Below are 55,568 nucleotides of genomic sequence, written 5' to 3'. Positions count from 1 at the left end.
AGCCTTCACCTGCTTTCGACGTACGTGTCCGGCGGGGTCGCCTGACCGGTTACTGGGTGCCCAGCGTGAGGTACTCGTACATGCCCCAGTTCTGGCTGACGAAGACGTTCTTCAGCGTCGGCGGCCGGTAGAACAGGCCGTGCGCCCAGACGTAGGGCAGGATGAACGCCGAGTCCATGACCTGCTTGTCGACCTGGGCCCAGATGGCGTTGCGCTTGGCGGCGTCGGTCTCCCCGGCCGCCTGGTCGATGAGCTCGTCGATCTTCGGGTCCTTGACGCTGAGGTTGGTGTTACCGGCGTCGCGGATGACACGGCTGTCGACGATCTGCTGGAAGAAGCCGAAGCCCTCGGGGTAGTCGGCGCCCCAGCCGTAGACCATGAGGCCGAGGTTGTTCTTCTTGGCGAAGTCGGGCTTGCCGGCGTACAGCTTGAAGTAGTCGCCCTGCGGGTAGCCCTTGATCTCCAGCTTGATGCCGACGCGGCCGAGCGACTGCTGCAGCGACTCGGCGGTCAGCTTCTCGGCGGCGCGCTCGTTGCGGTAGGAGATCGTGGTGCTGAAGCCGTTGGGCTGGCCACAGGCCGCCAGCTCTTCCTTGGCCTTGGCGACGTCACCGGTCGGGTTGGCCTCGACGCCGTACGGGTCGATCTTCTGGTAGCCGGTCATCTTCGCCGGCATGAGGCTGAGCGCGATGTCGCCGCCGGCGTCGGGGCCACCGTAGGCGCCCTGGATCGCGGAGCGGTCGGCCGCGTACATCACGGCCTTGCGGCAGTGGATGTTGTCGAACGGCTTGACGTCACCGTTGATGTTGGTGAACCAGGTCCGGTCGATCGCGGCCGAGTCGGCGTACTGCTTGACCTTCGGGTCGGTCAGGACCGTCTTGCGGGCGTTGGCCGCCACGCCGGTGCTGTTGATCTTGACGTCGATCTTGCCGGACAGCAGCCGCTGGTCGAGGTCGTCCTCGTTCTGGCCGAGCAGCACCTCGACGGAGTCGTTGAGCTGCTTGCGGTTGGGGTCGGTGGCCGGGTCCCAGTTGGGGTTCTTCACGAGCTCGATGCGCTTGGTGAGCTCGTGCGACTTGAACATGTAGGGGCCGGTCGAGACCGGGTGCTCCTTGTACTTCGAGCCGGTGTCCTTGGCTACGGGCACGGGGGCCGTCTGCGGGAGCATGGCGAAGTAGTCGAAACCGCCGTACGCCTTCTTCAGGTGGAAGACGATGGTGTAGTCGTCAGGCGTCTCGACGGCCTTGAAGTCGTCGAGCTTGTCCTTCATCTTGTACGGGCCGGTGTAGCCCTGCACGTCGAGCCAGTCGTTGAAGTAGGTCGGGCCGCTGGGCAGGATGTCCTTGTCCAGCGAGCGGGCCACGGCGTACTTGACGTCCTTCGACGTCACCGGGCTGCCGTCCTCGAACTTGATGCCCTTGCGCAGCTTGTACGTCCACGTCTTGCCGCCGTCGCTGGGCGTGCCCAGGCCCTCGGCCAGGTCGCCGACGAGCTGCAGGCCCTCCTCGCCCGGCACCGGCTTGAACATGGTCAGCGCGCGGGTGTAGAAGCGCGAGAAGTTCCACGCGTAGCCGTAGTACTGGTCACCCGGGTCGACGGAGTCGAAGTCGCCCGGCATGCCCATGTGGAGGGTGCCGCCGGTCTTCTCCGACGGGTTGACGACCTGCGTGACGCCCGCGTTGTACTGGCTGGCGGGCTTTTCGTCACCGCCGGTGCCGCTGGTGCTCTTGGCACCGCCACCGCCGCCACACGCCGAGACGACCACAGCGAGAGTGGCGGTCATCGCCACCGCCGACGCCTTTGATCTTATCTTCATCGACCTGACACACCCCTTGTATCTAGGAGTTGAGAACTTGCTGAAAACTCACGAGGGCTATCGGGCCTTGGGATCGAAGGCGTCCCTGAGGCCGTCACCGAGCAGGTTGAACGCCAGCACGGTGATGAAGATCGCGAGACCGGGGAAGATCATGAAGTTGGGCGCCACCTGGTAGTTGTGGACGGCGTCCGACAACATGCCTCCCCACGTGGGAGTCGGCGGTCGCACGCCCACGCCGAGGAAGGACAGCGCGGCCTCGAACAGGATGTTCGAGGGGATCAGCAGCGTCGAGTAGACGAGGATCGGCGCCAGGAGGTTGGGCAGGATCTCCTTGAACAGGATGGTGTGGTTGCGCGCGCCCAGGCTCCTGGACGCGTCGACGAACTCCCGTTCGCGCAGGGACAGCGTCTGGCCCCGGATGATGCGCCCGATATAGGGCCAGTTGAAGAAGCCGATGATGAACACCAGCAGGCTGATCCTGAGCGTGTCGCCCGACATGCCGAACGCCTTGTCGGGGATGACGCCGGCCAGCGCCAGCGCGAACACCAGCAGCGGGAAGGCCAGGAAGACGTCCATGAGGCGGCTGATGACGGTGTCGATCCAGCCGCCGAAGAAGCCGGCGATCATCCCGAGCACGGTGCCAAGCACGACGCACAGCAGCGTCGCGAAGAACGCGATCAGCAGCGAGATGCGGGCCCCGTACAGGACTCGGCTGAACAGGTCGCGGCCCGAGTCGGGCTCCACGCCGAACAGGAAGTCGCTGCTGATGCCGCCGAAGGCGCCCAGCGGCGCCCCGATGGAGGGGTCGAGCTTCTCGCGGTGCCACTCGCCCGGCGGGTGCCCGAACCACGACACCAGCAATGGGGCGAAGACGGCGACCAGGATGAGCAGGAGGATGACGATGCCACCGGTCATCGCGATGCGGTCGCGCTTGAGGCGCATCCACGCGATCTGCCCCAGGGAACGTCCCCTGATGACCGAGGTCTCCGCCCCCTCAAGGACGGCCTCCGGCCCTGCTTCGATGGCCGATTCCGGAGCATCGAGCGGTGCGGTCATGCCAGTAGCCCCCTGGATTCCAGACGACATCGTCCGTTTCGGCGCGGTCCCGGTCAGGGTAGTGCGCCCATGCGTGCGAGGTCCGCGTGTCGCGGCCCCAGGAGGCAGAATCTATGGCCTGAGCTGGTGTGACTAGTCCCTCTGTGCTCTATGTGGCTCAACTGTGATTGACCAGAAACTCATTCGTATCGATCTTGAGGAGAATGTCTACGAGCCGTCCCGGTTGCGTCTCGGAACTGTGACATTGCTAATTTCGTCCGTGGATTCAGCCGATGCCACGCTTTTTGAGCAGCGCCTCGATATCGGAGAAATCGTCCTCGGCCTTGGAAGTTTGCTTGGGGGCGACGGCGGGCTGCTGCGGTTTGGGAACGGCTTTGTTCGCTGAGGGCTTAACCTCGGGGGCCTCTTCGGAGGTCTTCTTCCTGAAGCTGGCCAGTTTCCTGCCGCGCATGACGCCCGACGCCACGAACAGCACCACCGACAGCCCGGCCACGGCCACGCCCGCCCAGACGAAGGGGTTGAACACCAGGCCGGTCACGAACCCCACGATGGTCGTGCCCACGGTCCACAGCATCTGCAGCGCACCCGTCAGGTAGGCCGCCGCCGGCAGCAGCGCCCATGCCGCGACCCGGATGCCCGAGGCCGCTCCTCTGCGCCTGAAGGCCAGGAAGCTGAGCACCAGGCCCAGCAGGGTCAGTCCGGCGCACAGAGGCAGCCAAACGGTCGGATTGAGCATCACGCCACTCCTCGTATCGACTACGTTTCCATCCTGGCACGCGAAACGCCGCCCGCTCCTCCTCCGCTAGAACCACTTGCCCCTTAGGGGTCGCGCAGGCGGCGCCGGGCTGTTCGGCGGCGGCGTTCACCAGGTCGTCGCCGCCTCGGCGCACAGGTCCCGGAGGGCGGTGACGCTCGGATGCCAGGGGCGGGCGGCCGGGCCGGTCAGGACGAGCCGGCGTTCCGGCGTGAGGGTGCCAGGCATCATGCCGGCCGCCAGGGACGGGACGGGGCATCGGCTCCGGGTCGATGAGGACGGCCGCGTCGACCGTGCCGCTCTCCGGCCACTCCTCGATCTCCTCGTCGAGGCCCTCGAAGATCCTGATCTCGACGTGGGGAAGCCGCTCGTGCCACAGCCGCAGCAGCCCGCGCGCCGCCGTCGGGGGGGGACGGCCCGATCGATCCAGGGGCGGCGGCGGCCCGGGGTGGCTCGGCCTGTCAGATGGTGATGAGGGCGCGGAGGTCGGCGACGGTGACGTTCTCCAGGGACGGGACCACCAACCGGCCGGGGGCGGGCTCGATGGCCAGCAGGCTCGGGACGGCCACCACCGCGCAGCCCGCCGCCGTCGCGGCCGCGACGCCGTTGGGAGAGTCCTCCAGCACCACGCACCGCACCGGCTCCACGCCGAGCAGCCGCGCGGCCGTCAGGTACGGCTCGGGGTCGGGCTTGGTACGCGTGACGTCGTCCGCCGTGACCACGACGTCGAACCGGTCACGCCCCACGCTCTTGAGCACCGCCTCCGCGATCTCCTTCAGCGACGAGGTGACCAGCCCCACGGGCACCCCCTCGTCCCGCAGCGCGCCCAGCAGCTCCAAGGCGCCCGGCATGACGCGCACGCCCGCCGTCAACCGGCGCACCATCCCGCCGGTCATCCACTCCCGCACCATCTCCGGGGGCACGTCGGAGCCCGACACGGCCAGCATGTAGTCGACCGTGCGCTCCATGGACCCGCCCACGAGGTGGGCCTGGTGCTCGGGCGTCCACTGGGCGCCCAGCCTGGCCATCACGTCGGTCTCGATCTCCAGCCAGACCCGCTCGCTGTCGACGAGCAGCCCGTCCATGTCGAAGAAGACCGCTTCCACGTTTGCCCCCGATCGATAGTGTTTTGCCCCCTATTGTCCCTGCCTTGGCCGGCGCACGAAGAGACCACCCCTCATCCGGCGCCGGATGCGACCATCCGCTGCCGGGTGAACGGCGGGTCGCCGCGGGGTGGCGGCCTTCGTCCCTCCTGCCAGGTGGGCGACGGGCCACCTGGCACCGGTGGGACGGCGGGTCGAGCAGGCGCCGTCTCGCGGCGGCGGGTGTGGGTCAGACGTTGAAGTATTTGGCCTCGGGGTGGTGGACGACCAGGGCAGAGGTGGCCTGCTCCGGGTGGAGCTGGAACTCCTCCGACAGCGACACCCCGATGCGCTCCGGGTTGAGCAGCTCGAACAGCTGCTTCTGGTCCTCCAGGTTGGGGCAGGCCGGGTAGCCGAACGAGTAGCGGCAGCCCTGGATGTTGACCTTGAGCATGTCGTCGAGCGATTCCTCGCCGCCGATCGCCCACTCCGAGCGCACCCTGGCGTGCCAGTATTCGGCCAGCGCCTCGGTGAGCTGCACCGACAGGCCGTGCAGCTCGAGGTAGTCGCGGTAGGCGTCCTTGGCGAACAGCTCGGCCGTGGCCTCGGCGATCCTCGCGCCCATGGTGACGACCTGGAAGCCGACCACGTCGACCTCGCCGGAGTCCTTGGCGCGGAAGAAGTCGGACAGGCACAGGTGGCGGTCGCGGCGCTGGCGCGGGAACGTGAAGCGGGTGCGCTCGCTGCCGTCGTCGTCGAGGATGATCAGCGTGTCGCCGTCGGAGACGCACGGGAAGTGGCCGTAGACGACGGCCGCCTCCAGCAATCCCTCGGTCTGGATGCGGTCGAGCCACATGCGCAGCCGCGGCCGCCCCTCGATCTCGACCAGCTCGTCGTAGTCGGGCCCCGAACCGCCCCTGGTGGGCTTGAGCCCCCACTGCCCGAGGAACAGGGCGCGCTCGTCGAGGAAGGCGGAGTATTCGGCCAGGGAGATGCCCTTGACCACGCGGTCGCCGTAGAAGGGCGTCGTGGGGACGGGGTTGTCGGCGGCCACGTCGGAGCGGGCGGGCAGCTCCTCGACCGGGGTGCGCTGCAGCACGGCGCCGGTCTTGACGCGCCGCTCGCGCAGCGGCGGCAGCGTCGCGCCGGCGACCCCGCGCTTGACGGCCATGAACGAGTCCATCAGCCGCAGCCCCTCGAACGCGTCGCGCGCGTAGCGCACCTCGCCCTCGAACAGCTCGGCCAGGTCCTGTTCGACGTAGGCGCGGGTCAGGGCGGCGCCGCCGAGCAGGACGGGGTATCTCTCCGACAGGCCCCTGGAGTTCATCTCCTCCAGGTTTTCCTTCATGATGACCGTCGACTTCACCAGCAGCCCCGACATGCCGATGACGTCGGCCTTCTGCTCGTCGGCGGCCTCCAGGATGGCCGAGACCGGCTGCTTGATGCCGAGGTTGACGACCTGGTAGCCGTTGTTGGACAGGATGATGTCGACGAGGTTCTTGCCGATGTCGTGCACGTCGCCCTTGACGGTGGCCAGCACGATGCGGCCCTTCGAGTCGCCCTCGACCCGGTCCATGTGGGGCTCGAGATAGGCGACGGCGACCTTCATGACCTCGGCCGACTGCAGCACGAACGGCAGCTGCATCTGCCCGGAGCCGAACAGCTCGCCGACCGTCTTCATGCCGTCGAGCAGCACGTCGTTGATGATCTCCAGTGCGGGCCGCTGCTCCAGCGCGGTGTCGAGGTCGGCCTCCAGGCCCTTGCGCTCGCCGTCGATGATGCGCCGCTTGAGCCGCTCCCACAGCGGCAGCGCGGCCAGCTCCTCGGCCTTGCCGGCGCGCAGGGCCGCCGCGTCGACGCCCTCGAACAGCTCCATGAACCGCTGCAGCGGGTCATAGCCCTCGCGGCGGCGATCGTAGACCATGTCGAGCGCGACCTGGCGCTGCTCGTCGGGGATGCGGGCCATCGGCAGGATCTTGGAGGCGTGCACGATGGCCGAGTCGAGCCCGGCGTTGACGCACTCGTTGAGGAACACCGAGTTGAGCACCATGCGGGCGGCCGGGTTGAGGCCGAAGCTGATGTTGGACAGGCCCAGCGTGGTCTGCACGCCCGGGTAGCGGCGCTTGAGCTCGCGGATGGCCTCGATGGTCTCCAGGCCGTCGCGCCTGGTCTCCTCCTGGCCGGTGGCGATGGGGAAGGTCAGGCAGTCGACGATGATGTCCTCGACCCGCATGCCCCAGTTGGCGGTCAGGTCGTCGACGAGGCGGCTGGCCACGCGCACCTTCCACTCGGCGGTGCGGGCCTGGCCCTCCTCGTCGATGGTCAGCGCGACGACGGCCGAGCCGTGCTCGCGTACGAGGCGCATGATCTTCTGGAAGCGGGAGTCGGGGCCGTCGCCGTCCTCGTAGTTGACGGAGTTGACCGCGGCGCGCCCGCCGAGCATCTCGAGACCGGCCTGCAGCACGGCGGGCTCGGTCGAGTCGAGCATGATCGGCAGCGTGGACGCCGTGGCGAACCGGAACGCCAGCTCCTTCATGTCGGCCACGCCGTCGCGGCCGACGTAGTCGACGCACAGGTCGAGCATGTGGGCGCCGTCGCGGGCCTGGTCGCGGGCCGTCTCGACGCAGTCGTCCCAGCGGCCCGCCAGCATGGCCTCGCGGAAGGCCTTGGAGCCGTTGGTGTTGCAGCGCTCGCCGATGGCCAGGTAGGAGGTGTCCTGGCGGAACGGGACCGTCTGGTAGAGCGAGGACGCGCCCGGCTCGGGGTGCGGCCGGCGCGGCGCGACCTGCTTGCCGCGGACGCGCTCGACCACCTGGCGCAGGTGCTCGGGCGTGGTGCCGCAGCAGCCGCCGACCAGCGACAGGCCGTAGTCGCGGGTGAAGGTGCCGTGCGCGTCGGCCAGCTCCTGCGCGCTCAGCGGATAGTACGCGCCGTCGGCCGTCAGCACGGGCAGGCCGGCGTTGGGCATGCAGGAGAGCTTGAGCCGCGAGTGGCGGGCGAGGTAGCGCAGGTGCTCGCTCATCTCGGCGGGGCCGGTCGCGCAGTTGAGGCCCACGACGTCGATGCCGAGCGGCTCGATCGCGGTCAGCGCGGCGCCGATCTCGGAGCCGAGCAGCATCGCGCCGTTGGTCTCGATGGTCACCTGCGCGATGATCGGGATGTCGCGGCCGGAGTCTTCGACGGCCCGCCTGGCGCCGATGACGGCGGCCTTGACCTGGAGCAGGTCCTGGCAGGTCTCGATGATCAGCGCGTCGGCGCCGCCCGCGATCAGGCCCGCGGCGTTGTCGCGGTAGGCATCGCGCAGGAGGGCGTACGGCAGGTGGCCGAGCGTCGGCAGCTTGGTGCCGGGGCCCATGGAGCCGAGCACGAAGCGCGGCTGGTCGGGCGTGGACCAGTGGTCGGCGGCCTCGCGGGCGATCCGGGCCCCCGCCTCGGAGTATTCGAAGACGCGGTCGGAGATGTCGTATTCGCCGAGGGCGGCGAGGTTGGCGCCGAAGGTGTTGGTCTCGACGCAGTCGACGCCGACGGCGAAGTAGGCGTCGTGGACGCCGCGCACGATGTCGGGCCTGGTGACGTTGAGCACCTCGTTGCAGCCCTCGTGACCGTGGAAGTCGTCGAGCGTCGGGTCCTGGGCCTGGAGCATCGTGCCCATCGCCCCGTCGGCCACGATGACACGCTGGGACAACACTTCTCGGAAGGACGGGGAGATGCTCATGGGGTAGAGCTTATCGGGTGCGTCTCGAGCCTCACTCGTAAGCGGCCCGCACGCCTGTTCGCTTTGGGCGCGAAACCGGGGCCCCAAGGGTGCCGGCGTGATGCCCGAGGGTGTCGGCGCGATGGTCGCGGGACCCGGGCCACGCCTGGGTGCGCGGCGGACGCTATCGTACCGACTGTCAATTGAACGCCGCGTCCAATTGGGGGGCTCCGTGGCCTACCGCACCGTACTCGTCGGCACCGACGGCTCGGCCTCCTCCTTCCGCGCCGTCTCCGCGGCGGCATCCCTGGCCGCGGCGACCGGCGCCACCCTGGTCCTGGCCTGCGCGTACCTGCCGATGCGGGAGAGCGAGCGCGCGGCGGCCGCCGACCGGCTGGGCGACCTCGCGTACAAGGTGGGCGGCTCCACCCCGGCCGACGACGCCCTGCGGGCGGCGCGCGGGCACGCCGTGGCGGCCGGCGCCTCCGACGTGGTCCTGACCGCCGAGCGGGGGGACGCCGTGGACGTGCTCGTCTCGCTGGCCGCCCGGCACCGCGCCGACCTGCTCGTGGTGGGCAACCGCGGGCTCAACAGCCTGGCCGGGCGGCTGCTCGGCTCCGTGCCGTCCGCGGTCTCCCGCCGGGCCGCCTGCGACGTGCTGATCGTCCACACGACCGACGGCCGCTGACCCGCGCCCTCATCTACTTATCTACGCGCACGCGCGCGCGAGGGAAGGGGCGAATGATCACGCGTGCGAAACAGCGGTAGATACGCGGCCACATGGGGCATATGTGGCCCATAGGACCGCACATTGCACAGAAGGCACACCAACCGCACCGGACGCGAACACCGCAGCCGGCGCATACGGCCGACGCGTGCGCGCGGCACGGCGAGTGCGGGAGGCGTGGGCGTGCAGGGGCGGAAGAGATGCGGAGGCGTGGGACCGAGTGCAGGACGCGCGAGAGACGCGGGGCGCCGGAGGCGCAGGAGCGCGACGTACGGGAATGCCGGAGGCGCAGGGGTGCGGGAGGCGTGACGGGGGCAGGAGGCAGGCGAGGGCGCGGGCGGCGCACAGGTTACGGATGGGCGCGGTGAGGGGTGCGGGTGGTCGGCGAGGAGGCGTGGTGAAGGGTTCCTGTCCTGCGACGAGGCTTGCGCGTTCGCGCCCGGGACGCGCGTTGCGCGTTCGCGGGGAGATCGGTGACGCCGAGTCCCCCCGACCGCATAGGCTAAGCGAGACGATGGAGAGAGGAGGCGACACGTGATTGAGCTCGAAAGGCTCCCCGAGCTCGTAGACCCGGTGCTCATTGCCGCGTTCGAGGGGTGGAACGACGCGGGCGAGGCCTCTAGCGGTGTGATCGCCCATCTCGAGTCCGCGTGGAAGGCCGAGCCGCTGATCGCGCTCGACCCGGACGACTACTACGACTTCCAGGTCACCCGGCCCGTCGTGGAGATGGGCGAGGGCCTGACCCGCTCGATCGTGTGGCCCACCACCCGGCTGCTGCGCGCCCGCCCGCCGGGCCTGGAGCGCGACGTCGTGCTGCTGCGCGGCATCGAGCCCAACATGCGCTGGCGCTCGTTCTGCGCCGACATCATCGAGATCTGCCGCGAGCTGGGCATCGAGCTGGCCGTCATGCTGGGCGCGCTGCTCAACGACTCGCCCCACACGCGGCCCGTGCCCATCCTCGGGGGCGCGACGGACGAGGCGCTGGCCCGTTCGACGAACCTCGAGCTGAGCCGCTACGAGGGTCCGACCGGCATCGTCGGGGTGCTGCAGCACGCGTTCGGCGAGGCGGGGCTGGACGCCGTCTCGCTGTGGGCGTCGGTGCCCCACTACGTCGCGCAGCCGCCCAACCCGAAGGCGACGCTCGCCCTGCTGCGCCGCCTGGAGGACCTGCTGGAGATCCCGATGCCGCTGGGCGACCTCGACGAGGAGGCCCGCGCGTGGGAGCGCGGCGTCGACGAGCTGGCCTCCCAGGACAGCGAGGTGGCCGAGTACGTCAAGGAGCTGGAGGAGCGCAAGGACGCGGCCGAGCTCCCCGAGGCCAGCGGCGACGCGATCGCGGCCGAGTTCGAGCGCTACCTGCGCCGCCGGGACCGGGACACTGACAGCTAACCCACAGGGTTAAAAACCGCGAATCTTTCGAGATTTCGAGTAATAATCGGGGCCGTACAAGATTGCACCAAGTTGGTGCTCCAGATTCAGCCCGATAAATCCAGAAAAAACCTCGGCTTCGCACCGTGATGCCTACTCAACTAACCGCGCACGTTAGGCACGCCATGGCGACTTCCCATGTTGACCCGTACCAAAGAAGTCAGGACACCAGGCGCCGCATCCTCGAGATGGCCGTCTCCCTCCGGGAGGACCGCACCGGCGGCTCCGTGGACCACTTCCTCGCGCTGCTGCAGGACCGCCTTCCACTCTGGCTGAGCATTCTTCACGACCTCTCCCACCGCATCGGAAAAGGGTGTGTAGCGGATAATCTTCTCCCCGTCGCCCGGGCGGGCATTGATTACTACATCGACGTACAGAGCGCCGCGCTGCCCGCCTTCACCTCGCCGAACGTGACGGTCCGCTTCCGCGAGGCCGTCCGCGACAAGGGGCTGGGGCCGCGCACCGAAGTCGCGCCGCTGGCCGATTACCTGGCGGCCGAGCAGCGCCTGGGCCGGATAGGGCCCGAAGTCGACCCGGAGGCCAGCGCGCGACTGCTGATCGCGGGCTGCTTCCACCGGGCCTACCTTGAGATGTTCGTCGGCGCCGACATGAGCCCGACCCTGGAGGCCAGCGCTCGCGAGATCGTCCGCGAGCTGCGCCTCGACCCCGTCCCCGTCTGACACCTGACGACAACACCCCGGCGACCGCCCATGGCGGGGCCGGGGTGTTCTCGCGTGCGCGAAAACGGCGACCCGGCTTCTTGGCCGTCATCTCTAGGGGTAGGCTGATCGTCAGTAGCACTGATGATTTGGAGAGCTGACCATGATTCTGATCACCGGCGGACTGGGCTTCATCGGCACCCACACCACCCGCGCCCTGCTCGACCTCGGCGAGTCCTGCGTACTCGTCCAGCGCAGGCCCGCCGTGGTGCCCGAGACGTTCGCGAACGAGCCCGTCGCCGTCGAGCAGGCCGACCTCACCGACGAGGCGGCCCTCCTGGCCGTCGGCGAGCGGCACAAGATCACCGGCATCGTGCACCTCGCCGGCTCCATGCCGTGGCCGCCCGGCGCGTACCAGCCCCTGGAGGGCGCGGACAGGGCCGTACGGAGCCTCCTGAACGTGTTCCGCGCCGCGAGCGAGTGGCAGGTGGCGCGGCTCGGCATCGCCGGCACGATCGGCGTGTACGGCGGCGCGCCCGGCGAAGGCGCGCTCAAGGAGGACCTCCCCCTGCCGATGACGTCGGGCCACCCGATCCCGGCGTTCAAGAAGATCGGCGAGCTGCTGGGCGACCACCTGGCCGGCGCCATGGGGCTCGACGTGGTCAACTACCGCATCGGCGCCATCTGGGGCCCGCTCGGCCATGTCCGGTCGCCGTTCTTCGCCGCTCCCCAGCTCGTCCACGCGGCCGCCCGCGGCGCCGAACCCGACCTGTCCGCGCTGCGCGCCGGCGCGTACGCGGAGGACGGCATCGACCTGTGCTACGCGAAGGACTGCGGCCGCGCGATAGCCCTGCTCCAGCTCGCGGACCGGTTGGCGCACCGCACGTACAACGTGGCCTCCGGGAGGCCGACGACCAACGCCGAGGTCATCGCGGCGATCAGGAAGCTCGTCCCCGACGCCAGGGTCGGCCTGCCCGAGGGCCGCGAGCCCGCCGGGCCGGACATCTGGCTCGACATCACCCGCCTGCGCGAGGACACGGGATACGAGCCCGCGTACGACACCGAGCGGGCGGTCGGCGACTACCTCGCCTGGCTGCGTGCCGGGAACGAACGCTAGGACGCGGTCAGCTCCCGATGGCGGCCAGGCGGCACGGCGTGCCGTCGATGACCTGCGAGTACACGGCCTCGGTGAGCTCGGCCACGCGCGGCCAGCCGTACCTCTGGCGGGCCCTGACCGCCCCGGCCGCGCCGAACGCCGCCCGCTTGCCCGGGTCGTCCAGCACGTCGCGCAGCGCCCTGGCCAGGGCGCGCGGGCGGCGCGGCGGCACGAGGACGCCGCAGCCGGCGACGGTGTCCAGGTGTCCCCCGACCGCCGAGGCCACGACGGGCACGCCGCACGCCATCGCCTCGATCGGCACCATGCCGAACGGCTCGTACCACGGCACACTCACGACGACGTCGGCCGAGCGCATCAGCGCGGGGACGTGCTCGCGCGACACGCTGCCGATCACGTGGACCCGGCGTTCGAGCCCGTACGCCCGCGCCAGCTCGTACAGCCTGACCGCCTCGTCGTCGTCCTCGCGGCCGCCCGCGATCACCAGGTCGGCGTCCGGGATCCGGCGCAGCGCCCTGATCACGGTGTCCACGCCCTTGCGCGGCACCATCCTGCCGATGCTGAGGATCAGCTTGCCGCCCGGGCGCGGCGCCACCGGCCCGTCGGGGCGGAAGACCGACAGGTCCACCCCGCACGGCACGACGGCGATGCGCCGCCCGGGGACCCCCATCGCGCGCAGTTCGGTCACCTCGTCGGCGCAGGTGGCCAGCACGGCGTCGGCGCGCCTGCCGATCTCGCGCTCGGTGTCGATGCGGTGGGAGGGGCTGGTGTCGGCGTCGCCCTGCCAGCGCCGCTTGACGGTGCCGAGCGCGTGGAACGTCTGCACCACCGGCACCCCGCCGGCCGCCCGCAGCGCCGCCTGGCCGCTCATCCAGAAGTGGGCGTGGACGATGTCCGGCGGGCTCACGGCCCAGCGGTCGGCCAGGCGCTCGGCGAACTCGGCCATGTACGGGGCCAGCTCGTCCTTGGGTACGGGGGCCGGCGGCCCGGCCGGGACGTACTCGACCGTGACGCCCGGCGCCACGGCCACCGACCCGGGCTGCCGCTCGGACGAGCGCCGGGTGTGGACGACGATCGTGTGGCCGCGCCCGGCCAGCGCGAGGGCCAGTTCGGCGACGTGGACGTTCTGGCCGCCGGAGTCGACGCCGCCGACCGCCGCCAGCGGGTCCGCGTGCTCGGAGATGAGATCGACCTTCACTGGGTCAGCTCCCTTACTGCCTTGACCACCTGCTCGCTTGTCACATGGGACAGGCACGGGTGCCCGGGCACCGGACAGGCGCGCGCCCCGCTTCCGCGGCAGGGCGCCTCCTGGTCTCCGAGCAGCACCGCGGGCACCCCGTACGGGGCCCGCCGCGCCGCGGGGACGACGGGGGCGAACAGGCTCACGACCGGCGTCCCGACCGCCGCGGCCAGGTGCGCGGGACCGGTGTCGCCCGCCACGAGCACGCCGGCGCCGTCAACGACGGCGGCGAGCTCGGCGAACGTGGTCACGCCGCCGAGATCGACGGCCGCGTCGCCGGCGACATAGGCGGTGAGGTCACGTTCGGTGCCGGTCACGACGACCCGGTGTCCGTCCTGCGCCAGCTCCCGCACGGCCTGCCGGTGCCGTTCGGCCGGCCAGGTCCGCGCGGGGGCGGATGCCCCCGGGTGCACCACGACATATGTGCCTTCGCCGGCAGCGCCGCCGGCACCGAGCAAGTGCCCCGTTTCTCCGCCGATATCCGGCAACGGCCGCCGAACAGCGAGTTTGCCGTCATCGCCCCCCGGCAACTCGAACCCGGCCGCCCTGGCGACCCCCAGCATCCGCTCCGCCTCGTGCACGTCCAGGCTCTCGTCCACGACGTGCCGGACGTCCAGGAGCGAGCCGGGGTGGTCGTTGCTGATGGCCGTGATCCTGCGGACGCCGGCCAGCCTGAGCAGCAGGGCCAGCGGGAGCGCCGACTGGTGGGACGAGGTCAGCACCACCGCCTCGTCGATGCCCGCGAGCCTGCCGACCAGGTCGGCCGTCTGGCTCCTGGAGACGGGCGGCGGGGTGTGCCCGACCCATGGGGCCCGCCATTCGATCACCCGGTCCACGCCGGGCAGCAGCTCGGCCGCCGGCACGCCGTTCGGGCCGGCCAGGAAGACCAGCTCGCGGGCCAGCGTGCGCACGGCCCTGACGGCGGGCCCGGCCAGCAGCACGTCGCCGGCGCCGTCCAGCCGCGCCACCAGCACCCGGCCCCGGTCGTCCCGTCGGCGGTGGCTCGCGGCGCGGGCGGCCTGCTTTCTGGTGGACGCGCGGGTGAGGGTTCTCGTCCTGCGGCGCGGGCTCGGATCGCACAGCACCGCGCCTCCCGCTCCCCTCGTGGCCGACGCGCGCGGGAACCGGGCGGCGACCGGATCATGCAAGATCGCGTCGATGCCGAGAAACCTCATCGTTCCCCCTCAGAAGCCGGGAACCGCTACCGAGAGGAGCGATGCTCAAACACTCCCCACGCCCAGGAGAAGCGCAAACAAGAGAAATGACCTGGAATTGGTCACGCTAAGTAGTTGTTTGCCTGGTTGGGGCCCGGGTAGCTGGCGGGCACGCGACGGAGGTGGAAGGTGTTCGAAAAGCGACGGCCCGGCGCGGTGCTCTTCGACCGGGACGGGACCTTGATCAGGGACGTGCCGTACAACGGCGACCCGAACCTCGTCGAGCCCATGCCCGGCGCGGTCGAGGCGGTGGCCAGGCTCAGACGGGCCGAGGTGCCGGTGGCCGTGGTCACCAGCCAGTCCGGCGTGGCCAAGGGCCTGCTGTCCGCGGACGACATGGACCAGGTGAACGCCAGGGTGGAGGAGCTGCTCGGCCCGTTCGACGCCTGGGCGATCTGCGTGCACGACGACGCCGACGGCTGCACCTGCCGCAAACCGGCGCCCGGGCTCGTGATCAGGGCCGCCGCCGTGCTGGACGTCAGCCCCCGCGACTGCGTGGTCGTGGGGGACATCGGCAGGGACATGGAGGCGGCCAGGGCCGCCGGCGCCAGGGGCATCCTGGTCCCCACCCCGCAGACGCGGCCGGAAGAGATCCAGCTGGCCGCCGAGGTCGCGGACGACCTGATCGACGTCGTCGACCGCGTGCTGAACGACGTGGAGGCGCCGGTGCCGGCCATCGCCACGCCGTGGACCCGCGCCCTCGGCTGGAGCCGCTGGTGAGCCGGGGACGGCCATCCGGTCCTTGGGACTCACCGAGGTATGAGGCCAGGTCGGCTGGGTAGGCGCGAGCACCATGATGATGCTCGACTGGACCCGCAGAGCCGCCTGTCTCGGCCTGGACCCGGAATTGTTCTTCCCGATCTCCATGGAAGGGCCGAGCCAGTCGCAGGTCGAACGGGCCAAGCATGTGTGCGCCGGCTGCCCCGTACGTGAGCCTTGCCTGGAGTACGCGCTGGCCACGAGGCAGGCCGACGGCGTGTGGGGCGGCACCGACCCGAAGCAGCGCAGGGAGCTCGGCCTGCACCCGGCCGCCTGACCCGCACCGAGGCCGCTCGGCCGCCCGGCCCATACCGAGGCCGCTGGGCCGTCTGACCCGCACTGTGGCGCTCGGCCGCCTGGCCCGCGCCCCGGCTCAGCCCGGCAGGGCCGCCGCCAGGAAGCGCTCCCGCTCGGCCGCCTCCAGATGGTCGCTGAACAGCACGCCGTCGAGATGGTCGACCTCGTGCTGCAGCACCCTGGCCAGCACCCCCAGCGCGCGAACCGTCACCGGCTTGCCCAGCATGTCACGACCACGCGCTGTGACCATGTAGGAACGTTCCAGTGGCCACCACAGCCCGGGCGCCGACAGGCACGCCTCGTCGGCGGTGACCCGCCGCTCCGACAGCTCGAGGCGCGGATTGACCAGATGGCCGGACTTGCCGTCGTAGGCGTAGACCACCACCCGCACCGGCTCGCCCACCTGCGGCGCCGCCAGGCCCGCGCGGCCGGCGCCGGCCCGCATGGTGGCGGTCAGCGACTTGACCAGGCGCCGCAGCTCCCGGTCGAAGTCCTGCACCGGCTCCGCGACCGAGCGCAGCACCGGATCGTCGAACGTGCGAATAGGCCGGACCGTCACCCGCAACTCCCCGATAGGCCACGTCGTCTCCGTCAACGTTTCCCTCGACCGTGCCTCGCCAACCCCTGGGGCCCTGCCTTGTAGCACAGCGGTAACAGAGGAGACCCGTAGGCGAAACCACCCGAAAGCAGTATCGGAGGGTGATCTCACTTGCGTCACACGTGCCTGTGATGCCTGGCCGGGTGCTCGGGGCCCGGCCAGGCATCTTCGACTACCTGGAGGTGCCGGCATGAGCGTGCTCGCCCTTGAGGGCGGATCCCCGGAGACGGCCCCCGACGCCCTGTCGGGCTTCACGGTCGGCGTGACCGCGACGAGGCGGCGCGAGGAGTTCGGCGCGCTGCTGGAGCGGCGCGGCGCCCGCGTGGTCAGCGCCCCCGCGATCCGGCTGGTCCCTCTGGCCGAGGACGCCGATCTGCTCGCCGCGACCCGGCTCAGCCTGGCGGAGCCGCTCGACGACGTGGTGGTCACCACGGGCGTCGGCTTCCGCGGGTGGATGGCCGCCGCGGAGGGCTGGGGCCTGTCGGCCGACCTGGGCGAACATCTGTCCAGGTCGCGCCTGCTGACCCGCGGCCCCAAGGCCAGGGGCGCGGTGCGGGCCGCCGGCCTCAACGACCACTGGACGCCCGCCACCGAATCGTGCGGGGAGGTCAAGCAGTACCTGCTCGCCCAGGACCTGCGCGGGCGGCGCATCGCGGTGCAGCAGCACGGCGAGCCGCTCGTCGACTTCGTGGCGGACCTGCGCCGGGCGGGGGCCGAGGTGATCGAGATCCCGGTCTACCGGTGGCTGCCGTACCGCGACATCTCGCCGCTGCGCCGCCTCATCAGCCAGACGATCTCCGGCTCGGTGGACGCGGTGGCCTTCACCAGCGCGCCCGCCGTACACGCGATGCTGGGCGCGGCCCGCGCGGAAGGGCTGGAGGAATCGCTGCTGGCGGCGTTCGACGGGACGGTCGTGGCCGCCTGCGTCGGGCCCGTCACCGCCGAGCCGCTGGCCTCGCGCGGCGTGCCGACCCTGCAGCCCGAACGCTCCCGCCTCGGCGCGCTGGCCCGCGCCCTGGCCCGGCACCTGCCCGAGCACGGGGTGACCCGGCTCGTGGCGGGCGACCACAGGCTGGAGATCCGCGGCCACGCGGTGGTGGTGGACGGCGAACTGCGCCCGCTGCCTCCCGCCCCGATGGCGGTGCTCAAGCGCCTGGCCGACAAGCCGGGTCACGTCGTGTCCCGCGCCGACCTGCGCGTCGTGCTGCCCGGCAGCGTCGCCCGCGACTCGGCCGAGCACGCCGTGGAGATGGCGATCACGCGGCTGCGGCGGGCGCTCGGGCCGAGCGGGATCGTGGAGACGGTGGTCAAGCGCGGCTACCGGCTCGCCTGCATGTACGAGGCCGGGCTGTGATCGAACGCGCTCCTACGACGCCCACGCTCGTCCTGGCCGCGCACGGCACGCGCAGCGCCGCCGGGGAGGCGACCCTGTCGGCCCTGGCGGAGACGGTCAGGAGGGCCCGTCCCAGGCACCGGGTCGAGCTGAGCTACCTCGAGATCAGCTCGCCCCTGCTGTCCGACGTGCTGCCAGCCGTCCGCGGTCCCGTGGTCGTCGTCCCGCTGCTGCTGGCGGGCGGCTACCACGCCCACATCGACCTGCCGGAGGTCATCGCCTCCCGCCGCCCCGACGCGATCGTCGCCGGGTGGCTGGGGCCGCACCGGCTGCTGACGTCCGCGCTGGCCCGCAAGCTGGCGCGAGCCGGCCTGCGCGCCACGGACGCGGTCCTGCTGGGGGCCGCGGGCTCCTCCGACCCGGCCGCCCTCGCCGACGTCCGGGCCGCGGCCCACCGACTCGCCGTCCGCCTGGCCCGGCCGGTCACGGCCGCCTTCGCCTCGGCCGGCTCGCCGTCCCTGGAGGAGGCCATGGAACGGCTCGCCTCCACCCCGGCCGCGCGCGTGGCCATCGCCTCGTACGTACTGGCGCCCGGCCACTTCCACGACCGGCTGACGTCGGCGGGGGCGGGGCTGGTGAGCGACCCGCTCGGGCCGGACCCGGACGTGGCGGCGCTCATCTGGCACCGCTACGACACGGCCCTCACCAGACGCCACGCCCTGCCCCAGGCGTCCGGCCTGCACCGGGCGTCGCTGTAACGGAGGCGCTGTAACGGAGGCGCTGTAACGGAGGCGCTGTAACGGAGGCGCTGTAACGGAGGAGCGGGGCGTCCCAGCCGGCGGGTGGTCGCCCGCCGGGTGAGGAGGCGTCAGAGGGTGATGCCCAGCAGGGCGTCCGTGAGGTCTCGGGTCAGGGCGGGGGCGGCGGGGTCGGGGCCGCCGTGGGAGAGGGCCTCCTCCGCCCAGGCGTCGACCGCGGCCAGGGCGCCCGGCGAGTCGAGGTCGTCGGCCATCCGCGCGCGTACCGTGGCCAGCAGTTCGTCGGCGCTCGGCCCCGAGGGCAGGGCGACCGCCGAGCGCCACCGCGCCAGCCGGCGCTCGGCGTCGGCCATCAGGGACGGGACGTACTCCCAGTCGGCGCGGTAGTGCTGGGCCAGCAGCACCAGCCGGATCGCCATCGGGTCGTGGGCCGTCCGCAGCCTGGAGACGAACACCAGGTTGCCCTTGGACTTGGACATCTTCTCGCCGTCCAGCGCCACCATGCCCGCGTGCGTGTAGAACTTGGCGAACGGCCACTCGCCGGTGAGGGCGTGGCCCTCGGAGGCGCCGCACTCATGGTGCGGGAAGATCAGGTCCGAGCCGCCGCCCGCCACGTCGTAGCCGCCCCCCAGGCTGTCCAGGGCGATCGCGGTGCACTCGATGTGCCACCCGGGGCGCCCCCGGCCCAGCGGGGAGTCCCAGGCGGGCTCTCCGGGCCGCTCGGCGCGCCACAGCAGCCAGTCGAGGGGGTGCCGTTTGCCCTCCCGGTCGGGGTCGCCTCCGCGTTCGGCGAACAGGGCCAGCATCTCGGCCTCGTCGTAGCCGGACACCTGGCCGAACTTGGGCGCGTCGGCCACGCTGAAGTAGACGTCGCCGTCCAGGACGTACGTGACGCCCTTGGCGGACAGCCGGGAGATCAGCTCGGCCACCCGGCCGACGACCTCGGTGACGCCCACGTACTCGCGGGGCGGCAGGATCCGCAGCGCCTCCATGTCGCCGCGGAACAGCTCGATCTCCCGCTCGGCCAGGTCGCGCCAGTCGATGCCGGTCTGCTCGGCCCGCTCCAGCAGCGGGTCGTCCACGTCGGTCGCGTTCTGCGTGTAGTGGACCTCGTGGCCCGCGTCGCGCCACATCCGGCCGACGAGATCGAAGGCGTGGTAGGTGTTGGCGTGACCGAGGTGGGTGGCGTCATAGGGGGTGATGCCGCAGACGTACATCCTGGCGGTCGGCCCCGGATCGGTCTGCCTCACCTGCTTGGCCGAGGTGTCGTAGAGACTCAGCGGAATGCTCTCACCTGGGAGCTTTGGAACGTTCTGGGCAGCCCACGATCTCATGTGTTTGAGCCTATCTGTCCCGATCAGCGGTCAGGTCAGTGAACTCGTAGGTCACGCCCTCCGGCGAGAGTGAGACCTCCATCACCGACAGGGAGGCGAGGACCCGGCCGTCGGGGAGTTCGTGGCGGACGATGAGCGCGCCGGGGTCGGAGGACGGCTCCGCCCGGATGAGTTCGCTCCAGGTCTCGCTCTCGAACCTGGGCAGGTACACCACGACGCGCTCGCTCGCCGGGTCCAGGCCCGTGTTCACGATCATGCTGACGCCGTCGGGCAGGTCGGTGGTGGTCAGCCGCTCGCCGTCCCAGCTGAACATGCGGATCCGCGACAGGTCGGCGAGCACCAGGTGGAAGGGGTCGTAGCGGGTCAGGTCGGAGCCGGGGGGCGCGCCCGTGGACGCGGCCCGCAGCGGCAGGTCGCCGCGCGAGAGCCGGTCCTTCTCCGGCGCGGGCCGGCCGCGCCCGTTGAGCAGCGCGGCCGCGCGGCGGGCCGCCGGGTTGACGGCCAGCCAGGTGCCGCCGGCTTTGAGGTCACGCCCGCCGAACAGGCCCGGGTATTCCGGCCAGTGCTCGGCCGGCGCCTCCCACGGTCGATCGGTGAACTCGTCTCTGACGCCCATGAGGGTGAGCGTGCGCCCGGGTCTCACGATCAGCGTGCACATGGGGCAAAGGGTAATAAACGGACTTCGGCCACCGACGAGAGGGGCGGGCCCTGGCGGGCCCGGGGAACGGTTCAGATCGGGGGCCAGGGGATGGCGGGCCAGCCTTCCGAGGGGTACGGGTGCACGCCGGTGTCCAGCAGCCGCCGGACCCGCTGCCAGGTGGCCTCGACCTCCTCCAGGGTCAGCAGCTCGCGCAGCCGGCGCCCGAGCGAGCCGGACTCGATGTCGCGCTCCAGTTTGGCCAGCACGGCCACCGCCTCGCGGGCGAGGGGCTTGCCGCGCCACTGCCAGAGCACGGTGCGCAGTTTGTCCTCGACGGAGAAGCAGACCCCGTGATCGACCCCGTAGACGTGCCCGGTGGGCAGCGGCAGCAGGTGGCCGCCCTTGCGGTCGGCGTTGTTGACCACCGCGTCGAACACCGCCATCCGGCGCACCAGCGGGTTTCGGCTCTTGACCAGCCGCTGGAGGTCGATCTCGCGCTCGGTGTCGATCCACAGCTGGACCATGCCGGGGCCGAAGGGGCCCTCGCGGTAGACCGTGGGCGGCACGATGTTCCAGCTGGTCGCCTGCGACACCTCGAACGCGGCCACCTCGCGGGCGGCCAGCGTGCCGTCGGGGAAGTCCCACAGCGGGCGCTCGCCGCGTACCGGCTTGTAGACGCAGGCGGCCGAGCGGGAGCCCAGCTTGACCGAGCAGTAGAGCGTCATGTTGGTGGCCTCGACGAGGCGGCCGGCCACCTCCAGCCGTCCGTCGCGCAGCAGCGCGAGGGCCTCGTCCCCCTGCATGGACGGCTGCCGGGACGGCTTGATGGCCGGTTCGCTCTCCGGAGCGGTCATGAAGCCGCCTCACCCCCGCGATATCCGTTGAGGCGCACGCAGACGTGCCCGGCGGCGTCGAGTGGCTGTCCGCACAGCGGGCAGGGTGGTCGGCCCGCGGCGACGATCCGGAGGGCCCGCTGGGTGAAGGCGCGGGCGGCTCCCGCGCTGATGCGCACGCGCAGCACCGCGGGGTCGATGGCCTCGACGTCTTCCTCGTCGACGACCTCCTGCGCCTCGATCACCACTTGCGACTTCTCCGCGTCCCAGGCCAGCGCCATGGTGCCCACGCGGAAGTCCTCCGCGAGGGGCACGTCCAGCGGCGCGTCGTCGGCCAGGTCGGCGGGGGCCAGCGCGGGCACGTGCGCGGCGCCCCCGCTCAGGCGCAGCACCTCGTCCAGCAACTCGTCGAGCCTGCCCGCGAGGGCGGCGACCTGCAACTTCTCCAGCGCCACCGTGGTCAGTCTGCCCTCGGCCCTGGCCTGCAGAAAAAAGGCGCGCGCGCCCGGCTGCCCCAGGGCACCGGCGACGAACCTCTCTGGTGGGTCGTAGTCGAAGACCGGCATACGCTGACCTTACGTGGTTCCGGGTCCGCCGCCGACGGCGGCATCGCTCCCGGTGATGTTTTCTCCCCCGTCTTTCTCCTCCGAATCCTCGGGGAGCCGCAATTCCCCCATATCGTTGAGCCTGAGAACAAAGGGGCGCAGGGGGGCATAGCGAATGATGGTGAGGGCCGCCGGATCGGCTGTTATCCGCTGAAAGTGATCGAGATGAAGGCCCAGAGCGTCCGCGACGATCGACTTGATCACGTCGCCGTGGCTGCAAACCAGGTAGACAGCCTTCTCCCCCAGGCGTTGATTCCACTCCCGGACCGCCGAGACGGCCCGGTGTTGCATTCCGGCCAGGGACTCCCCTTCCGGAAATGTCACCGCACTGGGATGCGCCTGCACCACCCGCCACAGCGGCTCCTCGGCGAGCTCCTTCAGCGGGCGCCCGGTCCAGTCGCCGTAGCCGCACTCGATGAACCGGTCGTCGATCAGCACGTCCGTCTCGCGCCCAGCGGCGACCGCCTGGGCCGTTTCGCGGCAACGTTCGAGCGGGCTGGAGACGACGGCGTCCAGCCTGACGCCCGCGACGCGGGCGGCCAGCGCCGCGGCCTGCGCCCGGCCCGCCTCGCTCAGGTGCACCCCCGGCGTACGTCCGGCCAGCACCGGGCCGGTGAGGTCCGTCAGCCCATGGCGGGCCAAAAGCAGCGTGGTCACCTGGCAAGTGTCCCAGGCGTGGATCACAACTTTTCACCACGGGCCGCCGCAGCCGCGCCAACCGCGAACAACAGTGGTGCGGCAGCCCGATGAGCAGGTTCCTTGTTGGTAACCTGGCGGGATCATGGAGCAGCGCTATGTCGGCCACAGCGGCCTGTCGGTGTCCCGGCTGGGGCTCGGCACGATGACCTGGGGGCGTGACACCGACGCCGACGACGCGGCCGCCCAGCTCCGGACATTCCTGGACGCGGGCGGCAATCTCGTCGACACCGCCGACGTCTACACCGGCGGCGACTCCGAGCGGCTGCTGGGCCGGATGCTGCGCGACTCCGTGCCGCGGTCGGAGCTGGTGATCTCCACCAAGGCCGTCGTGACGCCGACCGGCCGCCGGCCGCGCGACGCCTCCAGGCGCCACCTGATCGCCGCGGTCGACGACTCGCTCAACCGGCTCGGGCTCGACTACGTCGACCTGTGGCAGCTGCACACGTACGACGCCGAGGTGCCTCTGGAGGAGACCCTGGCCGCGCTCGACGCGATCGTCTCCTCCGGGCGCGCCGTCTACGCGGGCGTGTGCGACTACGCCGGCTGGCAGCTGGCCGCCGCGGCGGTCACCCAGCAGATGATCCCCGGCCGCATCCCGATCACCTCGGCCCAGGTCGAATACTCGCTGCTGGCCCGCGAGCCCGAGCGCGAGCTGCTGCCCGCCGCCGCCCATCTGGGCGTGGGCGTGCTGGCCTGGTCGCCGCTGGGCCGCGGGGTGCTGACGGGGAAATACCGCACCGGCATCCCGTCCGACTCCCGGGCCGCCACCCCGCACTTCGCCGACTTCGTCCGGCCGTATCTGGATGAGCGCGGCCGCAGCGTGGTCGAGTCGGTCATGACCGCCGCCGACGGGCTCGGCGTCTCACCGCTGGCGGTCGCCCTGTCCTGGGTACGCGATCAGCCGGGGATCGCCTCGGCCATCGTCGGAGCCCGTACGCACGCGCAGCTCACCGGGGCCCTGACGGCCGAGGACGTGGTGCTGCCCATAGAGATCCGAGATGCCCTCGATGACGTGTCGTCACCCGACTGACCCCTCGCCCCAGGAACGAGAGACCTCCTCGCGTATCACTACTCGATACCGAATCGCAACTTTACCTGCCAAACGCCTGCGTCTCAGGTCCGATGTCCATAAAGATTTCCCCCGGAAGCGACGCAGGAGGGGACGGATGGGGAGCAGGGCCGCGATCTCGGCTGGAGTTCTCGCGGTGGCGCTGGCGGCCGTCCCAGGGGCCGCGACAGCCGCGTCGGCCGGCGCGCAGGACTGCACGCGCGACGGGGGCCTGCTCTCCGGGGTGACCAACACGCTGTGTGACGTGGTGAGCACGCTCACCGGCACCGTCGACACCTTAACCGGCGGGACGACCGAGAAGGTGACCGACGGCCTGAACGACACGACCAACGAGGTGCTCGGCCGGGTCGGCGAGGCGGTGCCGACCACCAAGGCCACGCCCGGCACCAAGTCCTCGCCGTCGCCCTCCACCTCCGTGACGGGGCAGGACGACCCCCAGGACAGCGCCTGCCTGCCGGGGATCGCCTGCGAAAGCGAGCCCACGCAGAAGCTCTCCCCCTCGCCCGCCCCCTCTCCCTCGCGCACGTCGCGGCCCCGCGAATGGGGCGTGGAGTCCCTGCCCAGCACGCGGCCCACGGCGCCGGACCAGCGCCCGCAGACCGTGGACACGGGACGGCCGGTGGTCGAGAAGAAGACGGTCGACACCGACGAGCCGCGGGTGGACCTGCTGTGGCCCAACCCGTTCGCCCATGAGCTGACCCTGCCGATGCAGGACAAGCGGGTGGTGCGCCCCAGCCCGCCCGCCTCGGACGTGCTGGGGACGGCGCTGACGATCGCGCTGCTGGGGTCGGCGGTGCTGGCCACGCGGATCGTCCAGCAGCGGCGGCAGCGCACGGAGCCGGTGGAGTCGATCCCCTTCGAGCCGGCGCGCGCCGGCAGCGGCAACGGCCGCCACCGGGTGGCCTGACCGGCCGCGAACGCAGAAGCGGCCCGCGCCCTGGCCCCGCGCCCCCGGGCCCCGCGAACCGGGGCCCGCGAACCTCGCCCGAGCCGGAAGCGGGGCCCCGCGATCCGCGAGACCCCGCCGGTGACGCCGGTAGCCCTCCGCTCAGGCGCCGACGGCGTGGACGCCGCCGTCCACGTGGACGATGTCGCCGGTCGTCGCCGGGAACCACTCCGACAGGAGCGCCACGCAGGCCTTGGCCGCCGGAATCGTGTCCGACAGGTCCCAGCCCAGCGGGGCCTTCTCCGGCCAGCTGTCCTCGAACTCCTTGAAGCCCGGGATCGACTTGGCCGCCATCGTGCGCAGCGGCCCGGCCGCGACCAGGTTGACGCGGATGTTGTGCTTGCCCAGGTCGCGGGCGAGATAGCGGCTGCACGACTCCAGGCCGGCCTTGGCCACGCCCATCCAGTCGTAGACGGGCCACGCCTTCGTGGCGTCGAAGTCGAGGCCGACGACCGCCCCGCCCTCCTTCATCAGGGGCAGGCAGGCGACCGCGAGGGACTTGAAGGAGTAGGTGGACACGTGCAGGGCCGTGGAGACGTCCTCCCACGAGGTGTTGAGGAAGTTGCCCCCCAGCGCCGTCTGCGGGGCGAAGCCGATCGAGTGGACCACGCCGTCGAGGCCGTCCACGTGCTCGCCCACCCGGGCCGCGAGCGTGTCGAGGTGCTCGTCGTTCTGGACGTCGAGCTCCAGCACCGGCGCCGGCTCGGGCAGCCGCTTGGCGATGCGCTCCACCAGGCTCAGCCGGCCGAACCCGGTGAGCACCACCGTGGCGCCCTCCTCCTGGGCCAGCTTGGCCACCGAGAACGCGATCGAGGCGTCGGTGAGCACGCCGGTCACCAAGATCCGCTTGCCTTCGAGAATTCCCACGTCAGTGCCCCATTCCGAGTCCGCCGTCAACCGGGATCACGGCCCCGGTGATGTAAGAGGCGTCGTCGCCGGCCAGGAAGCGTACGACGCGTGCCACCTCCTCGGGCGCCGCCTGACGGCCGAGGGGGATGCGCGAGACGATCGCCTCCTGGTCGAGGTCGGCCGTCATGTCGGTGGCCACGAAGCCGGGCGCGACCACGTTGACCGTGATGTTGCGCGAGCCGTACTCGCGGGCCAGGGAGCGGGCGAAGCCGACCAGCCCGGCCTTGGAGGCGGCGTAGTTGGCCTGTCCTGCCTGGCCGGACAGGCCGACCACCGAGGAGATGAGGACGATCCGGCCGCGCTTGAGCTTCATCATCGGGCGGATGGCCCGCTTGGCCACGCGGTAGGCGCCCGTCAGGTTGGCGTCGATGACGTCGGTGAAGGTGTCTTCCTTCATCATCGCCAGCAGCGTGTCCTTGGTGATGCCGGCGTTGGAGACGAGGACCTCGACCGGGCCCTGCTCCGCCTCGACCTTGTCGAACGCGGCCTCGACGTCGGCCATGCTGGTGACGTCGCAGCGCACGCCGAACAGGCCCTCGGGCGGCTCCCCCGATCGGTAGGTGACCGCGACGGCATCGCCGGCCGCGGCGAGTTCACGGGCGATCGCGAGGCCTATGCCGCGATTGCCCCCGGTGACGAGTACAGAGCGTGCCATGGCACCAGACGCTATCTCCTACCGGCGGGTATCCGGTTGTCCGGGTGACACAAGATCACAGGGTTAGGATCGTGGACATGCGCCAGATCGATCCCGACTTCCTGGAGCTGCCGTTGCGGCAGCTGGCGGACGCCGCCTTGCAACGCGCCCGCGAGCTCGGCGCCGAGCACGCCGACTTCCGGCTCGAACGCGTCAGAGCCGAGACGCTCAGCCTCTACGACGCCCGGCTCGAAGGGGCCATGGACGCCGACGACCTCGGCTACGCCGTGCGTGTCGTCAAGGGTGGCACGTGGGGGTTCGCGGCGGGCGTCCAGCTGACGCCGGAGGCCGCCGCGGCCGTGGCCGAGCAGGCGGTGCGGGTGGCGGGGGTGAGCGCCCCGATCAACCGCGAGCCCATCGAGCTGGCGCCCGAGCCGGTGCACGCCGAGGCCGTGTGGGTGTCGGCGTACGACGTCGACCCGTTCGAGGTGTCCTCGGCCGACAAGGTGAGCCTGCTGGCCGACTGGTCGGCCGGCCTGCTGAAGGGCGCCGACCACGTGTCGGCGCGGCTGCTGCAGGTCAAGGAGCAGAAGTTCTACGCCGACACGGCCGGCACCGTCACCACGCAGCAGCGGGTGCGGGTGCATCCCAAGCTCAACGCGATGAAGGCGCACGAGGGCGGCTTCGACGACATGTCGACGCTCGCGCCGCCGGTCGGGCGCGGCTACGAGTACCTGACGGGCACGGGCTGGGACTGGCAGGGCGAGCTGGCCAGGCTGCCCGAGCTGCTGGCGGAGAAGCTGGCGGCGCCCTCCGTCGAGGCGGGCGACTACGACCTGGTCATCGACCCGTCCAACCTGTGGCTGACGATCCACGAGTCGATCGGCCACGCGACCGAGCTGGACCGGGCGCTCGGCTACGAGGCGGCGTACGCGGGCACCAGCTTCGCCACGTTCGACCAGCTGGGCGAGCTGGTCTACGGCTCGCCGCTGATGAACGTGACCGGCGACCGCACGGTCACGCACGGCCTGTCCACGATCGGCTACGACGACGAGGGCGTGCAGGGGCAGAGTTTCGACATCGTCAAGGACGGCATCCTGGTCGGCTACCAGCTCGACCGGCGGATGGCCCTGATGAAGGGGCTCGGGCGCTCCAACGGGTGCGCGTTCGCCGACTCGCCGGGGCACATGCCGATCCAGCGCATGGCGAACGTGTCGCTGGCGCCCGCGCCGGACGGGCCCTCCACCGACGAGCTGATCTCGGGCGTGGAGCGGGGCATCTACATCGTCGGCGACAAGAGCTGGTCGATCGACATGCAGCGCTACAACTTCCAGTTCACCGGGCAGCGGGCGTACAAGATCTCCCATGGGAAGCTGGCCGGGCAGGTCAGGGACTTCGCCTACCAGGCGACCACGACGGACTTCTGGCAGTCGATGGAGTCCGTGGGAGGGCCTGGGACGTACGTGCTCGGGGGCGCGTTCAACTGCGGCAAGGGTCAGCCGGGCCAGGTCGCGCCGGTCAGCCACGGCTGTCCGTCGGCGCTGTTCAAGGGCGTGCGGATCCTCAACACCGTTCAGGAGGGTGGCAAGGGATGAAGCCGCAGGAGATGGTCGAGAAGGCCCTGGAGCTCTCGGCGAACGACGACTGCGTGGTGCTGGTGGACGAGGAGTCCACGGCCAACCTGCGGTTCGCGGGCAACACGCTCACCACCAACGGCGTCGCCCGCTCCGCCCGGCTGACCGTGATCTCGATCGCGGGGCAGGGCGTCGGGGTCGTGTCGCGGGCCGCCGTACGCGATGAGCAGCTCGAGGCCGTGGTGGCGGCGGCCGACGCGGCCGCGCGGGAGGCCCAGCCCGCCGAGGACGCCCGCGCTCTCGTCGAGGGTGTGCCGGAGTCGCCGCACTGGGGCTCGGCCGTCGAGCCGACCGACATCGGGGTGTTCGAGGCGTTCGCGCCCGCGCTCGGCGAGGCGTTCGCGGCGGCGGAGGCGGGCGGCAGGAGGCTGTACGGGTTCGCCGAACACTCGCTGACGTCGACGTTCCTCGGCACGTCCAAGGGCCTGCGGCTGCGGCACGACCAGCCGACCGGGCGCCTGGAGCTCAACGCCAAGTCGGCCGACCTGAAGCGCTCGGCGTGGACGGGCGTGTCCACCGAGGACTTCGCCGACGTCGACGTCGCAGCGCTCGACTCCTCGCTGGCGCGGCGGCTGGAATGGGCCAAGACCCGGGTCGACCTGCCGGCCGGGCGCTACGAGACGCTCCTGCCGCCCAGTGCGGTGGCCGACCTGATGATCTACCTGTTCTGGTCGGCGGGGGCCAGGGACGCGCTCGACGGGCGTTCGGTGTTCTCCAAGCCCGGCGGGGGCACGCGCGTGGGCGAGCGGCTGGCCACGCTGCCCGTCACGCTGTCGAGCGACCCGTCGGCGCCGGGCATCATGTGCTCGCCGTTCGTCACGGCGCACGCCTCCAGCCGGGAAAGCTCCGTTTTCGACAACGGGTTGCAGCTGGGGCCGACCGACTGGATCAAGGACGGGAGCCTGGAGGCCCTGCTGCAGACCCGCTACTCGGCGGAGCTGAGCGGCCTGCCGGTGACGCCCGGGATCAGCAACCTGATCATGTCGGGCCCCGGGGGCGGCCGGTCCCTGGAGGAGATGATCGCCTCCACGGAGCACGGGCTCCTCGTCACCTGCCTGTGGTACATCCGCGAGGTCGACCCGCAGACGCTGCTGGTGACCGGGTTGACCCGGGACGGGGTCTACCTGGTCGAGCACGGTGAGGTCGTGGGCGAGGTGAACAACTTCCGCTTCAACGAGAGCCCGGTGGACCTGCTCGGGCGGTTGACGGAGGTGGGGGCCGGCGAGCGCACGCTGCCCCGGGAGTGGAACGACTACTTCCAGCGCACGATCATGCCGGCGGTGCGGGTGCCGGACTTCAACATGTCCACGGTCAGCCAGGCCAGCTGACCTCCGCGACGGCCGCGCCCGGGTGGGCGCGGCCCGTCGCGGCCCACTCCCAAAGGTTCCTCCGACCTCCTGGCGACCCCGGGGGGAAGGTCAGCGGGGGCCCAGGAGGGCGCCCAGGGCGTGGCTGAGGGCCTCGCCGAGGGTCTTGGCGCACGCCTCGTAACCTTCGGGCGGCCCGCCGTACGGGTCGTACACCTCCGGCGCCCGCCGGACGTCGCGCCGCTCGGCGGCCGACTCGACGATCGCCCGCGCCCGTTCGGCCGTGTCCGACCGGTAGCGGCGGTGCCCCGCCCCCGTCGCCAGTTCGGCGAACTCCGGCAACGTGAACGTCTTGCGCTCCGCCTGAGGATCGATGCCGACGGCCACGGCCCGGTGCCCGGCCTCCATCGTCAGCAGCAGATCGGCCCACCTGACCAGATCGGGGTCCAGCATCCGGGCACGGTGCGCCCGGCCGTCGAGGCCCAGCCGGTCGAGGGTGGTGATCGCGTGGGGCGCCATCGGCTGGCCCACCAGCGCGCGAACCCCCGCGCTCCCCGTCGCCACGGGCAGCTGCGCGGAGTTGAGCATCGCCTCGGCGATCACCTGTGCCATGGCGGAACGGCAGATGTTCGCCGTGCACACCAGCAGGATCCGGAACTCAACACTCACACCGGCCAATCTAACCTCTCCCCTCCGAGGAGGGGCGGCGGGACGGCTCCATTCCGGCGTACGGCACCGGGAGCGCCCGCCCCCTTGGCCCACGCCGATCCTTCGGCGGCCCTCCCGCTCCCGGGGGACCTGCACGCCCTCTACGACCGTCAGAGGGCCGTACACAGCCCCAGAGTGCGCTCGGCGACGCCTGGGCACTCCCCCGTACGCATCCGCTCGCCCGGACGACGGGTCCACCGCCCATGGCGACCCGCCGTCCGGCCCGCACCCCCGTACGGTCTCGAGCCCCCGGCGTCGTCGAGGTCAGGCGTCCTCGACGTCAGGCGTCCTCGAGGCGGAAGCCCACCTTCATGCCGACCTGGAAGTGCGCGACCTCTCCCGCGTCGAGATACCCGCGGATCTCCGTCACCTCGAACCAGTCGAGGTGGCGCAGCGTCTGCGAGGCCCGCCTGATGCCGTTGCGGATGGCCTCGTCGACGCTCTCCCCCGACGTTCCGACGATCTCGGTCACCCGGTACGTTCGATCCGTCATCTCCACATCCTCCTTACTCAAAGGCCATGATCGCATGACCCCTCCTCCCTCGCCGGGGCCCTGTCGCGCCCTGCCCGTCCCGGGTCTACGGTGGAAGACATGAAGGGGTGGCGCAGGAAACCGGCCGTCCACCAGGTCACGGACGCCAAGCCGTCGTTGACGGACGACATCCGCAAGCGCGAGATCGGCTACCTCATCAAGATGGGCATCCGGACGATCTGCCTGATCCTGGCGGTCGTGGTGCCGGTGCCGTGGCCGTACCGGCTGCTGTTCATCGCGGCCGCAGTCTTTTTGCCATACATAGCCGTAATCGGGGCCAATGAGAGAGGGAACGCTGCCCCGCCGCCTACCTTTGACAGCCCCGAAGCTAACCAAACCGAGATACCGCTGCATCGACGCGAGATCGGGTCGTGACTAAGTCTTGACGCATCCCACGGGTTGTAGGTGTACGCTTTAGCCAAGCGCTCCGGTCCCCCGTCGGAGTGCTGGTGCCGGCGTTCCGGGCCCCCGTCGGAACGCCGATGACGCGACGCCGGGTGGTTTGCCCCCGTAACCACCCGGCGTCGCCCTTTTCCAGGTGAAGCTATTGATCAGCTTGACGACGCCGGCCGCAGTCCGATAGGACCGCTTTCCCGAAACCGTTTGCACTCCCTCCCGCCTCGTTATTCACAGGAAATCTTCAGGCGGGAGGTCGGCTTGACTTCAAGAGTTCGTTCGAGTGTCAGTCGTCTGTCAGCGTCTCGGTTGTGGCCTGTCCCCAGTTCTTCGCCAATGTGATCAGTTTCGCCACCGAGTCGTCGGAGGCGGTCCCGGCTCCCTGGGCGAGGCCGAGCAGGTACGCCGTCAGCGGCGCGGCCGGTCTGGCCACGCCGTGCGCGACCTCCTTGGTGAGGTCGAGAATCAGGTCGCGGTCCACGGTGGCCGGGTCGATGCCCAGCTCCTTGCAGGCCAGTGCGGTCCACTCGTTGAGCACGTGCATGCGAGCCTCCTCAAGGTCGTCCTTCGTGTCGCAGTCGAACCACGGTCTACCCGGCAACGCCGGCCGTACGGCTGTCAGGGGGCCGGGCAGTCCTTTGAGCGAGCGGCCCCGGTAGGCGGCGAGGGCCCGCCCGAGCCGCGCCGTGGGCCACACCCCGGCCGGCCACTGCTCCCGCCCGTCGTCGTCCACCATCACCGCCCCGCCGACCGCCTCCGCCCGCTCCCCCGGTCAGGATGACCGCGTCGAAGGCCGCCGCCGGGCCCGGGTTCCCGGCCGTGGGCGCCACGTCGTCAGCCGCCGATGGCGGACATGGGCCGGGCCGGCTGGAGGAAGGACGGGTCGTCGATGCCGTGGCCGGCGCGCTTGCGTGCGACGGCGGCGATCCAGCTTTGGGCCAGCTCCTCGTCGGAGGCACCCGCGCGCATGCGCGTCTTCAGGTCGGACTCCTCCGTCGCGAAGAGGCAGTTGCGCACCTGGCCGTCGGCGGTGAGCCGGACCCGATCGCAGGACCCGCAGAACGGGCGCGTCACCGACCCGATCACCCCGACCCGGGCGGGCCCGCCGTCCACGAGGAACCGCTCGGCCGGTGCGCTGCCGCGCTCCTCCAGGTCGTCCGCGGTGAGGTCGAACGCGCCCGACAGCCGTTGGAGGATCTCGTCGGCGGTGACCATGCCCTCGCGGGTCCAGCCGTGCTGGGCGTCGAGGGGCATCTGTTCGATGAAGCGCAGCTCGTAACCCTGGTCGAGGCACCACCGCAGCAGCGCGGCGGCCTCGTGGTCGTTGACGCCGCGCATGAGCACCGCGTTGACCTTGACGGGACGCAGGCCCGCCTTGTCGGCGGCGGCGAGGCCGGTGATGACGTCGGCGTGCCTGTCGCGGTGGGCGAGCCGCTTGAACGTGCCGGGGTCGAGCGTGTCGAGCGAGACGTTGACCCGGTCGAGCCCGGCGTCGGCCAGCGGCCCGGCCAGCCGGGCCAGCCCGATGCCGTTGGTGGTCAGCGAGACCTGCGGCCTGGGGGTCAGGGCGGTGGTACGGGCGACGATGTCGACCAGTTCGCGCCTGATGAGGGGTTCGCCGCCGGTGTAGCGGACTTCGGTGATGCCCAGGCGTTCCACGCCTATCGTCACGAGGCGGACGATCTCGTCTGCGGTGAGGAGCTGCGCGTTGGGGAGCCAGTCGAGGCCTTCGGGGGGCATGCAGTACGTGCAGCGCAGGTTGCACTTGTCCGTGAGGGACACCCGCAGATCCGTCGCCACCCGTCCGAACGAGTCTCGCAACATGGGGCGTCACCTCCTGTTCGTTCGCCAGAGGGCCAGACTACGATGCCCGTTGGGCACTGCCCAAAATCACCTCTTCACGGCACGACAACACTTTCTTCCCTAGATCGATTCCAGGCGGGCAGGCCCGAGCCATGGGAGTTGCTGGGCGTCAGGGTGTTCATCCCGCCGCCTCGTACCAGGCCTCGCGGGCGTGCACGAGTTCGGCCAGGTGTTTTCTCGACCACTCGCAGCCCGCGTTCATGGGTTCGAGGAGGCTGCGGCCGAGGTCGGTCAGCTCGTACTCGACGCGCGGCGGGATCTCGTCGTACGGGGTGCGGGTGAGGAGGCCGTCGCGCTCCATGGCGCGCAGGGATTCGGTGAGGACCTTCGGGGTGATGCCACGCAGCGGGGCCTGGAGTTCCGTGAAACGCCGCGGGCCTGACTCCAGGCAGCGGATGATCTTCGCGGTCCACTTGTCGCCGATGCGGATCGGCGCGGCCACCGGAGGGCAGCCCGTGAACATGTCCGGATCGAGAGGCTCGGCCATCCCGACATCGTAGGTAACTATCGTTGCGGAAAGCGATATCTCGCCCTTTACCGTCTCCACGAGCGGCCGGAGGGACCGGCCTGGGAGAAGGGGTGTGGTGAGGGTGAGCAGGATCGTGGTGTTCGGCGCCGGTGGGCGGGCCGGGGCGCGGGTGGTCTCGGAAGCGGTCGGGCGGGGGCACGAGGTGACGGCCGTCGTCCGGGATCCCGGGAGGTACGCGGGTGTGCGGGGTTCGGGGGCTCCGGCGGAGGGGGCGGTCGCGGCAGGCGCGGCTCTGCCGGAAGCGGGCGGCTCGTCCGGGGCTGGGGGTTCCTCCGGGGCGAAGGGTGCGTCCGAGGCGGGGGTGCGGGTGGTGGCCGGGGATGTCACCGACCTTGCCGGCGTGGCGGAGATCGCGGCGGGGCACGACGCGGTCGTTCAGGCGGCGGCTCGGCTGGATGTGCCGTCGGAGGAGTTCTACACGGCGGCGGCCCGGGCGCTGGTCGGCGGGCTGGGGCGGGCCGGGGTGTCTCGGCTGGCGGTCGGGATCGGGAGCCTGCTGGAGGTCTCGCCCGGGGTTCGGCTCGTGGACACGCCTGACTTCCCGGCCGAGGCGCGGGCGTTCTCGCTGGGGCACGCGGCGGAGCTGGAGGTGTTCGAGGGGTCGGGGCTCGACTGGGTGGTGCTCGCGCCGCCGCCCGTCTTCCTCGACGAGGCGGCCGCGCGGACCGGGCGTTACCGGATCGGGGGCGGGCGGGTGCCGGTGCTGGAGCCCGCGTTCTCGTTCGCCGATCTGGCGGTGGCGGTGGTGGACGAGGTCGAAGGGCCCCGGCACCACCGCGTCCAGGTCGCCGTGTCGTACTAGGCGCCGCGCGCCGGAGGTGTCCGGGGGAAGTCCGGGAACGGGAAACGCCCGGCCGGATGGGCCGGGCGTTTCGGGGTGGATCAGCGGCGGCCGACGACCTTGACCCAGTCCTTGCCCTCCGCGGGGGCGAGCCAGCGGGAGCCCTCGAAGACCGCGCGCCACGTTCCCGACGTGCGGGCGGGCACCCGCGTCGAGAAGTAGCCCTTGCCGCTGGTCCTGATGGTGTCCACGTACTCCCAGCGGCCGCTGCCGTCAGGCTGGAAGAGGATCACGATCCGCTTCCAGCCCAGGCGGTGCCAGCGCTCCGAGTCCTTGCAGTAGTCGGCGTTGTGCACCGAGACGAAGCCGTTGATGTAGTCCTCGTCGCACTGCACCGAGAGCTTGCCCTCGAGAGTGATGGGGCGGCCCCGCCACGCGGGCTCGGGGTTCGCGTCGAACTGCAGGCTCGTGTAGCCCTCGACATCCGGGTCCAGGCCCGGGTCCGCGAGCGCGGGCGAAGCGGCGGTGGCCACCATCGTCGCGCCCAGGGCGGCAGCCGCCAGGCCGGCGGCTAGACGTCGCATCTTCAAAATGGAGTTCCTTCCCCGTCTCAAACGCGGCCCCGATTCGGGGCACGTCAACGCCAATGACGCGTAAGAGTAAGGAAAAGTTGCGGTAAAGTTGATCACGATTCCGCAACAGCGGTTTAAGGCCGCGCCGGAGACAACATTTTGTTATTGCGCAATTTGTCGGGCCTTGGAGGCGTCTGAGGCGTAGTGTCCTGTTCCGGGATAGCGGACGCGCCAGAGGCCCCCTGAGCGGCCCGTGACCGTCGTCTCGAAGGTCCCGGAGGCGTCCGTGGTCGTCTGCCCTATCTGCTCCCAGGCCGAGGACTCGTCGCCGCGCCAGAGGATCTCCAGCTGCTGCTTCGCGAACGGGCCGTAGTCGGTGTAGCCGCGCGGGTCCACCCGCCTGAGCGCGCCGCGCAGGCGTACGAGATCGGTGCCCTCGAGTTTGTCGGCCCGCACCGACGAGAGCTTCGTGTCCCGCCTGAACTGGAACGACGCGTACTCGGTGACCGCCCGCCCGCCCGCTCCCTTGGCGGTGACGCTGATCGTCCAGATGCCGGTCGGGTAGAAGCGGTTCAGCTGCTTGTCAGGGAGGAAACGCCAGGTCTCCCACCCGTCCGCCATGCGGGCCGGTGCGGCGGATCCCGGTCCCGTGCTGCGCCAGACCGGCGGTGGCTGGGTCACTCCTCCCGATGCTTGGGCCGCCTGTGGCACCAGCGCCGCTTCCTTCGGGCCCGCGGGTGCCGGGTTCAGCGGTCTCCCGGCGGGTTGCGTGTCGATGAAGGGGGCCTGGGCGTGTGCCGGAGCGGGAGCCTGAGCTGGTCCGGGTGCCAGAACGGGAGCGGGTGCCTGGACAGGGGCCGGTGCGGGTGCCGGGGCCGGAGCCGGAGCCGGGGCCGCGGGCTGGGCTCCCGGCCGAGGGTGAGCCCCCGGCCGATGCTGAGCTCCCGGCCGGGGTTGAACCCCCGGCCGATGCTGAGCCCCCGGTCGGGGTTGAACCCCCGGCCGAGGTTGGGTCGCAGGTACGGGTTGGCCGACGGGTGCCGGGCGGTCCACCGGCGCCGGGCGGGGGGCCGTGCCCGGGTCGGGAGCGGAGCCCACCGAGCCGGTGTCGGGGGCGGGTGCCGGAGCCGGGGCCGGGATCGGGATCGGGGCCGGGGCCGGGATCGGTAGCTTGTCGGTCAGTACGGGGCCGGGCGGCGCGCCAGGTTCGACTTTGACGGTGACGCCGTCCTTGCTGCGCACGCCTTTGGCGACGACGTCGATCACCAGGCGCACGGAGTCCTTCGGCCCCACTACGGGCTCGGCGGGACGTACGGTGATCGCGCGGATGGCGGGCTCGATCGCGGCCGAGGGCGCGGGCACGGTGAGCGGCCCGGCCGCGAGCGAGACGAGAAGAAGGCTTCTGGTCATGATCGAGACGGTAGGAACCGCCCGGTAATGTCCAGGACCTCGACACACGCCACGAATGGCAAAACCGGGATATGCGACCTACGCGTCAGCGCGGGCCGCTGTAAAGGCCTTCGATGACGTCCGCGTACTTGGCGTGAATGATCCGTCTCTTGAGTTTCAGGCTCGGGGTGAGCTCCTCCGTCTCCGCCGTCCACTCGGAGCCCAGCAGGGCCCACCGCTTCACCTGCTGCACCCTGGCCAGCTTGGCGTTCGCCGCCTCGACCGCCGTCTCCACCTCCTTGACCACCTCCGGATGCTCGGCCAGCTCCGCCAGCGAGGCGAACGCGATGCCGCGCGCCTGCGCCCAGCCCGGCGCCACCTCCCCGTCGAGCGTCAGCAGCGCCACCGGGTGCGCCCGGTTGTCGCCGTACGCGAGGGCCTGGCCGATGAGGGCGTGCTCCTTGAGGTGGTTCTCGATCTCGGCCGGGGAGATGTTCTCGCCGCCCGCTGTGATGATCAGCTCCTTCTTCCGGTCGACCACCCGGTAGAAGCCGTCCTCATCGACCGTGCCGATGTCGCCGGTGTGCAGCCAGCCGTCGGCGTCGATGAGCTCGGCCGTGGCCTCGGGCCGGTTGACGTAGCCGCGCGTGTTGAGCGGGCTGCGGGTGAGGATCTCGCCGTCCTCGGCGAGGCGGATCTCGACGCCGGGCTCGGCCCTGCCGACGGTGCCCAGGCGGTAGCAGGCGGGGCTGTTGCCGGTGAACGCGCCGGTCGTCTCCGTCATGCCGTACACGTCGATGACCTTGAGCCCGAGCCCGGCGTAGAAGTGCTGCACCTCGGCGGGCAGCGGTGCGGCGCCCGTGGCGGTCCACTCGGCGCGGTCGAAGCCGATCATGCCGCGGATGATCGACAGCAGGGACGCGTCCGCCTGCTCGTAGGCCGCCTGGATCTCGGGGGTGACCGCACGCCCGTACTGGCCGGCCTCCACGTACGCGGCGCCCGCCCGCATCGCCGCGCGTACGGCGGCCTGCTGCTCCTCCGGCTGGGTGGCGAGCACGGCGAGCAGGCGGGCCATCATCTTCTCCCACACGCGCGGCACCCCGAAGAACATCATCGGCCTGACCTGCCCCAGCGTCGTCCCCAGGTTGGCCAGGTCGGTGCAGAAGTGCACGTGGGAGACTTTCACCAGGGGCAGGTAAAGGCTGAGGATGCGCTCGGCGATGTGCGCGTACGTGAGGTAGGAGATCTGCGTGCCCCGCACGGGCAGGCTCGTGATGCGGTCGGTGGCGGCGACCTCGTAGAAGACGTTCGCGTGGGTGAGGGGGACGCCCTTGGGCATGCCGGTGGTGCCCGAGGTGTAGAGGACGGTGACCACGTCGTCGGGGGTGACCGCGCTCATGCGGGCCTCGACCTGGGCCGGGTCCGCGGCCAGGCGCGTGCGGCCCAGCTCCAGGAAGTCCTCCCACGACATGAACAGCTCGTCCGCCGGCGCCCCCTCCAGCATGATGATCCTGCGGAGCCCGTCCAGGCGGGACAGCACGGGCTGCCAGCGGGCCAGCTCGGCCGGGCCGCCCAGCACCGCGTACTTGGCGGCCACGTCCCCCGCCACGAACGCGATCTGGTCGGGCGCGAACGTCGAGTACACCGTGCAGCCGACCCCGCCCGCGTGCACGGCGCCCAGGTCGGCGAGCACGTGCTCGCTGCGGTTGACCATCATCACCGCCACCGACTCCCCGGGTTCGAGCCCGAGCGCGGCGAACCCGGCGGCGATCTCCAGGACGCGCTGCCGCGCCTGCGCGTAGGTCAGCGTGCTCCAGCCGTCGCCGTCGGGGTCGGAGTAGGCGGGGGCGTCGGGGTGCTGCTCGGCGGCGTGCCTGAGCTGTTCGCAAACGGTACGGCCGGCGATCTGCCGCTCGATCTCGGCCCGGACTTCGAGGACTTCGGCCATGGCGCGCGCCTCCGGTCAGTGTTCACTTGCGTGAGTGGCCTGCATCGCACCACACCAGGGGGAAAGCGGCAAGGGCTTGAGGAGAGAGATCCCCGTCCTTCACGTAGAGTAACCGTCTGGGTGCACAGAGGGGGCGGCGCATGAGCGGCAGGACGTTCTTCGGGCTACCTGGGCACCTGGTCCTGGCGGCGATGGCGGTCGTGGCCGGGGGCGCGCTGTTCATGTTCACGCGGAAGTTGCGGGTCATGATGGCCGAGCACCACGAACCGGTCATACGGTAAATATTCCGACGTGTCTGAACTTCTCGACCTTGTCGGCATCTTCGTCTTCGCGTTGACGGGCGCGCTCATGGGCGTGCGCAAACGGCTCGACGTGGTGGGGATGGGGGTGCTGGCCGAGATGACCGCCCTGGGCGGCGGCGTCGTGCGCGACCTGATCCTCAACGTCCGGCCCGCCGCCTTCCAGAGCCTCGGGTACGTGCTGGTGCCGGTGGCCGCGACGGCGATCGTGTTCTTCTGGCACCCGCACGTGGCGCGGGTGATGCCGGTCATCCTGGTGCTGGACGCGGCGGGACTCGGGCTGTTCTGCGCGGTGGGGACGGAGAAGGCCCTGGAGTACGGCCTCGCCCCGCTGCACGCGGCGCTGCTGGGGGTGGTGACGGGCATCGGCGGGGGCATGCTGCGCGACCTGCTGGCCGGGGAGATCCCGACGCTGCTGTACGACCGGCAGCTGTACGCGGTGCCCGCGATGCTGGGGTCGGGGGTGATGGCGGCGCTGTCGGCCTACGGTTTCCACGGCTGGCCGGCCACGCTGGCGGCGGCGGTGCTGGCGTTCGGGCTGCGGATCCTGGCGATGCGCCGCAAATGGCGCGCCCCGCTGGCCCGGGGCAGCAGCGAGTGAGGCGCGCGAATCGCGGGAAGGCAGCCGCTCACACCATCGTGATGAGCGCCTCCGCCGGGCGGCGGGTGCCGGTGGGGCCGTGGTCGCGGGCGGCGCGGATGCGGGTGACCGCTTCCGTCAGGACCTGGGGCGGCTGGGTGTAGGGCAGGCGGAGGTAGCTCTCCAGGGTGCCCTCCAGGCCGAACCAGGGGCCGGGCGCGAGGCGTATGCCGTGGTGGGCGGCCGCCTCCGCGAGCGGCGTGGCGCCCTGGCCGTTCAGGCGCACCCACAGGGTGCCGCCGCCGCGCGGCACCGTGAACGTCCACTCGGGCAGGTGCTCGCGCAACCCCGACACCAGCGCGTCGCGTGAGGCGCGCAGCGTGCGGCGGCGCTCGGCGCGCGTCTCCTCCAGCCGGTCGAACAGCCGTGCCACCACGAGCTGCTCCAGCACCGGGCTGGCGATGTCCACGGCCGCCCGAAACATGGCCAGCCGGCGCGCCAGCGCGGCGGTGGTGCGGACCCAGCCGATGCGCAGCCCGCCCCACCACAGCTTGGAGGCCGAGCCGATGCTGATCACCCGGCTGTCGGTGTCGAACGCCGCCATCGGCGAGGTGCGGGGCACCTCGTCCAGCGCCAGCTCCGCCCACGTCTCGTCCACCAGCAGCACCGTGTCCGCGCGCCGGGCCCCGCCCACGACGGCGGCGCGGGTGGCGTCGTCCATGAGGGCGCCGGTCGGGTTCTGGAAGTCGGGCATGAGGTACGCCAGCCGCACCCCCGACTGACGCATGGCCCCCGTCACCAGGTCGGCCTGCCAGCCCTCGTGCGAGATGCCGACCGGGACGATCCTGGCGCCGCGCCGCCGGGCCACGTCGATGGCGTGCGGGTAGGTGGGCGACTCCACGAGCACCGGGTCGCCCGCGCCGACGAGCAGGCCGAGCACGAGCTGGATGGCGTGCTGGGAGCCGGTCGTGACGAGGATCTGCTCGGGCCGGGTGGCCAGGCCCCTGGCGGTGTAGTGGGCGGCCACGCGCTCCCTGAGCACCGGCAGGCCGATGGGGTCGTAGCCGTTGCCCATGCCGTACCGGGGCAGGTCCTCCACCGCCTCCAGCATCGCCTGCCGAAGGACCGACGGGGCGGGCGGGGCGGCGCACTGGAGCTGGACGAGGCCGTCGCCGTCGGTGCTGAGCCACGGATTGTCGGGCGCGGTGGCCGGGTCCGGCAGGGCGGTCCAGCTGCCGGAGCCCTGCCGGCTCTCCAGGTAGCCGCGCTCGCGCAGCAGGTCGTAGGCCGAGGTCACGGTGGTGCGGCTGACCTTGAGGGTCTCGGCCAGGTGGCGCTCGGCGGGCATGCGGACGCGTACCGGGATCTGGCCGTCCATGATGAGGGCGCGCACGCCGTCGGCGAGCGCGCGGTAGTAGGGCCGCGCGGCCGGGTCGATCTCGATGAGCCGCGCCACCTGGGTCGCCGACAGATGCCTCATAAGGCCACTTTTCGTGATTGGCTCTGTTTTGGCAAGTCGATCGGATGCCAATCTGTGGCCACTATGAGTGAAACGTTCCTCCTCCGGCCCAGTTCCCTTCCCGCGCGCCTCGTCAGGCTGTACGGCGGGCTCGCGCTCTACGGCGCCGGCATCGGCCTCCAGGTCGAGTCCGGACTGGGGAACGACCCGTGGGACGTGTTCCACCAGGGCCTGGCCATGCGCACCGGCCTGTCCATCGGGACCGTCATCATCGGGATCGGCGCCCTGGTGCTGCTGCTGTGGATCCCGCTGAAGCAGAAGCCCGGCCTGGGGACGATCAGCAACGTCGTCTTCCTGGGCCTGTTCGCCGACGGCGCGATCTTCCTGCTGCCCACCCCGTCACACCTGGTCCTGCAGGGCCTGTACGTGGCGCTCGGCGTCGTCGCCGTCGCCCTGGCCACCGTGCTCTACATCGGCGCCGGCATGGGCCCGGGCCCCCGTGACGGCATCATGACCGGGCTGGTGCGGCTCGGCCTGTCGGTGCGGCTGGGCCGGTTCCTCATCGAGGTCACGGTCCTGATCGCCGGATGGCTGCTCGGCGGCACCGTGGGCGTGGGGACGCTGGCGTTCGCGCTGGCCATCGGGCCGTTGACCCAGCTGTTCGCCCGCTGGTTCCCACTGACGTGATCCCCGTGACCGGGACCGGGCATGACGCGACATGATCGAACCCGGTCACGGGATCACCCCTCGCCCGAGTAGCGTCTAGGCATGCGGATCGAGGACTACGCCCTCATCGGGGACATGCAGTCGGCGGCCCTCGTGGGCCGGGACGGTTCGATCGACTGGCTGTGCCTGCCCAGGTTCGACTCGCCGTCCTGTTTCGCGTCGCTGCTCGGCAGCGAGCGCAACGGGCACTGGTGGCTCGGCCCGGCGGGCCGCAGACCGGCCACCCGCCGGCGCTACCGCCCCGAGACGCTCATCCTGGAGAGCGAGTGGGACACCCCGACGGGCACCGTCCGCGTGATCGACTTCATGCCTCCCCGCGACCGCAACCCCGACGTCGTGCGCATCGTGGAGGGCGTCTCCGGGAGCGTGGAGATGTCCACGCAACTGCGGGTGCGCTTCGACTACGGCAGGATCGTGCCGTGGGTGCGCCGCGACAACGGCCACCTGCAGGCCATCGGCGGGCCCGACTCGGTGTGGCTGCACTCCCCCGTGCCGCTGAAGGGCGGCGACTACGCGCACCGGGCCACGTTCACGGTCAAGGAGGGCGAGCGGCTGCCGTTCGTCTTCACGTGGCATCCCTCGCACGAGCCGATGCCGCCGCGGATCGACGCCGAGACCCAGCTGAGCGAGAGCGAGGCCATGTGGGCGGAGTGGGTCGGGCGGTGCACGTACGAGGGCCCGTACCGGGAGGCCGTGGTGCGCTCGCTGATCACGCTCAAGGCCCTCACCTACGCCCCCACCGGCGGCATCGTCGCCGCGCCCACGACGTCGCTCCCCGAGGACATCGGCGGGGTGCGCAACTGGGACTACCGCTTCTGCTGGCTGCGCGACGCGACGATGACGCTCGACGCGCTGATCAGCTCCGGCTACCTGGAGGAGGCCGCCGACTGGCGCTCGTGGCTGCTGCGGGCCATCGCGGGCCGGCCCCAGGACCTGCAGATCATGTACGGGGTCGCGGGCGAGCGGCGGCTGCCCGAGCTGCGCCTCGACTGGCTCGACGGCTACGAGGACTCCCGGCCCGTCCGCGTCGGGAACGAGGCCGTCAAGCAGCTCCAGCTCGACGTGTACGGCGAGGTGATGAACTGCCTGTTCGTCTCGCGCGCCCGCGGCCTGTCCCCCGACGACCGGGCGTGGACCATCCAGCGCGAGCTCCTCGAGTACGTGGAGGAGCACTGGGACGAGCCGGACGAGGGCCTGTGGGAGGTACGCGGGCCCCGGCGGCACTTCGTGCACTCGAAGGTGATGTGCTGGGCGGCGCTGGACCGGGCGGTCCAGTACGTGGAGCGGTTCGGCCGCACCGGGCCGGTGGACACGTGGCGCGCGCTGCGGGACGTCATCCACGCCGAGATCTGCTCGAAGGGCTACGACGCCCGGCGCAACACCTTCACGCAGTCGTACGGCTCGTCGGAGCTGGACGCCGCGCTGCTGCTGATCCCCATGGTCGGCTTCCTGCCCGTCGACGACCCCCGGGTGGTGGGGACGGTGTCGGCCATCGAGAAGGAGCTCATGTCGGACGGGTTCGTGCTGCGCTACCCGCTGGCCGAGGACAACGACGTGGACGGCCTGCCCGGAGGGGAGGGGGCCTTCCTGGCGTGCAGCTTCTGGCTGGTGGAGGTGATGGCGATGCAGGGCCGCAAGGAGGAGGCCAAGACCCTGTTCGAGCGGCTGCTGGTGCTGCGCAACGACGTGGGGCTGCTGGCCGAGGAGTACGACCCCCGCTACGACCGGCTGGTCGGCAACTTCCCGCAGGCCTTCAGCCACGTCCCCCTGATCCACGCCGCCCGCGCCCTGTCGTAGCCCGCGCCCGCTCTTCCGGGAGCGCGGCATCGGGCCGCGGGTCGACGTCGCCGGCGACGCCGGCGATCTGGCGGGGCGGGGCTCACGGGCCGGTGAGGCGGCGCTCGCCGGCCGTGGTGATCACGAACACCTGCCAGTTGTAGTACGCGTAGTAGTTCCTCGGGTCCCGCTTCATCTGGCGGGCGTGCAGGAGGATGGCGTTCACGTACGCCCGGGAATGGTTGTACGCGTACAGCGCCCGGCGGTAGTCACGGGGCGCGCCCGAGGCGCGCAGGTAGTTGGCGGCGCCCATGATGGCGTCACGCGGGTTCTGGACGTCGCCGCCCAGACCGTACGCCTTCCAGGTGCCGGGCATGAACTGCATCGGCCCCTGGGCGCCCACGTGGCTGTCCGACTTCACCCGCCCGAACTTGGTCTCCGCCAGCATCACCGCCGCCAGCACCTCCCACTCCACCCCGAACCGGCGCTCGGCCTTCTTGAAGTGGCCGAGCAACTCGGCGGCGGGCGGGGCGGGCTGGACCTTGAACGTGGCCGAGGGCTTGACCGGATGGGCCAGGGAGAGCAGCTCGCGGATGGCGGCCGTGTTGTCCTTGGCCTGGGCGGCCAGGCCGGACGGGAGGCGGGCGAAGGCCCGGGAGGCGAGCTCGGGGTGGCGGGCCGTGTAGCGGTAGACGCGCTGCTGGTGCAGGGCCAGGAGCTCGACGTCCCTGGGCGGCTTGCCGGTCTTCGGCCAGGCGTCGATCGCGGCGTTGAGCGCGGCGGAGGTCCCCTTGAGCGCCGCGGCCAGCCTGGCGGGGTCGCCGGGAATCTTCTGGTCGGGCGCGGGAAGCGCCTGGCTCGCCTGCGGGGTGGACGGGCGCGGCGAGGGTTGCCGGCCGGCCGCCGACGCCGAGGGGCCCGGGGCGCCGCAGGCGGCCGTGCCGAGGAGAGCGGCGAGCGCCATCGCGGCCAGAGCGCGGGCAGGGCGGCGGTGATGATCGTGGCGTTCCTCCATGGTCGGCCAACCTACCGGGTACGACCCGTCCCCTGCGCCATCGGACACGCACCCGGCACGCAGTACGTGCGCCCTAAGATCCTCGCCGGTCGGGGCCGCTCGCGCGCAGGGCCCGGGGCGAGGCGCCCAGCTCGCGCCTGCAGACCTTGTTGAACGCCTGCAGGTCCGGGATGCCCACCGCCGCCGCTATCGCGGGGATCGCCAGGGTCGACTCGCGCAGCAGGTGCAGCGCGCGGGACAGCCTCCTGCGGCGGATGTACGCGACCACCGTGTGGCCCGTCTGAGCGCGGAACAGCCGGGTGAGGTGGTTGTGCGACACCCCGGCGGCGCGGGCGACGCCGGGGACGGTCAGCGGCGCGGCCAGGTCCGCGTCGATGTACTCCATGGCCGCCGCGACGACGGCGTGCGCGCTGCCGGCGACGGGCAGGTTCGCGACCCGCCACAGGACCGTCCACACCTCGGCCGACGCCCTCGCCCTGGTGTCGGGGACGGCCGCGATGGTCTGCCGCAGCGAGGCGGCGATGAGCGGCGCCTGGTCCCCCGCGTCCCGCATGACGGCCACGACCCGCCGCTCGTCGACGCCGGGCAGCCTGAAGTGCGCGTACAGGTGCTCCGACCTGCCCCGATAGTGGTAGTGGACCTTGGCGCCCGGCGGGATCAGGCTGACGTGGCCGGGCTTGATCGCGTGCACGGTGCCTTCGAGGACCAGCTCGGCGGCGTACCCGTACAGGTGGACCTGCCACAGGTCGGGCAGCCGGAACACGTCGTGCGGCCTGACCACGCCGTGCACGCCCACGCCCGCGCCGGCCACCACGGGCGGTTCGGAGAGCGCGATCGTCACCTGCCGCACAGGGATCAGTTCTACCGCAGCGAGGGAAAATGAACCAGTGGTTGATGATTACAACCCACGACACGGCCGGTGTCCGGTTTTACCTTTGACGCATGCGAACCACCAGCTTGCTGACCTCCGCGCAGGTCGCCGGATTCGTGGCCGCCGGCTACCTGCGGCTCGACGGGGTCGTCCCGGACGAGCTCAACGACCAGGCGATCGACGTACTGGAGGCGGGCATCCCGCGCACGCCGTACGGCACCCCGGTCGCCCAGGCCTACCTTGAGGGAACGTTCGTCCACCGGCTGATCGAGCTGCCCGCCGTCGCGGGCGCCCTGCGCTCGCTCGTCGGCCCCGACCCGACCGTCGACCACCACGCCGTGCACGTGCGCGAGCCGCACAACGGCCAGGCCCAGCCGCTGCACGCCGACGCCATCATCGACACCCGCATGGACGCCTTCGACGTGCAGCTCATGTACTACCCGCGCGAGGTGACGGCGGAGATGGGCGGCACCCTCGTGGTGCCGGGCAGCCACCTGCGCCGCACCAACGAGAGCGACACCGGCCGCTACCAGAACCTGCGCGGCCAGACCCGGCTCACCTGCCCCGCCGGGACCGTGATGCTGCTCCATCACGGCATCTGGCACGGTGGGCGGCGCAACGACAGCGACGTCCGCAGGTACATGTTCAAGATCCGCTTCAACCCGACCGTGCCGCAGGTGCGGCTGTGGGACACCTCCGACCTGGACGATCCCGCCGTCGTGGCCGAGCTGAGCCGGCGCTTCCCCTGGTACGAGAACGCGACGGGGCGGCTGGAGGTCCACAACCGGGTGCGGATGTGGCGGGCCCTGACCAACGATCCGTCGTTCGACATCGACTACTGGACGACTCGCGTGAACAACCGTCCCGGGAGGGTCGCATGAAGCAGCAGGTGCTGGTTCTCTACCTGGCCACCTCCGCGCTCGACGCGCAGGTGGTGGGCTGGTCGCGCTACGACGGCACCGGGCGCACCGAACCGACGGCCGGTGACGGGGACGAGCCTCCGTACGAGACGGGGGTGGAGGCGTTGCGCGACGGGTGGCGGCTGTTCCAGGCGTCGCAGCTCATCCCACCGTATCCCGGGCACGAATACGACACGTCGTTCCTGAAGCACGAATTCTTCTTCGAGAAAATGTCGTAAACCCGGACGGTCCGGCCTTATCGTGTGATCGCTCGATCTGGCCCGAGGAAGGAGCGGGATGCCTGACCTGCGCCCGCTCCGGTCGGGCGATCCCGCGCGGATCGGCCCGTACCGGCTCGTCGGCGTGCTCGGCTCCGGCGGGCAGGGCGTGGTCTACCGGGGCGTCGGGGACGACGGGCGCGAAGTCGCCGTCAAGGTGCTGCACCTCGTCCATGACGAGGACGTCACCAAGAGCTTCCTGCGGGAGGTGGAGGCGGCGCAGCGGGTGGCCGCGTTCTGCACGGCCGCGGTGCTGGACGTCGGGATGGTCGACGAGCGGCCGTACATCGTGAGCGAATACGTGGCCGGGGACACGCTCCAGGCGCTGGTCCGGGCGTCGGGACCGCGTACGGGCGGGGCGCTGGACCGGCTGGCGATCTCCACGCTGACCGCGCTGGCGGCCATCCACCAGGCGGGGATCGTGCACCGGGACTTCAAGCCGGGCAACGTGCTCATGGGGCCCGACGGGCCGATCGTCATCGACTTCGGGATCGCCAAGGCCCTCGACGCGACGACCCGGACGTCGGTGCCCGTGGGGACGCCCGCGTACATGTCGCCGGAGCAGTTCAGGGGCGAGCGGGTGGGGCCCACGTCGGACGTGTTCAGCTGGGCGGGGACGATGGTGTTCGCCGCCACCGGACGCACGCCGTTCGCGGGGGACACGGTGGCGGCCGTGGTGAACAGCGTCCTGAGCGGCACCCCGGACCTCACGGGGGTGCCGCCGAACCTGCTGGGCACGATCGAGACCTGCCTGTCCAAGGACCCGTCCGCCCGCCCGGCCCCGGCGGACCTGCTCCAGCAGCTCATCCGCCGGCCCGGCCCCCTGGCCCACCACCCCGCCCCCGCACCCACCACCCCGCCTGCGCCTTCGCCCCCGGGGGCGGCGCACGCGGGGCCTCCGCCACCCCCGGGCGCGCGGCCTCTTTCCGGTGCGCCGCCCGCCTCCGGCTCCCCGGCCATCGGTACGGGACCCCGTGCCGGGAACGCCGTTCAGACGGGGCTCCATGCCGGGAGCGGCATCCGGACGGGGCCGCCTGCGGGGGGCGGGCCGGTGGCGGAGACGGATGCGGAGACGGCGGCCGGTCGGGGTCGGTCGGTCAGCCGGCGGGCCGTGCTCGGCGGGGCCGCGGCGGCGGCGGCCGCCCTCGCGGTGTCCGCCTTCACCATCCTCCGCCCGAGGGACGACCTCCTCCACCCGGACGGCCGGCGTACGACCCAGCCGCCCGGCGGAAGCCCGTCCCCCGGCACCGCGTCGCCCACACCCACGCCCACACCGACTCCGACGCCCGCGCCGTCCGACGAGCCGTTCGGGACGCAACTCGCCGCCTCCGCGCCCCTGCCGAAAGCGGACGGCACGATCACGGCGCTGGCCACCGCGGGGAGCACCGTCGTGTGCGGGACCGCCAAAGGAGCGGTGTTCGCGTGGGACCCGGGCCAGGCGGCCACCCGGCTCGGGGACGGCGGGGCCACCACGACAGCGGTGGCCACCGGCAGCGTCGGCGGCACGCCGGTCGCGGCCTCCGGGCACGACGACGGGCGGATGCGGCTGTGGAGCCTGACCGGCGAGAGCCTCGCCTCGCGCAAGGTGAGCGACCCCGTCATCGCGGTCACCGTCACGGGCGCGGGCAAGGCGGTGGCGGTGTCGCAGAAGTACGACTTCATGAAGGACACCCGCAGCGTCGTGCGGCTGTGGGACATCTCCACCGGCAAGCAGATCGGCCCCGCGATCACCGACCATTTCCAGGGCATCAGAGGGCTGGCGTTCGGCCGCCTCGGCGCGGACGACGTGCTCGTCACGGGCGACGGCGGGGAGCGGATCCGGGTGTGGCGGTTGTCGAACGGGAGGATGACGCACTCGTTCCGCACCGGGGAGATCGGCGGGATCGAGCGGCTGGCCTGCGGTGAGATCAAAGGCAAACCCGTCCTCGTCTCGACCCACCTGGACGCGACCCTGCGCGTGTACGACCTGGCCACGGGCAAGCGCAGGAAGAAGTGGGAGTTCAGCGACCAGAGCCCGGACGACCGGGGCACCACGGCCCTCGTCGCGGGACGGCTGGGGGACGTGCCCATCGCCGTCGTCGCCCACGGCCCGTGGAACGGCGACGTCATCGTCCGCGTCTGGAACCTCGATGACGGCGACACCATCGGCGTGCTCGGGTCGATCCCCGCGGTCGCGCTCGCCGAGCAGGGCGGCCACCCGGTGGTCGCCGGCACGGGCGAGGACCGCACCCTCCGAACCTGGAGCCTGGGCGCCGCCTGACCCCTTCGGCACCGGGAGAGGCCGGTTGGGCGGCGAGTGCCCGGCTCGGGCCGGAGCCGGGCACTCGCCGCGGAGTGCTACGGGGTGGTGAGACGGTTGATCAGGGCTTGGGCGTCGCGGGTCAGGATGGCGCGGGTGGCCGGGTCGGGGACGTTGGCGCGCTTTTCCGCGACCTTGATGAAGCGCTTCAGCGCGTCGATCGCGTGCCTGGGCTTGCCGCGCTTCTCGTACCGCTCCGCCGCGTCGAGCTGTCCCAGCAGTTCCCGGGCGCCGTTGGCGGTTACCGTGCGCGCCTTCTTGAAGTGCGCGATCAGCGCGCGCACGTCGGCGTACGAGGTCGTGGTCGAGAACGTGACGGTCGAGGTCACGGTCCGGCCCGCCCGGTCCTTCGCCGTGGCGACGAGGGAGTGGTCGCCGAGGGGCAGGGTCCAGAGGCGTACGGGCGTGCCCGAAGGAACCGGGGTTCCGTCGAGCTTGGCCGTGGTGCTCTCCACGCCCGAGACCGCGTCCGTCGCCGTGAGAACCGGGGTGACCGTGCCCGAGTCACCGTACGGCTTGGCCTCCACGCCGGTGACCGCGAGCGCCGGGTCCGACTTGTCGATCTTGACGGTGACCGTGCCGACCTGGGAGACGTTGCCGCCGCTGTCGGTGGCCCGGTAGCGGACCTCCTTGGCGCCCTCCGCGCTGAGCGTCACCGGGTTGGCGGCGTTCGCCCAGGTGGTGCCGCCGTCGAGCGAGTACTGGCGGGCGGCCACCGTGCCGTTGTCGGTCGCGGTGACGGTGAGCGTGACGTTGCGGGTGTACCAGCCGTCCGCCCCGTCGGGCGAGGCCGGGTTGAGCGTCGCCGTGACGGTGGGTGGGCTGGTGTCCGCGACGCCCCCGCCCTGGAACGTGAACGCGTCCACGTCCACGCCGCCGGTCGAGGTGACGTACAGCCGGCCGGTTCCCGCGGGCGGGTCGGCGAGCGCGGTGGTGATCGTCTGCCAGCCGTCCCCCGGCGGGATCGTCACCGTCGCGAACGGCGAGGCGGTGGGCGACTTCCAGCGCAGGGAGAGCGTGCCCGCGCCCGCGCCCGAGGCCCTGGTCTGGACCCCGGTGATGCCGGCGAAGTTGACCGGGGCGTAGGCGAGCCAGTCCTCGGCGTCGAACGAGGTGACCTTGAACTTGCCCGACGCTCCGTCGTCGGGGGTCTTGGTCACGCCGCTGTTCTCGTCGGCGTGCTCGGCCTGCGCGAGCTTCGGGTTGAGGGTGAGCGCGGCCTCGCCGAGAGCGCCGGGGATGCCGTTGGCGCCGTTGTCGCGGTAGCTCACGACGACCACGCCGTAGATGTTCTCCGTCTCGCCGTGCTCGGGCGCGTTCGCGGGCGTCGGCCAGGCGCCGGTGCAGCCGGTGCCGGTGGTCTCGGGGTGGGCGTGCACGTCGTGCCCGAGGCCGAACGTCCACTGCATGCGCGAGCACACCGGGCTGTCGCCGTCCTCCGCGTCATGCACGGCGATCTTGTACGGCACCGCGTTCCCCCAGTCGAAGAACCCGCCGTCGGGCGGCGTCTGGACGCTGACCTCGGGCGCGGTGTTGCCGACGGTGATCTCGGCCGAGGTGAGGCCCGCCCGACCGCCGGAGTCGGTGACGCGCAGCCGCGCCACGTACTGCCCCAGCTCGGTGTAGGTGTGCGTGGCCGTCGCCCCGGTGGCGTCGAACGTGCCGTCCCCGTCGAAGTCCCACTCGTACGTCAGCGTCCCCGGCTCGGTGTCCCTGGAGGACGACGCGTCGAAGGCGACCGTGAGCGGCGCCTGGCCGCTGGACGTCTTGTCCGTGGTCATCCTGGCCTGGGGCGTCTTGTTGTCCGGGGTGTAGTCGATCCGGTAGAGCCCGGCGTCGGGGTTCGCGCGGAAGAACCCGTCGCCGTACTCCAGCACGTACAGCGACCCGTCGGGCCCGAACTCGATGTCCATCGGGCTGTCGGTGATGGGTTGCGCGGCGTCCTTCAACTCGGCGTTGGGCAGGAAGTGCTCCAGCTTGGTGACCGGCCCGTCCGGGTACGTCACGGTGAACGCCGCCAGGTAGTCCTGCGAGAACTCGGCGAAGAACGCCTTGCCGTCCCAGTACGCGGGCAGCTTGCCGGGTGCAGGGTTGTCCGCGTCGTAGTGGTAGATCGGCCCGCCCATCGGCCCCTGACCGCCCTGCGGGTCGAAGTCCACGAGCCCGGCCCACTCGGGCGGCTGGTGGGTGTTGTTGTCGCCGTAGTAGAGGTCGGCGGGGACGGCCGGCGGGAGCCGGTCGATGCCGGTGTTCCAGCGCGAGGTGTTCAGCGGCCCCGCCGCGCAGTCGAACCACGGGCCCGGCTGGGCGGTCTCGAAGTCCCAGTCGTTGTAGTTGAAGTTGTTGCCCGTGCAGTACGGCCAGCCGCTGTTCATGGGCTTGGCGAGCGGGGTGATGTTCCACTCGACGTAGCCGAGCGGGCCCCGGTTCGGGTCGGGGGTCCCGGCGTCGGGGCCGTAGTCGGCCCACGACAGGGTGCCCGTCTCGGGGTCCACGTCCATCCGGAACGGGTTGCGCACCCCGGTCACGAAGATCTCCGGCCGCGTCTTGTCCGTGCCCGGCGGGAACAGGTTGCCCTGCGGGACCGTGTACGTGCCGTCGTCCGCGACCTTGATCCGCAGGATCTTGCCGCGCAGGTCGTCGCTGCTGCCCGCCCCGCGCCGGGCGTCGAAGCCCGGGTTCATGCCGGGCGCGTCGTTGTTGGGCGCGTACCCGTTGGCGCCCGGCGCGCCGGCCGGGGTGTTGTCGCCGGTGGCGAGGTAGAGGTTGCCTTCGGCGTCCCAGTCCACGTCGCCCGCCACGTGGCAGCACTGCCCGCGCTGCGTCTCGATCTTGATGATGACCTGCTCGGTGGACAGGTCGAGCGCGTTGCCGGTCCACTTGAAGCGGGAGAGCTGGTTGTAGCCCTTCCACTGGTTCCAGTACGTCTCGTCGGCCCCGGCGGGCAGCGAGTTGGGCGCCGAACCGGCCGGGGTCGTCTCCGGGTACGGCGCCGACATGGTCTTGGGCGCGTAGTAGAGGTAGACCCAGTGGTTCTCGCTGAAGCGGGGGTCGAGGGAGACCGTCTGCAGGCCGTCCTCGGAGTTGTTGTAGACCGGGACGGTGTTGACGATCTTCGTGACGCCGCTGGCCGGGTCGGTCAGCCGCAGGTCGCCGTTGCGCGCGGTGTGCAGGACCCGCCGGTCGGGCAGGACGGCCAGGTCGATCGGCTCGCCCACGTTCTTGGTCAGAGTGATCTTCTCGTAGCTCGACCACTCGGTGGCCGGTTCTTGCGCCTGGGCGGGGCCGGGTAAGGCGACGAGTGCGGTGGCGGCCAGGAAGAAGCCGCCGAGCACCGCGAAGGTACGCTGCATGGTGATGCCGCTCCTAGGACGAGGAGTGTCATGGTCCGGGCCGCCACGCCTGCCGCTGCAACGGCAGGGATCGCGTGGCGGTCCGGCCTTCGAAAGTCAGCCGCGCAGGGCGGCCATGTTGCGGTAGCTGAGCTCGGCGTACTGCAGCGACTGGCCCGGGTCCGTGCCGGGCGCGTTGTCCTGCTCGTACATCGGGTTGTGCCGGCTCCTGGACCGGAGCCGGCCGAAGAAGCGGGCGTAGTCGATGTCGCCGGCGCCGAACGGCACCATGTCGTAGCCGTTGGCGGTGGCCGGGTTGGAGGTGCCGTCCTTGGCGTGGAACAGCGGGAACCGCTTCTCCTGCGCCAGCACGGTGGCCAGCGGGTCGAAGACGTCGGTCTGCGCCGAGCCGTCGGGCGCGGTGTACGTACGGTGCTTGAACTGGGCCACGTGCGCCCAGAAGATGTCCATCTCGAAGTAGACCCGCCTGGGGTCGCTGATCCTGAAGAAGTACTCCAGCTTGCGGATGCCCGAGGAGCGGGTGGGCCGGCCCTGGTCGTCGAGCGGGCCGCTGTCGAGCAGGAACGCGTACGCCGCGTCGTGGTTGTGCGTGTAGAGCTTGACCCCGGCCCGGCAGGCCAGCTCGCCGAGCGCGTTCCACTTCTCCGCCGCCACGTCCCAGTCGGCCTTGTACGCGCTGCCCGTCGGGTCGGCGCCGGTGCCCACGTGGTCCAGGCCGAGGATGTTCGCGATCTCCAGCACCTGCTTGAACCGGTCGAGGTCGGCGGTGCTCAGCGGCCACGAGGCCGGGATGAAGCCGTGGTTGCCCTCGGCCCGCAGCCCGTTGTCGTCGAGCCAGCTCCGCAGCAGCCTGGCGCCCTCGACGGTCTCCAGGTTCGCGCCGCCCTCCGCGTTGGCGTGCTGCCGGTACCCGGCGAACTCGACCTGCTTGTAGCCGATGCGCGCGAGCGCCTCGAACACGCGGCGGAAGCCGGACGGCAGGGTCGTGGACGCCGGGTCGCGGCCGATGGCGTCGCGGACGGTGTAGAGGATGATGCCGCGCTTGCCCGGCGGGATCAGCGGCCGGTTCCAGCCGCCCTGGGCCTGCACGGGATCGGCGGCGGCGGGCTGGGCGAGGGGGACGGCGACCGCGGCGGCGATGCCGGTGGTGGCCGCGAGTAAGCGGCGGCGGCTCAGGCCGAGCGTGCGGCGGAGCGCCTCTTCCTGCTCATGGAGCTGGCTCACGCGTGTTTCCCTTTCTTGAGGGACGCGTGCGCCGACCACGTCACGGCGTAACTGTGCCCGGCTCCACGAACATGCCACCGCGCGGGGAGCCTGCGACGATCAATTGTTACAACGCCGCGCAGAAGCGGTCAATGGACTCAATCGGCGGTGGCCCGATCGATGGCGTCCGGTGCGAGCACGTGGTCGACGACCATGACGGCGGCTCCGACGACGCCCGCCCGGTCGCCGAGCCGGCTCGACCTGATGCCGAGATGCTGGGTGGCCAGCGGGAGCGACCGGCTGTAGATCGTCTCCCTGACCCCAGCCAGCACCTGCTCGCCCGCCTCGGCGACGTCCCCGCCGATGACGATGAGCGAGGGGTTGAAGAAGTTCACGATCGAGGCCATCACGGCGCCGACCTCGCGGCCGGCCTGCCTGACGAGCCGCGTGGCGCGCAGGTCGCCCGCGCGCATCAGCGCCACCACGTCCCGGCTGCCGTGCGCCTCGATCCCGGCGGCGCGCAGCTGCCCGGCCATGGACGCGCCGCCCGCGACCGCCTCCAGGCAGCCGGTGTTGCCGCACCGGCAGGGCGCCTCGGACGCCGGGACCCGGATGTGGCCGACGTCCCCCGCGGCGCCCTGCGCGCCCCGGTGCAGCCGGCCGCCGGAGATGATGCCGCAGCCGATCCCGGTGCCGATCTTGATGAAGATCAGGTGGTCGACCTCGGGCCCGGCGGCCCAGTGCTCGCCGAGCGCCATGATGTTCACGTCGTTGTCGGCCAGCACCGGCGCGCCGAGCCGCGCGCCGAGCCAGCCGGGCACGTCGAAGCCGTCCCAGCCGGGCATGATCGGCGGGTTCACCGGCCGTCCCGACGCGTGCTCCACCGGCCCGGGCAGCCCGACGCCGGCCCCGCACACCTGATCGAGGTCGTGCCCGGTGTCGGCCAGCAGCTCGCAGAAGGCGGTGGCGACCCACCCCAGGGTGGGCTCGGGCCCCTGGTCGACGGGCAGGTCGGCGGCCCGTTCGGCGAGCACGGTCATGCCGAGGTCGAGCACGGCCAGGCGGGCGCGGGTGGCGCCCAGGTCGGCCGCGAGCACCACCCGCGCGCCCTCGTTGAACGCGAACACCGCCGCCGGGCGGCCCCCGGAGGAGATCGAGTCGTCGGCGGCCACCACCCAGCTCCCGGCGATCAGCCCGTCGAGCCGCTGCGACACGGTGGACCTGGACAGGCCGGTGAGCTGGACCAGCTCGCCGCGGGTGCGGGCCCGCCCGTCCCTGAGGATCGCCAGCAGCGCCCCCGCTCCGGCGCTCTGTCCGTTGGATCCCGTTGACATGAGGACCATCTTACTTCGACGATCGACCTACTTATGTTGACAGAAACGAAAAGTCCGATCTATTGTCGCGAAATATGCCGGACATACGTGGGCAACAGCCCACATGTCGTGAGATCGTCCGGCGATTCCCGAGCTCCGGCCCGGGATGAACGCTCCACGTCTGGAGGATTCGGTCCGGCCCTCGCCCGCAGTCGCGCCGAGACGCGGGCCCCGAAGGGATGCCACCCGGCCGGGTCCTCCATAGTGCCTGGTTCCGGCGATCCGGAACCCAGTGTTTCGGGCCCAGAATGCGAATCAGATGCGGGAGCGCTCCCAACTCTACCAGGGCCAGCCTGAACTGCGAGCATGCCCATAAAGTCCGACATTTTCTCAATTGGTGGACGGCGACCGGCCGGCGCAATCACGCCGAGAGCGAGGGCTTGACAGCCCAGACAGGCCCGTCCATACCGATTCGTGAGTAAACGTTCCAGATTTCCAGAGACTTTGAAATAAGGCGACCGAGCTGGGCTTTTGTCCCGTCGCTACGGCTAGTCAATAGGCCGGGCAATTCCGGCGAGTCCGATACTTGGTATTGAGGCCATCGCCGCGAGCACAGCTGCCATACTGCGCTTGGGAGCGCTCCCGCGAGCGATCACGCTCCCCCATGACACCCCTCCAGGAGCTGCCGTACGGCAGCAGCGACACCGAAGGCGACCCATGGGATCGGTCTGTGTCGGACTTGGCGTGGCTCGCCGACCTAGCCGCGGAGGCGTTCAAGCCCGTCCAGGAGCAGATCGAGGGTGAACTCGAACTCGACCTGGCTGTCGCACCAACCCAGCGTGGGGTCGGTGACGTCGTGGATCTCGGTCGCCACCATCGCTGTCAGGTGCGGCAGGGCTTCGGCCATGGCGGTCAGGTCTGCTTCCGCGGCGTCGACCTCCATGCTTCCCCCGGCCGACACCGGGCTGAAGATCTCCTGCACGAACCCGAGAGGCAGGCTGCCGAACGCGTGCAGCGCCCGGTGCGCGAGGCGGTACGAGAACCCGGCACCGACCAGCGTGCCCACGATCCCGTCGTAGTACGCGACAACGCCGGCCGGGATGGTCCGGCGCGAGCCCAGCAGCCCGGGCGCCCACGGGTGAGGCAGCATCACGTCCCGCGCCGCGAGGAACCGCTGCCGCAGCCGCGTACGCCAGTCTCCGTCAGGTTTGGTCGTGTCGAGGCGGCCGACCGCGTCATGGATCTCAGCGACCACGGTCTCGACGACGCCGTCGAGCAGGGCCTCCTTGCCCGGCAGATGGTAGTAGAGCGACATGGCCTCGACGTCGAGGTCGGCGGCGAGGCGGCGCATCGTCAGCGCCTTGATCCCCTCCGCATCGGCCAGGACGACCGCCGCCGCCAGCACGCGCTCGCGGCTGAGCGGCTCGCGGAATGTCTTCGCTGCCATCGGCCTTCCACCCCCTTGTCGGCGCCTTACATCGTAAGTTACCTTACGAGGTAAGGTACACAGTCAATCTCTCGCGGCCGCCGCGCCGGCACAGCCCTCAGTCGGGTCGGGAGCAGGCGAGGTGAATGATGCTCGACGGTAGGGCCCAGGGCCTTTCTTCCGCCGGTTTCCCGGTCGGCTGTGCCACTCCTGG

Annotated in this window: 53 protein-coding genes; 22 read left to right on the top strand and 31 right to left on the bottom strand. The window is 71.3% G+C overall.

Annotation, left to right across the window (positions count from 1 at the left end; all coding sequences use genetic code 11):
* Window positions 1-49: 49 nt before the first annotated feature.
* The 6 genes from ACIBQ1_RS46370 to metH all read right to left on the bottom strand — a co-directional run bounded on the left by ACIBQ1_RS46370 (window position 50) and on the right by metH (window position 8,423).
* Window positions 50-1,816 carry an ABC transporter substrate-binding protein gene (locus tag ACIBQ1_RS46370; RefSeq protein ID WP_397287639.1) on the bottom strand — a complete coding sequence of 589 codons (1,767 nt, stop codon included), beginning with the start codon at window positions 1,814-1,816 and terminating at the stop codon, window positions 50-52.
* Between the two features lie 57 nt (window positions 1,817-1,873).
* Window positions 1,874-2,872: an ABC transporter permease gene (locus tag ACIBQ1_RS46365; RefSeq protein WP_397287637.1), complete on the bottom strand. Its 999-nt coding sequence runs from the start codon at window positions 2,870-2,872 to the stop codon at window positions 1,874-1,876.
* A 265-nt stretch (window positions 2,873-3,137) separates the two neighbouring features.
* Window positions 3,138-3,608, bottom strand: a complete 471-nt coding sequence (locus tag ACIBQ1_RS46360; protein WP_397287635.1) for a cellulose synthase — start codon at window positions 3,606-3,608, stop codon at window positions 3,138-3,140.
* A 126-nt stretch (window positions 3,609-3,734) separates the two neighbouring features.
* Entirely contained in the window at window positions 3,735-3,857 is a 123-nt protein-coding gene (locus ACIBQ1_RS46355) for a hypothetical protein (RefSeq protein WP_397287633.1), read from the bottom strand.
* 230 nt (window positions 3,858-4,087) lie between these two features.
* The gene (locus ACIBQ1_RS46350) at window positions 4,088-4,732 is read right to left on the bottom strand and encodes an HAD family hydrolase (protein ID WP_397287631.1); all 645 of its coding nucleotides are present in this window, start codon (window positions 4,730-4,732) and stop codon (window positions 4,088-4,090) included.
* Window positions 4,733-4,958: 226 nt separating this feature from the next.
* Complete coding sequence (gene metH, locus ACIBQ1_RS46345; RefSeq protein WP_397287629.1) at window positions 4,959-8,423, bottom strand: methionine synthase; 3,465 nt, start codon at window positions 8,421-8,423, stop codon at window positions 4,959-4,961.
* Between the two features lie 211 nt (window positions 8,424-8,634).
* On the opposite strand from metH, the gene ACIBQ1_RS46340 reads away from it, so the two are divergent.
* From ACIBQ1_RS46340 to ACIBQ1_RS46325, 4 genes are all read left to right on the top strand, one after another.
* Window positions 8,635-9,090, top strand: a complete 456-nt coding sequence (locus ACIBQ1_RS46340; protein WP_397287627.1) for a universal stress protein — start codon at window positions 8,635-8,637, stop codon at window positions 9,088-9,090.
* A 573-nt stretch (window positions 9,091-9,663) separates the two neighbouring features.
* Window positions 9,664-10,518 carry a PAC2 family protein gene (locus ACIBQ1_RS46335; RefSeq protein WP_397287625.1) on the top strand — a complete coding sequence of 285 codons (855 nt, stop codon included), beginning with the start codon at window positions 9,664-9,666 and terminating at the stop codon, window positions 10,516-10,518.
* Window positions 10,519-10,745: 227 nt separating this feature from the next.
* Window positions 10,746-11,237 (top strand): hypothetical protein, encoded by a 492-nt coding sequence (locus ACIBQ1_RS46330; protein ID WP_397287623.1) that lies wholly within the window; start codon window positions 10,746-10,748, stop codon window positions 11,235-11,237.
* Between the two features lie 142 nt (window positions 11,238-11,379).
* Window positions 11,380-12,333: an NAD-dependent epimerase/dehydratase family protein gene (locus ACIBQ1_RS46325; RefSeq protein ID WP_397287621.1), complete on the top strand. Its 954-nt coding sequence runs from the start codon at window positions 11,380-11,382 to the stop codon at window positions 12,331-12,333.
* Between the two features lie 7 nt (window positions 12,334-12,340).
* Here the strand turns inward: ACIBQ1_RS46325 and ACIBQ1_RS46320 are convergent, their stop codons facing one another.
* Together ACIBQ1_RS46320 and ACIBQ1_RS46315 are read right to left on the bottom strand one after the other, a co-directional pair.
* Window positions 12,341-13,528, bottom strand: coding sequence for a glycosyltransferase (locus ACIBQ1_RS46320; protein WP_397287619.1), 1,188 nt, complete (start codon window positions 13,526-13,528; stop codon window positions 12,341-12,343).
* Window positions 13,525-14,745: a glycosyltransferase family 9 protein gene (locus tag ACIBQ1_RS46315; protein WP_397287617.1), complete on the bottom strand. Its 1,221-nt coding sequence runs from the start codon at window positions 14,743-14,745 to the stop codon at window positions 13,525-13,527. The genes ACIBQ1_RS46320 and ACIBQ1_RS46315 overlap by 4 nt, the downstream gene beginning before the upstream one ends.
* 168 nt (window positions 14,746-14,913) lie before the next feature.
* Here ACIBQ1_RS46315 and ACIBQ1_RS46310 point away from each other — a divergent pair, with 168 nt between their 5' ends.
* Together ACIBQ1_RS46310 and ACIBQ1_RS46305 are read left to right on the top strand one after the other, a co-directional pair.
* On the top strand, window positions 14,914-15,504 hold the full coding sequence (locus ACIBQ1_RS46310) for a D-glycero-alpha-D-manno-heptose-1,7-bisphosphate 7-phosphatase (RefSeq protein WP_397287615.1): 591 nt from the start codon (window positions 14,914-14,916) through the stop codon (window positions 15,502-15,504).
* A 73-nt stretch (window positions 15,505-15,577) separates the two neighbouring features.
* Window positions 15,578-15,820, top strand: a complete 243-nt coding sequence (locus tag ACIBQ1_RS46305) for a WhiB family transcriptional regulator (RefSeq protein WP_397287613.1) — start codon at window positions 15,578-15,580, stop codon at window positions 15,818-15,820.
* Window positions 15,821-15,916: 96 nt separating this feature from the next.
* On the opposite strand, the gene def is transcribed toward ACIBQ1_RS46305, so the two are convergent.
* Complete coding sequence (gene def, locus ACIBQ1_RS46300; protein WP_397287611.1) at window positions 15,917-16,399, bottom strand: peptide deformylase; 483 nt, start codon at window positions 16,397-16,399, stop codon at window positions 15,917-15,919.
* A gap of 229 nt (window positions 16,400-16,628) precedes the next feature.
* Here def and ACIBQ1_RS46295 point away from each other — a divergent pair, with 229 nt between their 5' ends.
* Window positions 16,629-17,792, top strand: coding sequence for a uroporphyrinogen-III synthase (locus tag ACIBQ1_RS46295; protein WP_397287609.1), 1,164 nt, complete (start codon window positions 16,629-16,631; stop codon window positions 17,790-17,792).
* The gene (locus ACIBQ1_RS46290) at window positions 17,789-18,529 is read left to right on the top strand and encodes a sirohydrochlorin chelatase (RefSeq protein WP_397287607.1); all 741 of its coding nucleotides are present in this window, start codon (window positions 17,789-17,791) and stop codon (window positions 18,527-18,529) included. The genes ACIBQ1_RS46295 and ACIBQ1_RS46290 overlap by 4 nt, the downstream gene beginning before the upstream one ends.
* Before the next feature lie 110 nt (window positions 18,530-18,639).
* Here the strand turns inward: ACIBQ1_RS46290 and mshC are convergent, their stop codons facing one another.
* The 5 genes from mshC to ACIBQ1_RS46265 form a co-directional block, all read right to left on the bottom strand.
* A complete protein-coding gene (gene mshC, locus ACIBQ1_RS46285; RefSeq protein WP_397287605.1) occupies window positions 18,640-19,863 on the bottom strand; it encodes a cysteine--1-D-myo-inosityl 2-amino-2-deoxy-alpha-D-glucopyranoside ligase in 1,224 nt (407 codons plus the stop codon).
* 10 nt (window positions 19,864-19,873) lie between these two features.
* On the bottom strand, window positions 19,874-20,521 hold the full coding sequence (locus ACIBQ1_RS46280; RefSeq protein ID WP_397287603.1) for an NRDE family protein: 648 nt from the start codon (window positions 20,519-20,521) through the stop codon (window positions 19,874-19,876).
* Between the two features lie 71 nt (window positions 20,522-20,592).
* Entirely contained in the window at window positions 20,593-21,357 is a 765-nt protein-coding gene (locus ACIBQ1_RS46275; protein WP_397287601.1) for an SCO1664 family protein, read from the bottom strand.
* The gene (locus ACIBQ1_RS46270) at window positions 21,354-21,902 is read right to left on the bottom strand and encodes a DUF3090 domain-containing protein (protein ID WP_397287599.1); all 549 of its coding nucleotides are present in this window, start codon (window positions 21,900-21,902) and stop codon (window positions 21,354-21,356) included. Before ACIBQ1_RS46270 ends, ACIBQ1_RS46275 begins: the two co-directional genes overlap by 4 nt.
* A gap of 9 nt (window positions 21,903-21,911) precedes the next feature.
* Entirely contained in the window at window positions 21,912-22,598 is a 687-nt protein-coding gene (locus tag ACIBQ1_RS46265; protein ID WP_355377437.1) for an MSMEG_4193 family putative phosphomutase, read from the bottom strand.
* A 124-nt stretch (window positions 22,599-22,722) separates the two neighbouring features.
* Here ACIBQ1_RS46265 and ACIBQ1_RS46260 point away from each other — a divergent pair, with 124 nt between their 5' ends.
* Together ACIBQ1_RS46260 and ACIBQ1_RS46255 are read left to right on the top strand one after the other, a co-directional pair.
* Window positions 22,723-23,670, top strand: coding sequence for an aldo/keto reductase (locus tag ACIBQ1_RS46260; protein WP_397287597.1), 948 nt, complete (start codon window positions 22,723-22,725; stop codon window positions 23,668-23,670).
* Between the two features lie 136 nt (window positions 23,671-23,806).
* A complete protein-coding gene (locus ACIBQ1_RS46255) occupies window positions 23,807-24,616 on the top strand; it encodes a hypothetical protein (protein ID WP_397287595.1) in 810 nt (269 codons plus the stop codon).
* Between the two features lie 141 nt (window positions 24,617-24,757).
* Here ACIBQ1_RS46255 and fabI read toward each other — a convergent pair whose 3' ends face one another.
* Window positions 24,758-25,522, bottom strand: coding sequence for an enoyl-ACP reductase FabI (fabI, locus tag ACIBQ1_RS46250; protein WP_397287593.1), 765 nt, complete (start codon window positions 25,520-25,522; stop codon window positions 24,758-24,760).
* A 1-nt stretch (window position 25,523) separates the two neighbouring features.
* Entirely contained in the window at window positions 25,524-26,219 is a 696-nt protein-coding gene (locus ACIBQ1_RS46245; RefSeq protein WP_350735304.1) for a beta-ketoacyl-ACP reductase, read from the bottom strand.
* 77 nt (window positions 26,220-26,296) lie between these two features.
* Between ACIBQ1_RS46245 and ACIBQ1_RS46240 the strand changes: the two genes are divergently transcribed.
* Window positions 26,297-27,793 (top strand): TldD/PmbA family protein, encoded by a 1,497-nt coding sequence (locus ACIBQ1_RS46240; RefSeq protein ID WP_397287591.1) that lies wholly within the window; start codon window positions 26,297-26,299, stop codon window positions 27,791-27,793.
* Window positions 27,790-29,160 (top strand): metallopeptidase TldD-related protein, encoded by a 1,371-nt coding sequence (locus ACIBQ1_RS46235; protein WP_397287589.1) that lies wholly within the window; start codon window positions 27,790-27,792, stop codon window positions 29,158-29,160. Before ACIBQ1_RS46240 ends, ACIBQ1_RS46235 begins: the two co-directional genes overlap by 4 nt.
* A gap of 90 nt (window positions 29,161-29,250) precedes the next feature.
* Here the strand turns inward: ACIBQ1_RS46235 and ACIBQ1_RS46230 are convergent, their stop codons facing one another.
* Complete coding sequence (locus ACIBQ1_RS46230) at window positions 29,251-29,808, bottom strand: hypothetical protein (RefSeq protein WP_397287587.1); 558 nt, start codon at window positions 29,806-29,808, stop codon at window positions 29,251-29,253.
* Between the two features lie 319 nt (window positions 29,809-30,127).
* A complete protein-coding gene (locus ACIBQ1_RS46225) occupies window positions 30,128-30,340 on the bottom strand; it encodes a dodecin (RefSeq protein WP_185076887.1) in 213 nt (70 codons plus the stop codon).
* 99 nt (window positions 30,341-30,439) lie between these two features.
* Here ACIBQ1_RS46225 and ACIBQ1_RS46220 point away from each other — a divergent pair, with 99 nt between their 5' ends.
* Window positions 30,440-30,754: a DUF3099 domain-containing protein gene (locus tag ACIBQ1_RS46220; RefSeq protein ID WP_397287585.1), complete on the top strand. Its 315-nt coding sequence runs from the start codon at window positions 30,440-30,442 to the stop codon at window positions 30,752-30,754.
* Window positions 30,755-31,061: 307 nt separating this feature from the next.
* Here the strand turns inward: ACIBQ1_RS46220 and ACIBQ1_RS46215 are convergent, their stop codons facing one another.
* The 3 genes from ACIBQ1_RS46215 to ACIBQ1_RS46205 all read right to left on the bottom strand — a co-directional run bounded on the left by ACIBQ1_RS46215 (window position 31,062) and on the right by ACIBQ1_RS46205 (window position 33,125).
* Window positions 31,062-31,511 (bottom strand): DUF6457 domain-containing protein, encoded by a 450-nt coding sequence (locus tag ACIBQ1_RS46215; protein ID WP_397287583.1) that lies wholly within the window; start codon window positions 31,509-31,511, stop codon window positions 31,062-31,064.
* 98 nt (window positions 31,512-31,609) lie between these two features.
* The gene (gene moaA, locus ACIBQ1_RS46210) at window positions 31,610-32,599 is read right to left on the bottom strand and encodes a GTP 3',8-cyclase MoaA (protein WP_397287581.1); all 990 of its coding nucleotides are present in this window, start codon (window positions 32,597-32,599) and stop codon (window positions 31,610-31,612) included.
* Window positions 32,600-32,756: 157 nt separating this feature from the next.
* Complete coding sequence (locus tag ACIBQ1_RS46205) at window positions 32,757-33,125, bottom strand: winged helix-turn-helix transcriptional regulator (RefSeq protein ID WP_397287579.1); 369 nt, start codon at window positions 33,123-33,125, stop codon at window positions 32,757-32,759.
* Window positions 33,126-33,228: 103 nt separating this feature from the next.
* Here ACIBQ1_RS46205 and ACIBQ1_RS46200 point away from each other — a divergent pair, with 103 nt between their 5' ends.
* On the top strand, window positions 33,229-33,969 hold the full coding sequence (locus tag ACIBQ1_RS46200) for an NAD(P)-dependent oxidoreductase (RefSeq protein ID WP_397287577.1): 741 nt from the start codon (window positions 33,229-33,231) through the stop codon (window positions 33,967-33,969).
* A gap of 80 nt (window positions 33,970-34,049) precedes the next feature.
* Here ACIBQ1_RS46200 and ACIBQ1_RS46195 read toward each other — a convergent pair whose 3' ends face one another.
* Window positions 34,050-34,532: a hypothetical protein gene (locus ACIBQ1_RS46195; protein ID WP_397287575.1), complete on the bottom strand. Its 483-nt coding sequence runs from the start codon at window positions 34,530-34,532 to the stop codon at window positions 34,050-34,052.
* A 150-nt stretch (window positions 34,533-34,682) separates the two neighbouring features.
* Window positions 34,683-35,201 carry a hypothetical protein gene (locus ACIBQ1_RS46190; RefSeq protein WP_397287573.1) on the bottom strand — a complete coding sequence of 173 codons (519 nt, stop codon included), beginning with the start codon at window positions 35,199-35,201 and terminating at the stop codon, window positions 34,683-34,685.
* A gap of 538 nt (window positions 35,202-35,739) precedes the next feature.
* Here ACIBQ1_RS46190 and ACIBQ1_RS46185 point away from each other — a divergent pair.
* Window positions 35,740-35,958, top strand: a complete 219-nt coding sequence (locus tag ACIBQ1_RS46185) for a hypothetical protein (RefSeq protein ID WP_397287571.1) — start codon at window positions 35,740-35,742, stop codon at window positions 35,956-35,958.
* Between the two features lie 57 nt (window positions 35,959-36,015).
* Here ACIBQ1_RS46185 and ACIBQ1_RS46180 read toward each other — a convergent pair whose 3' ends face one another.
* The gene (locus tag ACIBQ1_RS46180) at window positions 36,016-37,857 is read right to left on the bottom strand and encodes an AMP-dependent synthetase/ligase (RefSeq protein WP_397287569.1); all 1,842 of its coding nucleotides are present in this window, start codon (window positions 37,855-37,857) and stop codon (window positions 36,016-36,018) included.
* A 140-nt stretch (window positions 37,858-37,997) separates the two neighbouring features.
* Here ACIBQ1_RS46180 and ACIBQ1_RS46175 point away from each other — a divergent pair, with 140 nt between their 5' ends.
* Together ACIBQ1_RS46175 and ACIBQ1_RS46170 are read left to right on the top strand one after the other, a co-directional pair.
* The gene (locus ACIBQ1_RS46175; protein WP_397287567.1) at window positions 37,998-38,138 is read left to right on the top strand and encodes a hypothetical protein; all 141 of its coding nucleotides are present in this window, start codon (window positions 37,998-38,000) and stop codon (window positions 38,136-38,138) included.
* Between the two features lie 10 nt (window positions 38,139-38,148).
* The gene (locus tag ACIBQ1_RS46170) at window positions 38,149-38,757 is read left to right on the top strand and encodes a trimeric intracellular cation channel family protein (RefSeq protein WP_397287565.1); all 609 of its coding nucleotides are present in this window, start codon (window positions 38,149-38,151) and stop codon (window positions 38,755-38,757) included.
* A 28-nt stretch (window positions 38,758-38,785) separates the two neighbouring features.
* Here the strand turns inward: ACIBQ1_RS46170 and ACIBQ1_RS46165 are convergent, their stop codons facing one another.
* Window positions 38,786-40,216 (bottom strand): PLP-dependent aminotransferase family protein, encoded by a 1,431-nt coding sequence (locus ACIBQ1_RS46165; RefSeq protein WP_397287563.1) that lies wholly within the window; start codon window positions 40,214-40,216, stop codon window positions 38,786-38,788.
* A gap of 63 nt (window positions 40,217-40,279) precedes the next feature.
* Between ACIBQ1_RS46165 and ACIBQ1_RS46160 the strand changes: the two genes are divergently transcribed.
* Both ACIBQ1_RS46160 and ACIBQ1_RS46155 read left to right on the top strand, forming a co-directional pair.
* Window positions 40,280-40,882, top strand: a complete 603-nt coding sequence (locus tag ACIBQ1_RS46160; protein WP_397287561.1) for a YitT family protein — start codon at window positions 40,280-40,282, stop codon at window positions 40,880-40,882.
* 81 nt (window positions 40,883-40,963) lie between these two features.
* On the top strand, window positions 40,964-42,718 hold the full coding sequence (locus ACIBQ1_RS46155; protein ID WP_397287559.1) for a glycoside hydrolase family 15 protein: 1,755 nt from the start codon (window positions 40,964-40,966) through the stop codon (window positions 42,716-42,718).
* 82 nt (window positions 42,719-42,800) lie between these two features.
* On the opposite strand, the gene ACIBQ1_RS46150 is transcribed toward ACIBQ1_RS46155, so the two are convergent.
* Together ACIBQ1_RS46150 and ACIBQ1_RS46145 are read right to left on the bottom strand one after the other, a co-directional pair.
* The gene (locus ACIBQ1_RS46150) at window positions 42,801-43,712 is read right to left on the bottom strand and encodes a transglycosylase SLT domain-containing protein (RefSeq protein ID WP_397287557.1); all 912 of its coding nucleotides are present in this window, start codon (window positions 43,710-43,712) and stop codon (window positions 42,801-42,803) included.
* A gap of 73 nt (window positions 43,713-43,785) precedes the next feature.
* Window positions 43,786-44,562, bottom strand: a complete 777-nt coding sequence (locus tag ACIBQ1_RS46145; protein WP_397287555.1) for a helix-turn-helix transcriptional regulator — start codon at window positions 44,560-44,562, stop codon at window positions 43,786-43,788.
* Between the two features lie 92 nt (window positions 44,563-44,654).
* Between ACIBQ1_RS46145 and ACIBQ1_RS46140 the strand changes: the two genes are divergently transcribed.
* Genes ACIBQ1_RS46140 through ACIBQ1_RS46130 form a run of 3 tightly spaced genes read left to right on the top strand, consistent with a single transcriptional unit; the run spans window position 44,655 to window position 48,020 of the window.
* Complete coding sequence (locus ACIBQ1_RS46140; RefSeq protein WP_397287553.1) at window positions 44,655-45,464, top strand: phytanoyl-CoA dioxygenase family protein; 810 nt, start codon at window positions 44,655-44,657, stop codon at window positions 45,462-45,464.
* Window positions 45,461-45,721: a hypothetical protein gene (locus ACIBQ1_RS46135; RefSeq protein WP_397287551.1), complete on the top strand. Its 261-nt coding sequence runs from the start codon at window positions 45,461-45,463 to the stop codon at window positions 45,719-45,721. Before ACIBQ1_RS46140 ends, ACIBQ1_RS46135 begins: the two co-directional genes overlap by 4 nt.
* A 58-nt stretch (window positions 45,722-45,779) precedes the next feature.
* Window positions 45,780-48,020, top strand: coding sequence for a WD40 repeat domain-containing serine/threonine protein kinase (locus ACIBQ1_RS46130; RefSeq protein ID WP_397287549.1), 2,241 nt, complete (start codon window positions 45,780-45,782; stop codon window positions 48,018-48,020).
* Window positions 48,021-48,097: 77 nt separating this feature from the next.
* Here the strand turns inward: ACIBQ1_RS46130 and ACIBQ1_RS46125 are convergent, their stop codons facing one another.
* The 4 genes from ACIBQ1_RS46125 to ACIBQ1_RS46110 form a co-directional block, all read right to left on the bottom strand.
* Window positions 48,098-51,412 (bottom strand): PQQ-dependent sugar dehydrogenase, encoded by a 3,315-nt coding sequence (locus ACIBQ1_RS46125; RefSeq protein ID WP_397287547.1) that lies wholly within the window; start codon window positions 51,410-51,412, stop codon window positions 48,098-48,100.
* 96 nt (window positions 51,413-51,508) lie between these two features.
* Window positions 51,509-52,636, bottom strand: coding sequence for a sugar phosphate isomerase/epimerase family protein (locus ACIBQ1_RS46120; RefSeq protein WP_397287545.1), 1,128 nt, complete (start codon window positions 52,634-52,636; stop codon window positions 51,509-51,511).
* A 137-nt stretch (window positions 52,637-52,773) separates the two neighbouring features.
* The gene (locus ACIBQ1_RS46115; RefSeq protein WP_397287543.1) at window positions 52,774-53,949 is read right to left on the bottom strand and encodes an ROK family protein; all 1,176 of its coding nucleotides are present in this window, start codon (window positions 53,947-53,949) and stop codon (window positions 52,774-52,776) included.
* A gap of 736 nt (window positions 53,950-54,685) precedes the next feature.
* On the bottom strand, window positions 54,686-55,375 hold the full coding sequence (locus tag ACIBQ1_RS46110) for a TetR/AcrR family transcriptional regulator (RefSeq protein WP_397287541.1): 690 nt from the start codon (window positions 55,373-55,375) through the stop codon (window positions 54,686-54,688).
* Window positions 55,376-55,568: the final 193 nt, after the last annotated feature.

Source organism: Nonomuraea sp. NPDC050153, from assembly GCF_044460125.1.
GTDB lineage: Bacteria > Actinomycetota > Actinomycetes > Streptosporangiales > Streptosporangiaceae > Nonomuraea.
The sequence above is the reverse complement of the archived record's forward strand: the minus strand, read 5'-3'. Positions and strand labels throughout refer to the sequence as shown.

Coding starts and splice junctions, on each gene's coding strand:
- ACIBQ1_RS46370 (WP_397287639.1), bottom strand. CDS start 1,816: ATGAAGATAAGATCAAAGGCGTCGGCGGTGGCGATGACCGCCACTCTC.
- ACIBQ1_RS46365 (WP_397287637.1), bottom strand. CDS start 2,872: ATGACCGCACCGCTCGATGCTCCGGAATCGGCCATCGAAGCAGGGCCG.
- ACIBQ1_RS46360 (WP_397287635.1), bottom strand. CDS start 3,608: ATGCTCAATCCGACCGTTTGGCTGCCTCTGTGCGCCGGACTGACCCTG.
- ACIBQ1_RS46355 (WP_397287633.1), bottom strand. CDS start 3,857: ATGATGCCTGGCACCCTCACGCCGGAACGCCGGCTCGTCCTGACCGGC.
- metH (WP_397287629.1), bottom strand. CDS start 8,423: ATGAGCATCTCCCCGTCCTTCCGAGAAGTGTTGTCCCAGCGTGTCATC.
- ACIBQ1_RS46330 (WP_397287623.1), top strand. CDS start 10,746: ATGGCCGTCTCCCTCCGGGAGGACCGCACCGGCGGCTCCGTGGACCAC.
- ACIBQ1_RS46325 (WP_397287621.1), top strand. CDS start 11,380: ATGATTCTGATCACCGGCGGACTGGGCTTCATCGGCACCCACACCACC.
- ACIBQ1_RS46315 (WP_397287617.1), bottom strand. CDS start 14,745: ATGAGGTTTCTCGGCATCGACGCGATCTTGCATGATCCGGTCGCCGCC.
- ACIBQ1_RS46305 (WP_397287613.1), top strand. CDS start 15,578: ATGATGATGCTCGACTGGACCCGCAGAGCCGCCTGTCTCGGCCTGGAC.
- ACIBQ1_RS46295 (WP_397287609.1), top strand. CDS start 16,629: ATGAGCGTGCTCGCCCTTGAGGGCGGATCCCCGGAGACGGCCCCCGAC.
- mshC (WP_397287605.1), bottom strand. CDS start 19,863: ATGAGATCGTGGGCTGCCCAGAACGTTCCAAAGCTCCCAGGTGAGAGC.
- ACIBQ1_RS46280 (WP_397287603.1), bottom strand. CDS start 20,521: ATGTGCACGCTGATCGTGAGACCCGGGCGCACGCTCACCCTCATGGGC.
- ACIBQ1_RS46275 (WP_397287601.1), bottom strand. CDS start 21,357: ATGACCGCTCCGGAGAGCGAACCGGCCATCAAGCCGTCCCGGCAGCCG.
- ACIBQ1_RS46270 (WP_397287599.1), bottom strand. CDS start 21,902: ATGCCGGTCTTCGACTACGACCCACCAGAGAGGTTCGTCGCCGGTGCC.
- ACIBQ1_RS46260 (WP_397287597.1), top strand. CDS start 22,723: ATGGAGCAGCGCTATGTCGGCCACAGCGGCCTGTCGGTGTCCCGGCTG.
- ACIBQ1_RS46255 (WP_397287595.1), top strand. CDS start 23,807: ATGGGGAGCAGGGCCGCGATCTCGGCTGGAGTTCTCGCGGTGGCGCTG.
- ACIBQ1_RS46245 (WP_350735304.1), bottom strand. CDS start 26,219: ATGGCACGCTCTGTACTCGTCACCGGGGGCAATCGCGGCATAGGCCTC.
- ACIBQ1_RS46240 (WP_397287591.1), top strand. CDS start 26,297: ATGCGCCAGATCGATCCCGACTTCCTGGAGCTGCCGTTGCGGCAGCTG.
- ACIBQ1_RS46235 (WP_397287589.1), top strand. CDS start 27,790: ATGAAGCCGCAGGAGATGGTCGAGAAGGCCCTGGAGCTCTCGGCGAAC.
- ACIBQ1_RS46225 (WP_185076887.1), bottom strand. CDS start 30,340: ATGACGGATCGAACGTACCGGGTGACCGAGATCGTCGGAACGTCGGGG.
- ACIBQ1_RS46220 (WP_397287585.1), top strand. CDS start 30,440: ATGAAGGGGTGGCGCAGGAAACCGGCCGTCCACCAGGTCACGGACGCC.
- ACIBQ1_RS46215 (WP_397287583.1), bottom strand. CDS start 31,511: ATGGTGGACGACGACGGGCGGGAGCAGTGGCCGGCCGGGGTGTGGCCC.
- moaA (WP_397287581.1), bottom strand. CDS start 32,599: ATGTTGCGAGACTCGTTCGGACGGGTGGCGACGGATCTGCGGGTGTCC.
- ACIBQ1_RS46205 (WP_397287579.1), bottom strand. CDS start 33,125: ATGGCCGAGCCTCTCGATCCGGACATGTTCACGGGCTGCCCTCCGGTG.
- ACIBQ1_RS46195 (WP_397287575.1), bottom strand. CDS start 34,532: ATGCGACGTCTAGCCGCCGGCCTGGCGGCTGCCGCCCTGGGCGCGACG.
- ACIBQ1_RS46180 (WP_397287569.1), bottom strand. CDS start 37,857: ATGGCCGAAGTCCTCGAAGTCCGGGCCGAGATCGAGCGGCAGATCGCC.
- ACIBQ1_RS46175 (WP_397287567.1), top strand. CDS start 37,998: ATGAGCGGCAGGACGTTCTTCGGGCTACCTGGGCACCTGGTCCTGGCG.
- ACIBQ1_RS46165 (WP_397287563.1), bottom strand. CDS start 40,216: ATGAGGCATCTGTCGGCGACCCAGGTGGCGCGGCTCATCGAGATCGAC.
- ACIBQ1_RS46160 (WP_397287561.1), top strand. CDS start 40,280: ATGAGTGAAACGTTCCTCCTCCGGCCCAGTTCCCTTCCCGCGCGCCTC.
- ACIBQ1_RS46155 (WP_397287559.1), top strand. CDS start 40,964: ATGCGGATCGAGGACTACGCCCTCATCGGGGACATGCAGTCGGCGGCC.
- ACIBQ1_RS46150 (WP_397287557.1), bottom strand. CDS start 43,712: ATGGAGGAACGCCACGATCATCACCGCCGCCCTGCCCGCGCTCTGGCC.
- ACIBQ1_RS46140 (WP_397287553.1), top strand. CDS start 44,655: ATGCGAACCACCAGCTTGCTGACCTCCGCGCAGGTCGCCGGATTCGTG.
- ACIBQ1_RS46135 (WP_397287551.1), top strand. CDS start 45,461: ATGAAGCAGCAGGTGCTGGTTCTCTACCTGGCCACCTCCGCGCTCGAC.
- ACIBQ1_RS46130 (WP_397287549.1), top strand. CDS start 45,780: ATGCCTGACCTGCGCCCGCTCCGGTCGGGCGATCCCGCGCGGATCGGC.
- ACIBQ1_RS46125 (WP_397287547.1), bottom strand. CDS start 51,412: ATGCAGCGTACCTTCGCGGTGCTCGGCGGCTTCTTCCTGGCCGCCACC.
- ACIBQ1_RS46115 (WP_397287543.1), bottom strand. CDS start 53,949: ATGTCAACGGGATCCAACGGACAGAGCGCCGGAGCGGGGGCGCTGCTG.
- ACIBQ1_RS46110 (WP_397287541.1), bottom strand. CDS start 55,375: ATGGCAGCGAAGACATTCCGCGAGCCGCTCAGCCGCGAGCGCGTGCTG.